The following is a 51,253-nucleotide window of genomic DNA, read 5'->3' on the forward strand; positions in this document are numbered from 1 at the left end:
CGACGGCGTTCAACATGCCGGTCATCGTGCACTCGACCGAAGATGAGGCCCCGGCGTCGGTCACGGATCCGGGTGAGCTGTTCGCCGACGCCGGTGATCCTGTGGCGCCGGACGCGGCGTCGCTTCCGTGGATCGATGTGTTTCTGTCCTCGACGCCCGCGATGCCGATGCGCGCGGTCGACGAGCGGATCGCGTCATTGACCGTGCCCTCGACGGAGGCCATCGGAGATGACGTGACCGCCTCGGACCAGTGGCCGCCGAGTGCCGACGAGCTTGAGGCACCGACACCCGCTGACGCGTGGGCACTGGACGACGCCGCCGCGCAGATGCGGGCGTTGGCCGACGAGCTGCGTGAGCACGACGGCATCGGGCTCGCATCGGGCGAGTCCGACCGCCTGTTCGAGGGCGCGGCACCGCCGCCGCCGGTGCTGGCGTCATGGGGCGACGACGATCTGATCGACATCATGCCGACGAGGACGGCGGGCCCCGTCGTGACGCCACGTGTGCCGACGCCCGGGTCGCCCTCCCCGCTTGCGCCGTGGGCGGATCGCGCGCGTCGGGCGGGAGACGAGAGTTCGGAGGCTGCCGCCCGTGCACTCGAGGTGCTCGCCCGGCGTGTTCGCGACGGTGAGATCTCGTTGGCCGGCTACGAACCTCGTCTTGGTGACGCCGCTGCCCTGGCGGCGGCACTCGCCGCACTGCTTGGCGTCCGTCGGTAATGGCACCGGCGGTTCGCCGCTATCGCGTGGACGGGAGGGTGCAGGGCGTTGGCTTTCGTTGGTATGTGCGGGAGCACGCGCGCGCACTTGCGCTCACTGGATGGGTGCGAAATGAAGCCGATGGCGCGGTGGTCCTAGTCGCGGCCGGCGAGGCGGCGATGTTGGAGACGTTCGAGCGTCACCTCCGCGTTGGCCCCCGGGATTCGACCGTCACCGGGATTGTCATGCGCGAGCTGACCAGCTTCGACGCCAGGGGGTTGCCGGCGCCGTTCGCAATCGAGCGATAGTCTCGAGCGATAACGTCGAGCGGTAACGATGGGACGGGGAGCGCGCCCAGGTCGAACCCGGCGCGGTACCGGAGCGGTCACGGGCTCTCGGCGCTACCTTCCCACGATGCTTGGTACTCTCATCGACCGACTGTCGGCCTCGCTTCGAGAGGTCCCGGACTTTCCCAGCGCCGGCATTCTCTTCAAGGACATCACCCCGGTTCTCGCCGATCCGGCCCTGCTACGCGACGTGATTACGGCGATGGTCGCGCCGTTTGGCCATGCGGGCGTCACCCATGTGGTCGGCGTGGAGAGTCGTGGCTTCCTGTTCGGGGTGCCGATGGCGTTGCAGCTTGGCGTGTCGTTCGCGCCCGCGCGCAAACCCGGCAAGTTGCCGTGGCACACCGAGCGCGAGTCGTACGACCTGGAGTACCGAAGCGATGTGCTTGAAATGCATACGGACGCCGTGCGGGTCGGTGATCGCGTGTTGGTGGTCGACGATGTGCTGGCGACTGGCGGCACGGCGTCGGCGGCCTGTCGGCTGGTCGAGCGCCTCGGTGGAACGGTCGTCGGGGTGTCGGTGCTGGTCGAGCTCGAGGTGCTGCAGGGCCGGGCGCGGCTACCGGATCGCCCCGTTCACGCCGTTGTCCGCTGCTGAGCACGAGAACCGGCGCACCGCCTTGAGCGGCGGGCCGGAATCGGCGAGATTCGCAAGGCCGGCGTGGCGAGGCTCGCGCGCGGTTTTGTCCCCGTAGCTCAGTTGGATAGAGCGGAAGTTTCCTAAACTTCAGGCCGCAGGTTCGATCCCTGCCGGGGACATCTTTTTCACGACAATGCGACTGCCCCCGTGCATTCCGGGCACGATCGCCGCTATGTTCCACCAGTTCCTCCGTCCACACCGGACGCCCCATCACGAACGGGCGCCCGGTTCGTGGCGTCCTCCTCTTTGCCCCTCATCGCTGGTCTTCCGCATGGCCCAGTCGTCCCGTTCCGCGTCGTCCTCCTCGAGCCTCTCCGACGATCCTCTGGAGAAGTTTGGCGAGTGGTTCCAGTTGAACAGCCGTCCGATCGGCATGGCGGTTGGCGGCGTCGCGGTTGCCGCGTTGGCGATCTTCGGCTATCGCAGCTACTCGACCGGCCAGAACGAGAAGGCCTCGACCGCGCTATACGCCGCCCAAGCCCCGATGGGTCAGGGCAAGTTTGACGAGGCCGCGAAGGCGCTGGACAAGGTGGCCAAAAGCTATTCCGGAACGGCTGCCGGCCAGCAAGCCGCGTTGCTGTTGGCCCAGTCGCTGTTCGAGCAAAAGAAGTACGCGGAAGGCATCGCCGCGCTCGAGAAGTTGGTGGGCGGCGCGGGCGCGGATTTCAAAGCCTCGATGGAATCGATGATCGCGGTCGGCTACGAGCTGCAGGGGAAGTTGGCGGACGCAGCCTCCCACTACGGCAAGGCCGCGGCGGCAGCCAAGTTTGCGAACGACAAGAGCAGTTATAAGGCGTCCGAAGCGCGCAGCCTCATGGCCGCTGGCAAGAACACGGAGGCGCGGAAGATTTGGGAGGAGCTGGCCAAGTCCGACGGCCCCTCGTCGCAGGAAGCCAACGTCCGCCTGGGCGAACTGGACGGCGCGGGTAAGAGCTGATCCGCGTAGCTGGTGGCGCGCTCGCGCGATGTGGATGAAGACTCGCGCCGATGTTTTGTGAGATGGCTTGTGGTGATGGCGGTCCGGAGATGCTCCGGGCCGCCATTTGTTTGTGGACATCTCGCTCGGGGAAGGCGCGCCGGCTGCGCCCAGGCACGGACGGATCCGCCAATTGTGTGGAAATCCGCGTCTCTTTGCATGCGCATAATACATGTTATGTAAACTTATGTCCGTGGATAACTGTGGGAAATATCCGACCGTTTGGTCTGTCACTATGTGGAAGAACGCCGCAAAGCATTGATGATTAACGCGTTACAGCGTATCGGCCGCGGTGCTGTCCGACGAGAATCTCACGAAACGTCAACCTCTCCACCTTCCCACATCTATTCGGTGGCGTTTGGTGCGGCTGATTGCGTTCGCGAGGACGCGCGCACGATGTGCACAACGCAAAACCGTGAGCTGCTGCGCGGCGCCGATTCAGATCGAGTCAATCACGCCGTGAAACACCACGCGGCCTTCGCCACGCAATGTCGGCATGTAGCCGACCGACGGTGACCATGTCGGGGTCAGGCGGACCTCGAGGTCGCGCCCGGATCTGGTTCGGATGGTGACTGTCGACGCCTTCGCTTCCCCCCATGCCGTCAGCAGAACTGCCGTCGCGATGGCGCCGGTGCCGCACGCGAGGGTCTCGCCTTCCACACCGCGTTCAAAGGTCCGATACCGCCAGCGACCACCGGGCAACGGAGACACCCAGTTCACGTTGGCCCCGGCAGGTCCTAAGGCGAGATGGCGGCGCAGCAACGGCCCGCGACGTTCGACATCTACTCGATCGGCATCCTCACAGAGGATCACGACGTGCGGAATCCCGGCGATGGCGAAACCGATGCGCTGCTCCCCCTGGACCGGAGGAATAGGTAGCTCGGTCTGTATCGTCGTGACCGGCGGGAGGTCGATCTCGGGCCCCCCCGTCGTCACGCGGCTGGCGATGAGCCCCGCCGGCGTCGTCAGCGTCATCGCGGATTCCGCCGCCAGGCCAAGGATCGCCGCCATGGCCGTCGAGCAGAGCGTGGCGTTTCCGCACAGGTCTGCCGGCGTACCGTCGTTGTTATAGTAGTGGATCCGGACATCCGCGTCCGGAGTCGCGGGCTCGAGAACGACTAGACCATCGGCTCCTATCCCGTTGTTCCTATTGCAGATAGACCTGATGATCTCCGGTGATGCTACACGTTCGAGCGACACCTGGCGGCCGTCAAGGACCACGAAATCATTGCCGGATCCCGTCATCTTTATGAAGGCGATGCCCTGCAGCGTCGAACGCGGCGACATCAGGCACTCCCCGTGATGGCCCACCAGCGAAGTCGCCAGACCATCCAGATCGCCTCGCGGACGATCCCCTTGGACATCTTCGATTCCCCTTCCGTGCGGTCATGGAAGACGATCGGAATCTCAGCGATGCGGAATCCGCGCTTCCACGCCCGAAAGCTCATTTCGATCTGGAAGGCGTAGCCGTTCGACCGGACCTGATCGAGTGGGATGGCCATCAGCACTTCTCGGCGGAAGCACTTGAAGCCGCCCGTCGCATCGCCCAGTCGAAGACCGGTCACCGCACGCGCGTAGATGTTGGCGCCGTACGACAACATGAGCCGGGTCATCGGCCAGTTGACCACCGTCACCTTGCCGTCGCGGTACCGGGAACCCAGCACCAAATCGCTGTTCCGAATCGCGGCCAGAAACTCCGGCAGGTGGGCGGGATCGTGTGAGAAGTCGGCGTCCATCTCGAAGATGAACGCGTAGTCGCGTTGGAGCGCCCACTTGAACCCTGCCAGATAGGCACGGCCGAGTCCTTCCTTCCCCGCGCGATGGAGCACGTGGACGCGTGGATCGGCGGCCGCCAGTTCGTCGGCGAGCTTGCCGGTACCGTCGGGCGAGTTGTCGTCGACCACCAGCACGTCGAGCCGCGGATCCTGAGCAAGGATCAGCGGGACGATACGGGTGACATTCTCGCTCTCGTTGTAGGTCGGGACGATCACCAGGGCGCGTTCGCCTTGGGCGAGCGCGCCGCGAGCCGGAGTCGGAATTCTGGTCACGTCGTTTTCGCCTCAGCCTGCGAAGACATTGGCCGCGGATCCGGCCTTCCGATCGAGCGCCGTCCCGATAATCCACCAGAGCAACGCCGCGCCAAGTGCCAGCAAAGTCAACAACTTCCCCGTGTGATATGGTGCACTGTCGAAGCGAAGCTTCACGGACGTTGCGCCCGTGGGCAGCTCGACGCCGATAAGGGTGTAGTCGGCTCTGGCGATCGTGGTGGGCGTTCCGTCCACCGTCGCGGTCCAGCCGGGATAGAAATTTTCGGACACGATCAAGGCGCTGCCGCTCGGTGCCGGTCTGCCGAGAGTGACGTCGATGGCTCCGGGCTGATACCGCGTGACTTTCACACCGAACGGCACAGGCTCAGGCAACGGCGAGTTGACCGGTCTGGCTTGAGTCGTCGAGGTTGGATCAAAGATCGCCACCCGCTTCACATCGAACAACGGGTTCAGTACGGTCGCTTTGGCGGTCGGATCGTCGAGTTTCACGATGAGAGGGGCAACCCAAGCCGCCGGGTGATTGCCGGGCAACTCGTAGAGATACGTCATCGTCCCGGCCGCGTTACGGACCGGGCCGGCGGCCAACTTCGCCCCCTGGAATGGCACGCCCGGGGCGTTTGTATAGAAGAATCGCGCGTTGGCGAGCGACCAGAAGTTTGGGTTCGCGACGGACTGGAGTCCCTCGCTCTTGCCGTAGAGCTCCTGATACCGGCCAAGTTCGTTCCCGTGGTAGCCGAGAACGCCGCGGATGCCGTGGTGCATGAGAGCGTTCCCCAGGATGAATGGATCATGCGGGGCCATGTTGTCGCCAAGCGGAATGGCGATGACCCGGGCCGGTTCCGGCTGCGACTTGAGGAACCGGATGATGTCGTCTTCCGCGTACAGCCGGTCGGCGCGGGCCGAGAAGATCCAATAGTGCCGCTCCACGCTCCACAGATCGAGCGCGACCACGACAACGAGCAACCAGCCGGCGGCGGGAGCCTTGAGTGCGCCACGCGCGACCGCGAGGATAAGACCGACCATCGCCAGAACCGCGACAGCCGATCGCCACGCGCCAGCGACGACGTTGCCGGCGTTGGCCTGAATGAGGTCGCCCCGCGAGTCGCCAAGAATTGACAGCGCGAGGTTCGTGAAGCCGCCCGACGTGGCGATGATCGCGACGCCGATCGCGAAGCTTCCCCAGCCGATCGCGTAGCCGGTAGTCCCCTTCCCCGCGAGTGCTCGTTCGGCACCGAATGATGCAAGGGCAGCGCATGCGAAGGCACTCACATAGGCGACGGTGCTTGGTGCGCGGAAGAATTTGGATCCGGGCACGACCGCATACACCAGTTGATAGAACGGCGTATTGCCGCCCCACGCCCACAGGAGCGAGATGATCAGGGTGCCCAGCCAGAACCACGCGTGCGAACGATGGCGATTCACGACGCCGCCGCCGAACGCGAAGAGGGCGAGCACGAGCACCGACGCGCCGATGTACTCGCTATGGAAATGGATCCCGTTGCGGCCCCAGTACTGCTCCAGAAGACCGGAGAACTGCGGGAGATAGAGGTTGATCGTTTCCTCGAGCGGGAACGAAAACGTCGTCGCGTAGTCGTAGCCCTTGCCACCCGCCCGGGGTGACCAGGGCACGTACTCGAGCACCGGGAGATACTGCACCGCGCCGATCACCGCGCCGAGCAACACCGCACCCAGTGCAAGCGCCAGTCGGGGGAGCGGGAAGGAGCGGGATGCGTCACGGGACGTCGTCGACGAATCCGACGCGAGGCTCCACGGCCGGAGCGCGAGAAACAGCGCATAGGCGCCGCACGTGAGCAGCAGGTATTGCAGGAGTTGCGGATGCGGCGAGAGCACAGCCAGACCGACGATCAGCGCAAGCAACCCCCAGGCGCCGCGACGTCCGTCGCGCATGCCGCGAATCAGGGCCCAGAGGGCGGCTGGCAGCAGGGCACTCACAAAGAGCTTCCCATCGTGTCCGGGCGACGCATAGGAGGCAACGGTCCCACTGAGAAGGTACGCGACGCCGCCCACGATCGCGCTCTGGAACCGCACGCCAGCCGCCCGAAGGAATCCAACGGTGAAGACACCGGCCAGCACCATGTGCAGCACGAACCCCCACGTCATCGCGATGTCGGTCGGCAGCACCATCCGCAGGAGGAACGTCGGATAGAAGATGTCGCCGTGCATTGCCGCGATGTACGGCATGCCACCGAACTGGAATGGATTCCATTGCGGGACCCCCTGCCCGTCCCGGATCGCGCGCGCTGCAAAATCACGAAAGGAATAGCCGGCGATGTACTGATCTGAATTCGGATTGACGAGAAACGCCCCGCCCAGCGCTGGCCAGGCGAGCAGCATCGTCGCGACCACGCACACGAGCGCCGCCCACGTCATGGGGAAGCGCGGTACCGTAGGATGTGCCGTGGGCGCTACCGTCGTCGCGTCAGGGCGAGCCATCAGGAGAGCGGGATGGGGGATCGGTGTGCACGTGCCCTGAGGAATCGCGCCGGTCACGCGTCGCCATGCCGCGATGGAGCACCGCGCGCTGTGGCGCGGGACGGACGAGGAGGCTGACAAGCCCCGGAAGCACTTCGAGCACGGTCAGCCAGAGCCTTGAGGTGACACCGAGGATGACGGCGTCCCCCTGCCCCGCGGCTCCGACACCCACGAGCAGCACGGTCAGCGCCGCCTCGCGGAACCCCAGGCCCCCGGGCGAGAACAGCACGAGGTACCCGATGAGGTATGACGCGGTAAAGACGGCGATGAACACAGCCGGCTCGCTCCTGATACTGGGAGTCACGCCACGCGAGAACAAGGCGAACGCCAGCCCGTATCCCAACCACGAGGCGGCGTTTATGGCGGCGGCTGTCCAGAGCGTACGCGCCGACAGGTTTTTGCCGGTCAGCGGCACGCCGCGTTTGGCCGCGAACCACGCGAGGACTGGCGGAAGAAGCCTCGGCAGGGCCAGAACACCAATCACGAACACCGCGGTCGCGACCACCGCACCCGTGTGAAACCCGGGGTAAAGCGTGTCGAGTCCTTGGGCCCCCATGATCACGGCGACGCCGAATCCAGCGCCGATGTTGAGGAGTGTACCGAGGACGGCTGCACCAGCCGCCGCTGCACCCGAAACACCTTCGCGGGCGGCCAGCACACTCAAGGCGCCTACGGACCAGACTTTCCCCGGAATCCAGCGTCCGAGATTCGCGATGGTCCATATCCGCACCGCGGCCGGATAGGCCAGCTCACCGCCCCAACCGCGCAGCAGCAGCCGCCAACTCTGGATCAGCAGCGCATAGACCGCGAGTACGGTCGCGCTGGCAGCGGCAATCCATCGCCAGTCGACGCGCACTGCGCGTGCCGAGGCGCGCATGTCTGTCCATTGGCCGTGCAGCGCCCACGCGATGAAGAGGCCCGTGAGCAGCAACACGGCGACTTTGAGCGCCGGATGATGCCAGACGCCGCGCTCGCGCCACGGTGCGGCGTTGGTCATCGTACCACCTGTCGGTAGTGCGTGAGGTAGCGCTCGGCCACCGCCTCTGGAGCAAATCGGGCGAGCATGTCGTCGCGCGCAAGTCGACCGCGCTCGTCCGCGGCGCCCTCGTCCGCGAGCAGTCGGGCGAGGGCGTCGCCAAGCGCCGGAATATCGCCGACCGTGACGAGCGTGCCGCCATGCGCGGTGCGGACGACATCGACCACTCCACCATCGGCGTACGCTACAACGGGAGTGCCGCACAGTTGCGCTTCCACAGCAACGAGCCCGAGTCCTTCCTCGCGCGACGGCATGGCCAGGACACGCGCCCCTTGGTAGAGCGGAACCAGCGCGGGTTGCGGCAAGGCACCGTACCACCGCACGCGCTCCGCCAGTCCGAGGGCGGCGGCTCGGGCGCGTAACGCCTCGCCCTCCGGCCCGTCACCGACGACGTCGAGCACGGTGGTTTCCCCCGCGCGCTGCGCCTCATGGGCGCGCATCGCGGGGGACACCATCGCCTCGAGCAAGTCGGCGAGTCCCTTCTGCGCATTCAGTCGACCCACGAACAGGATGCCGCGGCGCGACGACACCGGCATGGCCGGGGGAACGAAGTGCCGCGCGTCCACCGGCATCGGCGACACGGCGATCGACGCGTCCGGTGCGATGCGGAGCGCCGTTTCGGCCAGCCATCCCGACACGGCCGTGCAGATTGCCGCTTCGCCCAGCACGGCGCGCATGACGCCATGCGCCGGCGCCGTCCGGTGCGCGAGGCGCACGTCGGAGCCGTGCATCGTGATGACCAGCGGTGGGTCACCGACGTGGCGCGAGCGCCACAGCGACAGGCCGGCAGGAAACCACCAGTGCGCATGCACAATGTCGTACGGCTGGCCGGCGTGGGCGGCCGCTTCGATCCGCTCGCGAACGGCGCGGCGCATGGCTCGCAGCATGCCCACCAGCGCTAGCTTGCCGCTCCACGACGCCGTCACCTGCTCGGCCATGTTTCCAACATAGGCGAGCGTCATATGTGCATCGCTGGCGTACCGCACACGCTGGATGCGAACGCCCTCAAGGCGTTCGTCGAGCGCCAAGCCAGCCGCCGCCGGTGCGATGACATCGACCACCGCTCCCGCGGACTGCAGTGCCACGGCTAATCGCAGCACAAATGAGCCGGCTGCGTCACCGGAGAAGCGCGGCACATTGTGAGTGACGAAGAGCACGCGCACGGCGCGGATTACCGGAGTGCCGCGCGTCAGCGGTGGTCGCGATCGGCGCTGCCCGTCACGTTGATCGTGACCTCAGCGGCCTCTTCGTCGTGCTGCGCGCTGGCCAGCTCGTCGAGTTCACGGCGCAGTTCACGCACTTCGGATCGCTGCTGCGCGATCTGCTCGCCAAGAAGTCCGGTGGCGAAGAAGATCGAGCCGAGCATGAGGCACGTCTGGATGACCGTCCAGACCCAGCGTTGCCCCTGTCCGGTGACCGCAAGCCAGCCGAGCGCGCCGAGACCGGAGAGCACGCCGACGGCAAAGAGCGCCACGCCGAGCATGCCGAACGCCAGTAGCGGCTTCTGGCCGAACTTGAGTTCGAACCAGACCGCAATCATGTCGAGCACGCCGATGGGAATACGCGACAATCCAAACTTGGAACGACCGGAATGGCGGGCGTACAGCGGTACCGGCACCTCCGTGACCGTGAAGCCCTGGGCTGCCGCCATCACGATCATGTAGCGATGGAAATCCGGCCGCATCGGGAGCGCCGCCATGATCTCGCGACGGTAGGCTTTCACGTTGTTCAGGTCGCGCACCGGCACGTGGAAGAGCGTACGACTGAGTTTGTTGTAGATGCCGGAGACGAACGCCTTCTCGTACTTGCCCTGCTTGTACCCGGTGACCATATCCGACTCTCCGGCCAGGATCGGATTGACGAGCCGGGGGATATCCTCGGGCTTGAACTGCAGATCGGCCGGATAGAACACGAGCACTCGCCCATGCGACTGCAGATATCCGGTACGCAGCGCCTCGGCGATCCCACGCTGTGCGCGGTGGCGCACCGGTCGCAGGAACGGATACTGCGCACGGAGTTCCTGAAGCAGGGCCCAGCTTCCGTCGGTGGAGCCATCGTCGACCACCACGACTTCGTAGGCGGCGGATTCGTGGTGGAACGTGGTCGCGCACAGCTCGAGGAACAGCGCGAGGTTGCCCGCTTCGTCCTTCGCGGGCACGAGCACGCTGACGTCGACGGTAGCGTGAGACGTCGAACGGGAAGCGCGTCGGAGCGGACGGGCGGAGACGGCCATATCGGGAGAGAGGGAATCGCGTTGGGTCGCGCGCTGTTCAGACGCGCTTGCGCATGCGGGCGGGCAGCACGCCGAGTTGGTCACGGTACTTGGCGACGGTACGACGTGCAATCTGTACACCGGTCTGCTGCAGAATCTCCACGATCGCTTGATCAGTGAGCGGACTCTTGGTGTCTTCTCCAGACACCAGCTTGTGGATCTGGTCCTTGATGCCGCGCGCGGAGACATCGTCTCCGTCGCTGGTCGCGAGTCCCGATGAGAAAAAGAACTTGAGCGGCAACACGCCGCGCGGGGTCTGCACGAATTTCTCGTTGGTCACGCGACTCACGGTGGACTCGTGCATGCCAACCGCTTCGGCTACTTCACGCAGCGTGAGCGGTCGCAGTGCCTGCACGCCGCGCTCGAAGAAGTCACGCTGCCGATCGACGATGTAGTGCATGACCTTGAGCATCGTCTGGCGACGCTGCTCGATGGCCTGAATCATCCAGTTCGCCGAATTCAGCTTGCTGGCGATGAAGTCCTTACTCTCGGTGTCGAACTTCTTCTTGTCACGGGCGATCTCCTGATATGCCCGCGACAGCTTGAGCCGCGGCAGATTCCCGTCGTTGAGGAAGATGTGGTACGCCTGACCGATCTTGTCGACGACGAGATCCGGAATGATGTAGTTGTCGGCGCCGCTGCTGTAGCGAAGGCCAGGCTTCGGATCGAGCTTGGCGATGTCGTCGGCGGCGCGCTGCACGTCCTGTGCGCTGATCCCGTATCGCTTCGACAGCTCACTCCACCGGTGCGCGATGAGTTCTTCGAATGCGTCTTCGACCAACCGATAGGACAGTGACTCCCGATGTCCGGCGGCGCGCAGCTGCAGCAGCAGGCACTCGCGCAGATCGCGTGCGCCGACGCCGGGCGGATCGAGCTCCTGAATGATCTCGAGCATCGCCTGCATCTCCGCGCTGCTGAACGGCGCCACTTCGGCGTCGCGCTCCTCGGCCTCAGCGGCGATCCACTCGTTCACCCCGCGCTGGATCTCGTCGAGGGAACAGGCGAGATAGCCATCGTCGGAAATGTTGCCGACGAAGTCATCGGCCAGCACCGCTTCACGCGGCGAAAGGTCGAGCAGCGACAACTGCTCAGTGAGGTGGTCTGCGAGATGCTTGGTGTCGACCGTGACGGGCTCGAACCACTCGCGCTGCTCGTTCTCCTCCCGCTGCCCACCGGTCTCGAATCCATCGAGCAGCACGGCTTCCCAATCGACGTCGTCGTCTCCGGCCTTCTCCGGCTCCGGCTCGACCGTCGTCTCCGGCTCGGCCAGGTCCTGCGCTTCCGGGACTTCGTCCTCGTCGGCCGACTCGTCCTCCTCATCCTCGGGCTCGACGAGATCGAGGAACGGGTTCGTCAGCAGCTCCTGCTTGAGGTGCTGCTGGAGGTCGAGCAAGGGCATGTAGAGCAGGTCCATCGCCTGATAGAGGCGCGGATTGACCTTGAGCTCCTGCCGCAGCCCGGTACTCTGTTGGAGACCCGGCCTCATGACGTGACCACGGCTTCATCCGCTTCGGCGAAGCGAGCGCGGAGTCGCGCTGTGAGCGTCGGCCCGAGGTAGATCTCGGCGACGGTGTCGTCGAACACCAACTCACGCACGGTCCCCGAGACCTTGACCTGCCCATCGAACATGATGTAGGCGCGGTCCACAATGTCCAATGTCTGCTCGACATTGTGATCACTGATGAGCACGCCGATGCCCCGGTGGCGCAAACCGGCCACGATGGTCTGGATGTCGTGCACGGCGATCGGATCGACCCCAGCGAACGGCTCGTCCAGCATCATGAACTTCGGCTGCGTCACGAGCGCTCGCGTGATTTCGAGGCGTCGGCGCTCGCCGCCCGAGAGCTGGAAGGCGCGACTGCCACGAAGGTGTTTAATGCTGAGTTCGTCAAGCAGTATCTCAAGGCGTTCCTTCCGTTCGACCGCCGAGAGCGGCAGCGTTTCGAGGATCGCCAGGATGTTCTCTTCGACGGTCAGTTTTCGGAAAATCGACGGCTCTTGCGACAGGTACCCGATACCTTGGCGGGCGCGCTGATACATCGGCATGCCGGTGATGTCCTGCCCATCGAGCTTGATGCGTCCCGACTGCGGCTCGATGAGGCCGACCAGCATGTAGAACGTGGTCGTCTTTCCCGCGCCGTTCGGTCCCAACAGGCCGACGATCTCGCCTTGGGCCACGTTCAGCGCGACATCATTCACGACGCGACGGCCACGGTAGGCCTTTACCAGTCCCTCGGCACTGAGCACGGCGCTGCCGGTGACCGGCAGGCTTGCGGCCGGCGTGCGACCGACACGAGCATCCTCACCGGTCGCCTTGAGCTGACGCGCCAGGGCGGCGCGGTGTGCGCGCAGCGCCGTCCAGAGTACGGGCGTGACCTCGACCGTGGACTCCGGCGATGCGAGGCCGTGCGCCGGGAGTTTGATCACACCGCCTGCTGCAAGTCGCGGCAGAATCGCCGTCGCCAGATGCGCGCGCACCTCATCCATTGGGAGACGCGTGCCGTCGGCATGCTGCTCGATATACCGTCCAGCGATGGCGTGGAGCGCCGCGCCGCCGTGGGCGTCCGCCGCCTCGATCACCGCGCCGAGGGCCAGCGCCAGCGACCGATCGCCATGCACGACACGATCGACGAGCGCGAGGGTCTCCTCGAGCGAATTCGGCGTGGGCAAGGCGGAATCGGTCATGACGTTCGGCGGGAGATAGTGGCGGCGGCGGGCAGCGGGGCGACCAGCGGAGCCGAAGGCTCCGGATGCGGGGTAACAGGAGCGAGGGGCGGCTTGCGGGCCGGCGGCTTTTGGGCGGGCGGCTTTCGAGCAGGAGGCTTTCGAGCAGGAGGCTTTCGAGCGGTGCTGTCGGAAAGACTGTCGGGAGCGGGCTCGAGATACAGTCCTGATGCGCTGGAATCTACTCGAACATCCCGAACGGAGCCCGTGTCAAACTGCACGAAGATGTGCTGCCCCCGGACGTAGTTGAGCGCGGGCGGTGACGTCGGGCCCTGCTTTGAGGCGATCTGGAAGAGCGAACTGGCGTTTCCGAAGGCTCGGATCTCCTTGATTCGCGTCTGCTTGCTCGTGTCGGCCGGCGCCTGCGTGGTGTCGAAGTAGGCGAACAGACTGTCCCCGCGCAGCATGTCGCGATCGGATGACTTGATCTTGAGCGTGTCCGGCACGCCCTTGGCCACCGCTCCGCCAATGGCGCGCACTTCGCGCGGACGCTGTTCGGTGAGCACGATACGCATCGAGTCCGCCTCGACGTCCTGCTGTGGCGTCTTCGCCCGCGCCCGCCCCGTGCCAAAGGCGTACGCTTCGTCGATCTTCTGCTCCTTCAGCCGGAGATCGATGCGTTCCGCATTGATCACCAGGTCCTTGTTCGTGGCCGTCGCGCTGTGCAACGCGAAGACCCGATCGAGCTTCTTGTCGGTCGTGTACAGATCGATCGTGTCGCCGTTGAGCGTGAAGGCCTGTGACGTGTCCGTGCTACGAATGCGCGCGGCGCGCACCAAGCGCGCCAGCTGCGTCAGCTTGTTATACGCGAGCGAATCAGAGCGCCCGAGGATCTTCTCCCGGGTGATGATCACATCGCCCCACGCCAGTACGAGCGTGTCACCGAGATCTTCGAAGCGGTCGGCGGTCACGATCGTGGGCTGCCCCGGCTTTCCGGTGCTGTCCTTCTCGATGAGCCGGGCGGTGGGCCGATTCGGAGCGACCAGCTTCGCCACCGGACGGCCGGGCATCACGCGATAATACTCGATATTCGGGCCGGTGAACGTGCTCCCCGTGGCAAGCTGCGTGGCGACCACACCACCATCGGCGAACAGGCGGCCCTCGCGCGTAAAGTATATCGCGTGCGCGGCGGTCACCCGCAGCTTATTCGGTTCTTCGTAAACGACGTTCCCGTACATGTTGACGATGCCGGCCGATTCGAACTGCTCGGCGCTGTCGGCGCGGATGCGGTTATTCTCGCCCTGACAGCGTCCGATGAAGCCGCCGCCGATGAACGTGTTGGCCGTACTGTCGGGAAGCCGCGTGTAGAGCAATCGCGTTTCTGGCGGACTGTCCGCGAAATCCAGCACGCAGTTTCGCGTCGCGGCGGACGAGGCGGCCTTCTTGGCGGGACGCTTGGTCGCGGCCGTGGCGCTGTCGCGGCTCGCAGCCCCGCGCGCCAAGCTGTCCCTGGTCACCGCGCTATCCGTGCCCGCCGCCTTCTTCGCCTCCACGAGCGAGTCGACCCGCATGGAATCGGCACGCAACGAATCCGCACGCGCACCGACCCGGACTGCGCTGTCCAACGCCGCCGCGGCGACGGCAGGCGTGACCGACGCCGTCCCACGCCGCGCACCGCGGCATCCAGCCACGATGGCCAGCAGCATGACCGTGCCGAGTACGGTAACCGCGCGAATTCGCGAGCGTCGAGGAGTCACGCGTTACTTGGTGGGAATCTTGACGGGCGCGAGGCCCTTACAGTTACGAATGCAACGGAACCGCGTGAGCTGCGGATCGGACTCGAATCCCAGACCCGTGAATGTACGCGACGGCTCGTTCAGGACGAACGCACTATCGGTGAAGATCTGGTTGCGAACCTGATCGTACACGAGTTGTGGCGACGAAAGCCGCTTTCCATCATCCCGGACCACGACCACATCCCCGCGCGCATCGAGACGAGAGAGCCGCGCGTTGTAGGTGCCCGCCTTGGACGTGAGCACCCCATCCTTTACTCCGACCGACGTGTAGAAGGTGACGTTCACCCGGCGCAGCTCCATGCGGGTGCCATCGTCGTAGTTGAGAATGGTGTCTGCCAGCAGCACGCCCTTGGAGACGCCCTGATCGGTGAGGAAGATGCGACCGCCGAAGATGATCTGATCGGCCGAATCGGGGATCACTGTTTTCGTGGCCTTCGTCTTGACCGGCGTTTTGCCCTTGGCGCGTGGACAGGCGGCGGCGGCCAAGACGAGCAACGCGAGCGTCGGCATCGCCACGGAGGAACGCCAGCTCATGCTGCGCCCGCCCGCAAGAGGTCGTGCAGATGCACGATGCCCACGAGCTGGTCCTCTGCATTCAGCACCGGCATCGCCATGATGCCATGCGTTTCCATCCGATGCACCACAGCGCTCCCCAGTTCATGATCATGTGCCATCCGCGGCGTGGTGGTCATCACCGACGCGACGGCTACGGAGAGCACGTCCGCATGCCGCTCCAGCAACCGCGTCAGGTCGCCTGCGGTGACGACCCCCAACACGCGTTCCTGTTCCACGACCACGGCGATTCCCCGGCGCTCCGCGAGCAGCACGATGGCCTCGCGCATCGTCGCCGCTCGGTCGAGCAGGGGCAGCCCCGTGGTTACCATGACGTCACTCACACGGGTGAGCAAGCGCCGGCCGAGCGACCCTCCGGGGTGGAACCGGGCGAAATCTTCGGCCCGGAAGCCCTTCTCTCCCATCAGCGCGACCGCCAACGCATCACCCAGGGCCATGGTCACGGTGGTGCTCGTGGTCGGTGCCAGGTCATGCGGGCACGCCTCCTCCCGCACGCCAAGATCCAGCGTGACGTCGGCGTGTCGTGACAGCCGCGAGGAACGGTCGGCCGTCATCGCAATCATGCGGACTCCCAACCGCGAGAGTGCGTCGATCAACCCGAGCAACTCCTGACTCTCGCCACTCTTCGAGATAAGAATGGCGACGTCGTCTTCGCCGACGATGCCCAAGTCTCCGTGCACGCTCTCTACGGGATGTAGGAACATCGCCGGTGACCCGGTGGACGTAAACGTCGCCGCCATCTTGCGGCCGACCAGCCCCGACTTCCCGACACCGGCGATGATGACACGTCCCCGGCAGGCAGCCAGCAACTGCACGGCGCGCGCAAAGTCATGGCCGAGCGCGCGCTCGGCGTCGGCCAACGCGGCCGCTTCGAGATGCAACACGCGGCGACCGCGCTCGATGATCAGGTCAGCCGTCATGCGTGCGCGTCCTCACGAGCGTTCTCTTCATCAGGAGCCGCCGCAACGCTGCGGCTGGCCACGTAGCGCTCGACCGCATCAGTCCATTCGTTGCGCGCGACCAAGAGCGCCTCGGCGAACTCGCGCACCGCACCATGCCCACCGTGCGCCATCAGCTGCAGATGCGCCGCACGACGCACCTCAGCCACCGCATTGCCCACGGCGACGGGCAGTCCGACGCGGCGCAGCACGGCGAGGTCCGGCAGGTCGTCGCCGACGAACGCGACGTCGTCGAGCGTGCAGCCGAAGTCGGCGGCGAGCGTCGTGAGTGCCGCGAGCTTCCGGGCTTCCGGGTCCTGCACGACCGCATCAACACGAAGTTCACGTGCCCGCTGCGCGACACTGTCCGACACGCGACCCGTGATGATCACCACCTTGAGGCCACAGTCCCGCAGCAGCTGAATGCCCAGTCCGTCCTGAATATCGTAGCGCTTCAGCTCGAACGGCACGGCCGGCGCGCCTGACTGTGCCGATCCCAGGTAGATCCCGCCATCGGTCAACACGCCGTCCACATCGAGACCGACCAATCGGATGCGTCGCGCGAGCGACGGCTCTATACGCGGCGCCTCGATGACGAGCGGCGGGAGGAGGTCGGCGGGGGACTGGGGAGCAGACGGCATCACGAACGCACGCGATCCCAGATGTCGACCACGCGCGCCATGAGATCCCCCAACTGCTCGAGCGGGAGCATGTTCGGCCCGTCGCTGGGGGCACGGTCTGGCTCGGGGTGCGTCTCGATGAACAGCCCCTGCGCACCCGCGGCGATCGCGGCCAGCGTGAGGGGGGGAATGAATTCGCGGGCACCGCCACTGGTGCCGCCGGCACCTTGCCCCGGACGTTGCACGCTGTGCGTGGCGTCGAAGATCACGGGGACGTCGCAGGACTCGCGCAGTCGCGCAAAGCTGCGCATGTCCACCACCAGATCACCGTAGCCGAAAAACGTTCCGCGTTCAGTCACGGCCAGCGCCCCCGCTTCTACCGAGGCGAGCGTCGCCCCGGCTTCCACTTTGCGCACGGCGCCGCGCATGCCTTCGGGGTGCATCCATTGCCCCTTCTTCACATTCACCGCCTTGCCCGTCGCTCCAGCCGCCAGAAGCAGATCGGTCTGACGGCACAGGAACGCCGGGATCTGCAGCACGTCCACCACCTCGGCGGCCGTCGCGCACTGCGACGCTTCGTGCACATCGGTCAGGATCGGCAATCCCGTGGCCGCCCGGACGCGGGCGAGCGCGGCGAGTCCGGCTTCGAGCCCCGGACCGCGCACCCCGTCGACGTTCGAGCGATTTGCCTTGTCGAAGCTGGCCTTGAAGATGATGCCGCCGGGGACGTGCTCGGCTAATCGCGCCAGCGCGTCGGCGACGCGCAAGTTGAGCGTGTCATCCTCAAGCTGGCACGGGCCGGCGATCAGGAAGAGACGATCGGCCGGGAAGAGTGACGCGGTCATCGTGGCGGCGTCGGTCATGAATTCACGTGCACCAGTGTCGGTTGATCAGCTTGCTCGTGCGCGTGGTGGTAACGCTCGGCGGCCGCCACGAACCCGGCAAAGAGCGGATGGGGACGGAGGGGACGCGATTGCAGTTCCGGGTGGAACTGGCAGCCGATGAAGTACGGATGCGACGGGAGTTCGATCATCTCCACCAGCGAGTCGTCGGGGGAGAGCCCGCTGAGGCGCATACCGTGCTCGATCAAGGCGTCGCGGTACCGGTTCGAGACTTCGTACCGATGGCGATGGCGCTCGCTGACCTCGGGCTGCCCGTACACCTCCGCGGCCTTCGAGCCACGCTGGAGACGACACGGATAGGCACCAAGGCGCATCGTGCCGCCCATATCGGTCACCTCGCGCTGCGAGTCCATCAGCGAGATCACCGGATCGCTGCAGTCGGGAGCGAACTCACTCGAATGACTGTCATCAAGGCCCATCACGTGGCGCGCGAACTCGATGATCGCGACCTGCATGCCGAGGCAAATCCCGAAGAACGGAATCGAGAGTTCGCGCGCCGCGCGAATCGCCTCGACCATCCCTTCCACGCCGCGGACGCCGAAACCGCCCGGCACGAGCAATCCGTGATAGTTCGAGAGGATCTCACGCGACCGTTCCGGTGAGGTGAACAGGTCGCTCGACGTCCAGGCGAGATCGACGCCGACATCGTTCGCAATGCCGCCGTGAATGAGCGCTTCCTGTACGCTCTTGTAGCTGTCGACGTAATCCGTGTATTTGCCGACGACGCAGATCTTCACCCGGGTGTGCGGATTCGTGATGTGCTGCACCATCGTGCGCCAGTTCGTCAGGTCCGGCGTCGGCGCGACCAGGCGCAAGCGCTCCATAACGCGCTCCGCGAAGCCCTGCTGCTCGAATGACAACGGGATCTCGTAGATCGTTGGGACGTCGGGACTCTCGATCACGGCCCCGAAGTCGACGTTGCAGAACAAGGCGATCTTTCGCTTCACGTCGTCCTGCAACGGCTTCTCGCTACGGCAGATCAGGAAATCCGGCTGTATTCCGATTTCCATGAGCTCGCGCACGGAATGTTGGGTGGGCTTGGTCTTCACTTCGCCCGCGGCCGCGATGTACGGCACCAAGGTGAGATGCACGAATAACGCGTTCTCCTTGCCCACCTCACGGCGGAACTGCCGGATGGCCTCGAGGAACGGGAGCGACTCGATGTCGCCCACCGTCCCGCCGACCTCGACGAGCACAACGTCATTGCCCGGCGCGATGCGCTTTACGGCGCCCTTGATCTCGTCCGTGATGTGCGGAATCACCTGCACCGTGGAGCCGAGGTATTCGCCGCGGCGCTCTTTGGTGATCACATTCGAGTAGATGCGTCCCGTCGTGATGTTGTTCGCCTGCGAGAGCGGCCGGTCGAGGAAGCGCTCATAATGCCCGAGGTCGAGGTCCGTCTCGGCGCCGTCGTCCGTCACGAAGACTTCGCCGTGCTGGAACGGCGACATCGTGCCGGGGTCGACGTTCAGGTAGGGATCGAGCTTCATCATGGTGACGCGAAAGCCGCGTTCGACGAGCAACCGTCCAAGCGACGCAGCGGCGATTCCCTTGCCCAGCGAGGACACGACGCCACCGGTGACGAAGATGTATTTCGGGGTGGTCATCTGGCTCGCGCTCGTGCTCTTGGTAGTCATCAGCGGGTTCTCGCGCAGGTGGGACAAGGAAGCGGTCGCATCAGGTGCGTCACGACCGCGTATTCGAAGACAGAGCGTACCAGTGCCGATTAGCGCGGTCGAGATCGGCTTCCGTATCGATGCCGCCTTCGGCCATGGACACGTCAGCCACACCGATCGCCAAGCCGTGGGCCAGCGGGCGGAGTTGCTCGAGCCGCTCGACGAGTTCGAGAGGATGCGGCGACCAGCCGACCCACGCCTCGAGGGCACCGCGCGTGTACGCGTAGACGCCAACGTGCTGACGGATCAACGCCTGCTGGCCCTCGGCATCACCCGGTTCACGTAGGTACGGAATGGGCGCCCGCGAAAAGTAGAGGGCGCGGCCGTCATCGCCACACACGACTTTGACGATATCCGGCTGGAGCAGCGCCGCGGCTGGCACCGGGACGGCGGCCGTTCCGATCGGAGCCCGCCCCTCGGCGACGATTGACACGGCGCCGGCCAGCGCGTCGTGCGACACGAACGGCTCGTCGCCCTGCACGTTGAGAATCACGTCGAAGTGCGCAAACTCCGGACGGGCGGCAACTTCCGCGACGCGATCCGTGCCGCTGGGATGGTCGGCGCGGGTCAGGATCGCCGGGATTCCCCGTGCGGCACAGGTGGCGAGGACCTCCGGATGGTCGGTCGCCACGACGATGTGGTCACTGACGCCCAGCGACACGACCCGCTCATAGACCCGGACGATAAGCGGTTCGCCCGCGAGGAGGCGAAGCGGCTTGCGGGGAAGTCGGGTCGCACCGAGGCGCGCCGGGATCACCGCGAGGACTGGCATTGTCCGATTCGCTTGGGCGTGGTTGCAGCAAAATTCACGCCAGTTAAGATACGCAGCGCGGCGCCTGAAGGCAAACACGTCGTCGTTTCCCCCTTTCGCCTCTTGCATGCCGACGACCTGGTGGTGGATCGCCTTCAACGCAATGGTGCTCGCCCTGTTGGCGTTGGACCTCGGCGTCTTCAACCGCAAGGCCCACGTGGTGACGGTCCGTGAGGCCCTGGGGTGGAGCGCGGTCTGGATTGCCCTCGCCATCGGTTTCGGGCTCTGGATCGGGTCGGCCATGGGGCGTCAGTCCATGCTCGAGTTCTACGCGGGCTACTTGGTCGAGCAGGCGCTGTCGGTGGACAACCTGTTCGTGTTCATCCTGATCTTCGGCTATTTCGGCATTCCGTCCGAGCTGCAGCACCGCGTGTTGTTCTGGGGCATCATCGGTGCGCTTTTCATGCGCGGCGCGATGATCGGGGCGGGCGCCGTCCTGATCGCCCAATTCCACTGGATCATCTACGTCTTCGGCGCATTCCTCGTGTTCACCGGTGCCAAGATGGCCTTCGGCGGTGACAGCGAGATCGAGCCGGAATCGAATCCCGTCATCCGCCTCCTCCGGCGCTTTCTTCCCATCACGACGACGTTCCACGGCGAGCGCTTCTTTGTACGTGAGCGTATCGATGGCACGGCCGCGCGGCTCGTTGCCACGCCGTTGTTCGTGGTGCTCGCGCTCGTGGAAACCACCGACGTCGTGTTCGCCGTCGATTCGATTCCCGCCATCTTCGGCGTCACGCGGAATCCTTTCCTCGTGTTCACCTCGAATGTGTTCGCCATTCTTGGCCTGCGCTCGATGTACTTCGTGCTGGCCGGCGTCATCGGCAAGTTTCACCTGCTCAAATACGGCCTGGCGCTCGTGCTGGTATTCGTCGGCACGAAGATGCTCGTCTCGGAGCTCTGGCCGGTGGGCATCGGGGTTTCGCTCGGTATCGTCGGTACTTTGCTGGCGGGCAGTGCGCTACTCTCGCTCGTGATCTCGCCGAAAGCGGCGGCTGTGCCCGAAGCAACCGCCGGCGACGCCGCGTAGAGACGCCGCGTAGCGACTCGGCCTAGCTCGCTACTCCGCGGAAGGCGCGCGACATCGCCAGGAAGTTGACCAGCAGCTCACGACCGTGCTCGGTCAGAATCGATTCGGGATGAAACTGCACGCCCCACACGGGATGTGCGCGATGCTGCAGCGCGTGGATCTCCTGCGCATCGTCGACGGCGACCGCCGTCACGAGCAACTCGGCCGGCAGCGTGGCATGCTCGACGATCAGTGAGTGGTACCGCATCACGCCGAAGGGCGATGGTATCCCGGCGAAGAGCCCTGTGCCGTTATGGACGAGCTGCGACATCTTGCCGTGCATGACTCTGGCGGCCCGCGTGACGACGCCACCGTACGCCTCGCCGATCGCCTGATGCCCCAGACAGACCCCGAGTAGTGGGATGGAAGCGCCGTAGCGCTGAATTACCTCCACCGAAATGCCCGCCTCGCGGGGCGAGCACGGCCCAGGGGAGACGACGATGGCATCGGGGGACATGGCACCGACCTGATCGACGGTGATGGCATCGTTCCGATGCACCTCGATCGTCTCACCGAGCTCGCCGAAGTACTGCACGAGGTTGTACGTGAACGAGTCGTAGTTGTCGATGACGAGCAGCATGGACGTCGAGGTCAGGGACGCGGATGGAACTGGCGGTGCACGCTTCGAAGATACTCGCGATCCACATGCGTGTAGATCTGTGTCGTGGCGATGTCGGCGTGGCCAAGCATCTCCTGCACGGCGCGGAGGTCCGCCCCCCCTTCCAGAAGATGGGTCGCGAAGGAGTGCCGCAACGTGTGCGGCGAGACGGCTTTCTCGATCCCGGCCATCGTGACGTACTTCCGCAGGATCTTCCAGGCACCCATCCGCGTGAGCGGCTTCCCCTGGGCGTTGAGAAACAGGATGCCCTTCCCTTCTCCTCGCTCGAGCACCGGGCGCAGTTCGCGCACGTACACCGCGACGGCGCCGATTGCCGATCGGCCGATGGGAACGAGCCGTTCCTTGTTGCCCTTGCCCAGCACGCGCACCAATCCGTCCTCCAGCAACACATCCTTGAGCGCGAGTCCGATCCACTCCGACACGCGCAAGCCCGCGCCGTACGCCAGCTCGAGCATCGCTCGGTCGCGGAACGCCAGACGTTCATCGAGCCCAGGAGCGGCCAGCAGCTTCAAAACCTCCTCCACACCGAGCACCTCCGGTAAGGTGCGGAATCGTGCCGGCGAATCGAGTCGCTCGGTGGGATCGTGGGTCACCAACCCTTCGGCCAGCATGATGCGGAACCAGGTGCGCAACGCCGAGATGTTCCGGCGAATCGACGTTCCGGCAAGCCCGAGATCCTTGAGGTGATACACGAATTCACGCAGCGTGCCCGGCGTGATCGCGCTCGGGTTGGCCACGCCTTGCTCCCGCATGAACACGGCGCAGCGAACGACGTCACGACGGTAGGCCTCGATCGTGCGCGGCGACGCCCCTTCCTCGAGCGACAACGCATCCTCAAACGCGAGCAGGTGGAATCCGCGACGCAGGGCCTGCTCTTCCGGGGACGGGGACGGCAGCGACGCGGTCATCGACGACGGCTCTGCGCTCGCCACCACATCACGCCGATCGTAACGACCACGATACCAGCGGCGACCAGACCAACGGTTCGCTGCTGTCCGGCAATCCTCTCGAGCAGCGCGTCCGCGTTTGCGCCGGCTCGAAAAGCCAGGACGCACACGAGACCGTACCACGCGCCCGAGGCCAACGACATGGCGATCAGAGCACGCACGGCACCGATACCCATGGCGCCCGCGAGTGGTGGCACCACGGCTCGGACGCCAGGCAGAAAGCGGCTCACGATCACGGCGACCAGCCCCTGCGTCTTGAAACGCTCGGTAATGCGCTCGGCAGCACCAGCCGGAAAGAGTACCGGGAACCGCCGCAGCAGCCACGGCAGACCATAACGATGTCCGAGTCCGTACATCAGCATGGCTCCGCCGATGTTGCCCAGCATCGTGGCGAGCCAGACGCCAAGCGCACTCCCATTTCCCCGAGCTGCGACGAAGGCCCCGAGGGCGATCACGGTGTCCGCCGGCACTGGGGGAAAGACATTCTCGGCGAACGCCGCGAGCACGAGCGCACCGTATAGCAACGGCTCCGGCAGCGACGACAACCATGCGAGAAGGTCGGTCATGCACCCATCCGGTGCATGGGCGATGCCGCAGTCCCTGCGGCGGCGGTGCGGCGAATCAGCGGCGTGGTAGGACGGTCGCGGTGGCCATGACCGCCAGCCCTTCCTCCCGGCCGATCCAACCCATTGACTCGTTGGTCTTCCCCTTTACGAAGACCTCCGTATCCGAGACGTCGAGCAGCTCCGCGAGCCGCGCGCGGATCGCGGCGCGATGCGGACCGATCTTCGGACGTTGTGTAATCACCGTGATGTCGACATTCCCCACGTGCCAGCCGGCCTGGTGAAGCCGCGCGACGGCGGCCGCCAACATCACTGTCGAATCCTTCCCCTTGTTGGCGGCATCGGTGTCGGGAAACATCTCGCCGATGTCGCCCAGCGCCGCTGCCCCGAGCAGCGCGTCGGTGACGGCATGGCAGATGGCGTCCCCATCGGAGTGGCCGGCGCAATGGATGTCGGCCGGGATATCGACGCCGCCCAAACGCATCGGCCCGCCCTCGCCGAACCGGTGCGAGTCGTAGCCGATGCCAACGCGCAGCGGCAGCGTGATGCTCACGCCGCCACCGTCGCGTGCGCCTGCGTACCCGTGGTGATGAGCGAATAGTCCTGACGGCGCCGTGCGGGCGAGAAACCCGCATCGCGAATCAGCCGGTCGAGCTCATCGACGGTCGTGCGATGCGTCGTGTTGGCCGCCGATACGACGTTCTCCTCGATCATCAACGAGCCGAAATCGTTGCAGCCGTAGTTGAGCGCCATCTGCCCGACCTTCATCCCCATCGTGACCCAACTCGACTGCAGGTTGGGCACGTTGTCGAGTACGATGCGCGAGATCGCCACCGTGCGCAGATAGGTCACGGCGTCGGTCTTGGGCATGTGCGACATCGACGGCGTGTTCTCCGGCTGCAAGGGCCACGTGATGAAGGCCGTAAAGCCGCCGGTGCGTGCTTGGAGCGCCTGGACACGCTGGAGATGCTCGATGCGCTCGGCGAGCGTTTCCCCGATGCCGTACATCATCGTCACCGACGTCTTCATGCCTTCGTTGTGCGCGAGCTCCATGATCTCGAGCCAACGGTCGGCGCCGGCCTTCTTCGGTGCCACGATGTCACGAACGCGTTGTACGAGAATCTCGCCGCCGCCGCCTGGAATCGAATCGAGGCCGGCGGCCTTGAGCTCGCGGATCACATCGCGCGCGTCCATGCGGAATCGCGTTGCGAAGAAATCGACTTCGCTGGGCGAAAAGCCGTGAATGTGAATCGGATGATGCCGCTTGATGTAGCGCATCAGGTCCAGATACCACTCGAACGGGATGTACGGGTTGTGCCCACCCTGAATGAGGATCTGCACACCGCCCAGCGCCTTCGTTTCCTCGATCTTCTCACCAATCTGCTCGAAGGACAGGGTGTACCCTTCCCCATGCTTCGGACGACGGTAGAAGGCGCAGAACCCGCAGTCGGCCACGCAGACGTTCGTGTAGTTGATGTTACGGTCGACGATGTACGTGACCACGCCGTGGGGATGCTTCGCCTGCCGTACGCGATCGGCTTCCATGCCGAGTTCGAGCAGCGGCGCGTTGGTATAGAAATCGAGAAGGTCACGCATGGATGATTCTCTTGCGACCGGCGGCTTGCAGGAAGTCGATCACGCGGCCGGCAGGAAGGCGAGCGTGCCATCGGGCACGCGCCCAGCCAGAACGAGTCGACGGAAGAATTCAGTGAGGCCCGCGAGGTGCGGGTAGGACAAACGGTAATCCAACCCGGAGAAGTACTCCGCGCAGGCTTCGCGCGACACCCCTGTGGCCAGCGCTGCTTGGGCGGACAGCTGATCGAGATGGGCCAGTCCCCAATCACGCGACGCGATCAGCGAGGCATGTGCCGCAAGGGCGTCATGGACCGGCGCGCGACGCTGGGCCACCCAGACGGCGAAGACGAAGGGCAATCCCGTCCAGTCCTTCCAGACGCCTCCCAGGTCTTCTCGATGCGGGTAGCGAACCGCCCACGATCCACCACGGTTGGCCTGATCGAAGAGCTTGAGCGCGGCGTCACCGATCACAAGGCGCGCCTCATGCGGTTCGTCTTCGAAGCGGGCGACGTCCGCCAGCTCGGCATCACCCGGCACGAACTCGGGACGGCAACGCCACACGTGCTCGAACAAGAGCTCGAGCAGTGCGACCGACGTCATGGAGCTCCGACTGACGATCACCTTTTGTCCACCCAGTTCCGACGGCGGACGTTTGCTGAACAGCATGACACTACGCACCGGCCCGTCACTCGTGATCGCCAGCTCGGGGAGCAACAGATACCGCTTTGCATCGCGCGCGTACTCGACGGCCGACACGACGCTGACATCGAGATCGCCGGCGGCCATCAATCCGTTGAGGACCGTCGGGAAACCGGTGACCAGACTGCCGTCGAGTGGTACGATTCCACGATCGATCGCGCCATACACGGGAAAGCAGTTGATGTAGGGGATGCGTCCGACACGCAGCATGACGGTCAGCCTGCCGCGCCGGCGAGCGGCGCCGGCGTCTCGTCGATCGCGCCAGTCTGGTCGGGTTCGAATTCGCGCAGCACGCGGTAAAACGAATCCCGCTCCGCGGGCACCTTACCAGCGCCGCGGATCAGTCCGAGGAGCTGCGGCAGCGTCATGCCTTGCGGGGTGTGCGCGCCGACGGCGTGGTAGATCTTCTCGCGGACCACCGTGCCTTCGATGTCGTTCACGCCGAAGTGCAGTGAGATCTGCGACACCGGCGTGGACACCATGATCCAGTGCGACTTGATGTGCTCGAAGTTGTCGAGGAAGAGCCGGCCGACGGCCAGATTCCGCAGGTCATCGAACCCGGTCGTCGCGGTGCCTTCGCGGCCGAGCGTCTTCCCGAGTTCGTTGTCATCGGGGTGATACGCGAGCGGGATGTAGGCGAGAAAGCCGCCGGTTTCATCCTGCAGTTCACGCAGCATGTTCAGGTGCTGCATACGATCCTCGAGCGTCTCGATGTGCCCGTAGAGCATTGTGCAGTTGGACCGGATGCCAAGCTGGTGCGCTGTGCGATGCACGTCGATATAGTCGGTCCCGCCGAGCTTCTTGTCCGCGATCACGTCGCGAACGGCGGCACTGAATGTCTCCGCGCCGCCGCCGGGCATCGTATCGAGGCCGGCTTCACGTAAGGCGATCAGCACATCGGCCCGGCTCATCTTTTCGATCCGCGCGATGTGCGCGATCTCGACGGCAGTCAGGGCCTTGATGTGTACCTGGGGATGCCGTGCCTTGAGCGCGCGGAACATCGTCTGGTAGTACTCAAGCCCAGCCTCCATGTCGAGGCCGCCCACGATGTGGAACTCGCGGGTGATCGAGCCGTCGGCCCGGTCGGATTCGGCGAGCACCTGCTCGATGCTGTAGCGGTACGCGCCCGCTTCCTTCGGCAATCGCGCATACCCGCAAAACACACACGTCTTGCGTAGGACGCAAACGTTGGTGGGGTTGATGTGCTGATTCGAGGCGAAGGTGACCCGATCACCGTGACGCGCTCGGTTGGCCGCGTCGGCCATGGCTCCCACGCCGAGCAGATCCGGCGAGCGGAAGAGCGTGACACCATCGGCGATGGACAAGCGCTCACCGGCGCGCAACTTCTCCCCAATGGGGCGCAGCGCGGGGTCACGAAGGCGATCGAGATCGAACGGAATGGAGACGGGCATCAGGGCGTACTCGGGCAAGTGCGCGAACCATTCGCGCAGACCTTCACCTCGATGAACGCCCCGACGGGCCTAGTCGTGCCACCGTCGGAGTGCGATCGAGACATTGTGACCACCGAAACCGGAACTGTTCGAGATCGCGACATTCACCGGCCGCGCCCGCGGCGTGTTCGGCGTATAGTCGAGAACGCACTCCGGGTCGGGAGTCGAGTAATTGATCGTGGGGGGAACCATGTTGTCGCGCATCGCCAAGGCACAGGCGATGAACTCGACGGAGCCGGCGGCACCAAGCATATGTCCGGTGGCCGACTTGGTTGAACTCACTGAAAGCACATGCGCATGCTCGCCGAACACCGCCTCGATGCCTTTGGACTCGTTGGGATCGTTGAGTGGTGTGGACGTACCGTGCGCATTGATGTAATCGACGTCGGTCGGCACGAGGCCGCCGTCCTGCAGCGCGCCCCGCATCGCCCGCTGCAGTCCCTCGTGCGCGTCCGGCTGACCCGTGAGATGATAGGCATCCCCTGTCGCGCGGTAGCCGACGATTTCGCCGTAAATGCGAGCGCCGCGGCGACGGGCGTGCTCAAGTTCCTCGAGCACCACCACGCCGGCCCCCTCACCCATCACAAAACCATCACGATCCTTGTCGAACGGCCGCGACGCGCTGGCTGGCGACTCGTTCCGCGTGGACAGCGCACCCATGTTGGCGAACCCGCCGATTGCCATCGGGGTGACCGCCGCCTCGGATCCGCCGGCGAACATCACATCGGCATCGCCGTACTGGATGATGCGGAAGGCATCGCCGATCGCATGGGCGCTCGACGCACACGCCGACACCGTGGCGTAGTTGGGCCCCTTCGCCTGGAGCCGCATCGACACGAGCCCCGCGGCGATGTCGCCGATGAACATCGGAATGAAAAACGGCGAAATCTTGCTCGGGCCCAGCGACCGATACACATCGTGCTGGTCCTCGAAACTCCGAATACCACCGATCCCGCTGCCGATGATCACACCCATCGACTCCGGGGCGATTGCACCCGGAATGATGCCCGCGTCGGCCGCTGCCTGTACGGAGGCCGCCATGGCGTAGTGCGAATACACATCGGCGCGCTTCACTTCCTTGCGGTCCATGCACGTGAGCGGGTCAAACCGCTTCACCTCGCACGCAAAGCGCACCGAATACTGCGACGCGTCGAACTTCGTAATGTCAGCGCCCCCGGACACGCCGGAGAGCAGAGACTGCCAGGTCGTCGCCACGTCGTTTCCGACCGGCGTAACGGCACCAAGCCCCGTAACGACGACCCGCCGCCGCATTAGCCCGCGACCTTCGCCTCAAGGTAGGCTACCGCGTCACCGACCGTGCGGAGCTTCTCGGCGTCCTCGTCCGGGATGTCGATCTCGAACTCTTTCTCGAATTCCATCACCAACTCGACGATGTCGAGCGAGTCGGCGCCGAGGTCTTCGATGAAGCTCGCCTCGGGCGTGAGCTTCTCGCGCTCCACTCCGAGCTCCTTTTCGATGATATCCTTGATCTTCGACGCGTGATCCGACATGGGAACGATCCTCTGGGATGATGGAGTAGTTGAGAAATGGGAAGTTAGCCATGCCACGGCGTCGCTGGGAGGGCTTGACGGCAAGAACCGCAAAGTTCACCCCCAGCCGCCGCCTCTACATAACCATGCCGCCGTCCACCACGAAGACCTGACCGGTCACATAATTGGTCAGGTCGGACGCGAGCACAGCGACCATGCTCGCGATGTCCTCGGCGCTACCGAGGCGCTCGAGCGGGATCCCCGCACTGAGCGTCTGGCGGGCCTCCGGCGTCATCGCCGCCGTCATGTCGGTGTCGATGAAGCCGGGAGCCACTACGTTGGCCAGGATATTCCGTGACCCGAGTTCCTTGGCGATCGACTTGGTCATGCCGATCAACCCCGCCTTGCTCGCCGCGTAATTGGCCTGCCCCTTGTTGCCGATCAGGCCGACGACGCTGGCCACGTTGATGATGCGGCCGTACCGGCGCTTCATCATGCCGCGCGAGGCGGCACGACACGTCGCGAACGCCCCGCGCAGATTCGCATTGATCACGGCGTCCCAGTCGTCGTCCTTGAGGCGAATCAGGAGGTTGTCCCGGGTCAGGCCGGCGTTGTTGACCAGAATGTCGAGCTGCCCGAAATCCTTCTCGACGGACTCCACGAGCGCGATGGCTTGCCCTGTCTCGGAGACATCGGCGGCGTACCCCCGCGTCTCGACGCCCGTCTGTGCGGCGATCTCCCGCGCGGCGGCGTCAGCGCGGGCCTGATCGCGTCCGGTTACGGCAACCCGCGCCCCGGCCGATGCCAACGTGCCGGCGATCGCGCGTCCGATGCCGCGGGTCGATCCGGTCACCAGCGCCACGCGACCGGTCAGGTCGATGCGAAGTCCGCTCATGAAACAGTCGTGGGGTTCGGGTTCGCGAACGTTACACGGCGCCGCCGGCGAGGGCGAGCAGCTTCTCGACCTCAGCGACGGTCCCGCACGAAAGAGTCTTCACCGACGGCGCTTGACGTCGTAGGAGGCCGGTGAGTACCGCCCCACTGCCGATCTCGACGAAGGTGGCATCCGGGTATTGCTCGACCAGCAGGCGACTGACGCGGGTCCACTGGACGGGCGCGGTGAGCTGCCGCACCAGGAGTTCACCGGCGACGCTGGCTGACCTGACTGGCGCCGCGTTGACGTTGGCCACGACCGGCACCCTCGGGTCGCTCCATACTTCCGCCTGCAGCGCGTCCTGGAGTCCGCCGACAGCCGGCTCCATAAGCGGCGAGTGAAACGCACCACTGACCGGCAACGGGAGGCAGCGCTTGGCGCCCGCCTCCTTGGCCAGTTCCATGGCTCGCTCGACTCCGGCCACCTCACCGGAAATCACCACCTGCTCGTCGCTGTTGTAGTTCGCCGGCACGACGAGACCGCGCTCGGCGCTGGCCTGCACGCAGATGTCGTCGATCGGCGCCGACAGCACACCCAGAATCGCCGCCATCGCGCCCGGGCGGGCCACGCCCTGTTCGTACATCAACGTTCCGCGTCGGCGCACAATACGCGCGGCAGCCGCCACGTCGATCGCACCGGCGACATGATAGGCCGAGAACTCGCCGAGCGAGTGACCTGCCGCGGCGCGGACCGACGGACCGATCGCGCGCTGCACGACCGACCAGACGGCGGCGCTGTGCGCCAGCAAGGCTGGCTGCGCGTTGAGGGTGCGCGTGAGGTCGTCGGACGGCCCGTCGAACGCGAGCGTCGAGATGGACGCCCCGACGGCGTCATCGACCGCTTGAAAGACTTCGCGAGCCGCAGGAAAGGCCTCGGCGAGATCCTTGCCCATCCCCACCTTCTGCGACCCCTGACCGGGCAGCAGCAGCACGTATTCCATGACGGTCCGGATGTCGAGGGCGGAGTGCGGGTCGCTCAGAAACGAGCGACCAGCGATCCCCAGGTGAAACCGGCGCCAAACGCCACGAACAGCACGGTTGTTCCGTCCTTCACGCGTCCCTGCTCCACCGCATCACTGAGCGCGATCGGGATCGAGGCCGCGGAGGTGTTGCCGAATCGATCGACATTGACGAAGACCTTGTCCATTGAGATGCCGGCGTGCTTCGCCGTGGCTTCGATGATCCGCACGTTCGCTTGGTGCGGAATGAGCAGATCGACATCGGCCGCCGTGAGGCGCGCGCTGTCGAGCGCCCGATCGGTGGCTTCGGCCATGGAGCGAACGGCGTGTTTGAACACTTCGCGGCCGGCCATCCGCACGTAATGCCGCTTCTGCTCGAACACTTCGGGCGAGAACGGCTCCGCGCCGCCGCCCGCCGGACGCCAGAGTAGCTCGGTGAGCGCTCCATCGGAGCGCATGAACGACGAAAGCACGCCCTTCGTACCGCCCCGTTCCTTGTTGCGGCGCAGCACGGTCGCCCCGGCGCCGTCTGCGAACAGGATGCAGGTGTTGCGGTCGGTCCAATCGACGATCGTACTGAGCTTTTCGGCGCCGATCACGAGGACCGTATCGGCCGAGCCACTCGCGATCAGCGATTCCCCCATAATCGCGGCATAGAGCCAACCGGAGCAGGCCGCCGAGATATCGAAGGCGGCAGCCCGCGTGCACCCGAGCGCGGTCTGAATCTCCACCGCCGTGGCGGGAAGCAGGTGGTCGGGCGTTGCTGTTCCGAGAATAATGACATCGATCTCGCCCGGCTGCACGCCAGCACGGGCCATCGCGATCCGCGACGCCTCTGCGGAGATAGACGTCAGCGTCTCGCCGTCTTTCGCGATATGGCGCTGCTTGATGCCGGTGCGATCGACGATCCACTCATTGTTCGTTTCGAGCCCCATCGCCGTAATGTCGGCGTTGGTCATGATGTTCTTCGGGACAGCATGACCCGTCCCGGCGATGTAGGCGATCGGTCGCTTCATGCGGCGTTTCCGGACGTGGTTGGCATGGATTCGGCGAGGCGCCGGCCGATCTCGTCGGACATGCCGGACTCGTAGGCGCGCAGCGCCACCAGGATCGCATTCTCCATCGCGCGCGGCGAACTCTTGCCATGCGAGATGATGCTGACGCCCCGAACACCGAGGAGGGGAGCGCCGCCCTGTTCGTCGACATCGAGCTGTGTCAGCGAGCGGGCAATCTCACGGGCATCAAGCCCGGCGACGTTCGCGACCATCCCGATGAGCATGGGGCCAATGCTCTCGTAGAACTTGAGCAGCACGTTGCCGGTGAAGCCATCACAGACGACGACGTCGATGACACCGCGATCGCAGCGCCCGTTGGGAATGTCGCGCCCCTCGATGTTGCCGACGAAGTTGAGTCCGGAGGCGAGCAGTCGCTGATGCGCATCCTTCACAGCCGCGTTGCCCTTCTCCGCCTCTTCGCCAACCGAAAGCAGTCCAACGGCCGGGTTGCTCCGCCCGAGCAAGGCGCGGGCATAGACGGTGCCAATGCGGGCGAACTGCACCAGTTCCTCGGGTGAGCAATCCATGTTCGCGCCCGAATCGAGCACCAGGATCGGATCGTTGGCCGTGGGAAAGAGCGTGCCGATCGCCGGACGTGTGAGGCCGCTATGCAACTTGAGGTGCACGAGGGATGCGGCCATCTGGGCGCCGGTGTTCCCGGCGGAGACGAAGCCGTCGGCGTGCCCATCCGCCACGCGTTTGATCCCGACGACCATGGAGCTGTTGGTCTTGCCCCGGAGGGCGACGGAAGGCTTGTCCGTCATGGCGATGACCTCCGGCGCGTCGATGATCGAGAGTCGATCACGGACACGCGCCAGCGAGGCGAAGTCGCCGCGCACAAGCGCGTCGAGCTCCGCCTCGATGACCGAGGACTGCCCTACGAGTTCGATGTGATGCTGCGGGGGCAGCGCTCCGAGCGCTTGAAGTGCGCCGGCGATGGGGGCCCGAGGGGCGAGGTCACCCCCCATGGCATCCACGGCAATGCGCGCCAAGTTTACGCTTCCTGCGCAGTTACCCGCTGCTCACCCGCGTAGAATCCGCACCCGTTGCACACGCGGTGCGGGCGCTTCATCGTGCCGCACTGCGGGCACGACTGAATGACGATGGCGGGCGCGACCTTGTGGGTGTTGCGGGCGCGCTTCCGCCGCTTAGATGTGCGGCGCTTCGGTACGGCCATGGGACTCTGACCTGAACGTTCGAGACGAGAAGAACCGTTTAGGCGTCGGAGCCACGCAGATCGCGCAGTCCGGCCCAACGGGGATCAGTTGAGGGAGCACAGCGGCATGCTCCCGTATTGCGATCGGCACCACAGGTCGCGCAGAAGCCCAGACACTCCTCCCGACAGAGCGCGAATGCCGGAACGGCCAGCAGCCATTCCTCACGCACTGCCGGACGAAGATCGAGCTCGCGCGCGCCAGCGGGGATCGGGAACACGTCCTGCTCGTCCGCGTCGTCGAGACCCGACTCCGCAAACAGGAGATGAACGTCTTCCGATACAGCAACCGTTACGTCGGACAAGCAACGCCTGCACTCCGTGACGGCTGCCCCTTCCAGCCGGCCGCTCAGATAAAAGCGACCGTGACCTGCGGCGGAAAGCCGGCCAGTGACCTGCACACCGGCCCCTGCCGGACGCGTGTCCTGGGACTCCCACACCGGATCCGATGTGTCGAGCACGCCGTCAACGCTCTCGGCGCGAGCTTCCAGGCTTCGGATGTCAAAGCACAGCATAGCCGTGTAACGTAGAGCGGGAGCCCCACTGACACAAGGGCTCCCGAGCCATGACTTTCCTCCGGTCGGCACGTCCAAGTAACGCGCCGACCGCAAGTTAGCTAATGCTGATGCTCAGCTCGCGAGGATGTCCGTACCCGCGAAGAAGAACGCGGCTTCGATCGCCGCGTTCTCATCGGAGTCGGACGCATGAATCGCGTTCCGCCCCTTTGACTCGGCGTACAGCTTCCGCACCGTGCCCTCGGCCGCCTCGGCCGGGTCGGTGGCGCCGATCACCGTGCGCAGCGTGGCCACGGCATCGTCGCGCTCCAACACGAGCGGCATGCATGGACCGCTGGTCATGAATTCGACGAGCTCGCCGAAGAAGCCGCGCTCGCGATGCACGCCATAGAACTCGCCCGCCTGAGCGGTCGTGAGGTGCGTGACGCGAGCCGCCTTGACGGTGAAGCCCGACTGCTCGAGCAGGGCGATGATGAGGCCGGCCTTGCCATTGGCGAAGGCGTCCGGCTTGACGATGGTAAGAGTGCGACGACCAGCCATAAGTCAGGATCCGATCAATTTGCGAACGATGTCCCCGCGCGTGAGGAAACCGACGAGTCGGTCATCCTTCACCACGGGCACCCGCTCGACGTCCTTGTTGAGCATCAGGGACGCCACCTCGGCGAGCGGCTGCTCGGGCGCCACACACAGGACCTGGCGGGTCATGATGTCGCGCACCGTGCGCCGCGCCGCGGCTGGCGGCTGGGGTGCGTTCGCACCCCCGGCGCGAGGAAGATAATGACTCAGGAGATCCCGCAAGAGCTCACGTTCACTCAACATGCCGATCACCCGGTTGGACTCGTCCACGACGGGGAGCCCGCCAACGCCGGCCCGGAGCATCTCGAGCACGGCGCTCCGGAGGGGCACGTCGGGGCCGACGGTCCGCGGACGCTCCGACATGAGCTCTCGCACCGTCAGCTGAGCCGGCAACGTCAGTCCCGCGAACTGGGGCAGCGCGAGGAGCTGCCCGGGAGTCTCGGCCGACAGCGCCGCCGTTACCGTGGACGCGGTGGACAGCACGCGGACCAGGGCGCTGACCACCTGCAGATGACGCGCCAGTTGCCGGGGCGGCGCGCACACCAGCACCACGACGCGCGCCCGCTGCATCGCATGGTCGTCGAGGACGCGTACTACGTCGTTCGGGGCGACGCCGATCGACACCACCAGATCCCGCACGGCGTCGGTCCGATAGTGCAGCACGAACGCCCGATCGGCGAGCGCCACGAGGTCTTCGCTTCGTGCCTCCTCGATCCGCTCGCGCAGGAGGTCGGCATTCGACAGGGCGCCGCTCCGGTCGAGCGCCCGACAGAGCGCTTCCGCGGCATCGGCAACGGTGCCCGCCACCAGCGGCATGACGATGCGGGAGGCGACGAGTAGATCGGAGACGCGTTGCGGCGAGGTTGGCATGCGGGAAATCTGCGCGCTCGTGCGTGCGCGACGCAGGGGGACGTCATAAAGAAGGGCGGATCACGTCCGTCGTGATCCGCCCTGCTCTCTGTCTCGGCCCTCGGTGCCGCAGCACCGAGCGCGATTAGGTCAATCGCGCTTTGATCAGGTCGACGAAGTCCACCGGGCGCTGGGCGACACCCATGCCAGCCGCCAGGAATGAGTCGATCTTCTCGGCGGCCGTCCCTTCCGAGCCGGAGATGATCGCGCCAGCGTGACCCATACGGCGGCCCGGCGGCGCCGTCTGACCGGCGATGAATCCAACGACCGGCTTCTTCATGTGCGCCTTGATGAACGCGGCGGCTTCCTGCTCGTCGGTACCGCCGATCTCACCCATCATCGCGATGGCCTTGGTCTGCGGATCCGCTTCAAATGCCGCGAGGCAATCGATGAAGTTCGTGCCGTTGATCGGATCTCCCCCGATGCCGACGCACGAGCTCTGGCCAATACCGGCCTTCGTCAGCTGGTTCACGATTTCATAGGTGAGCGTGCCGGAGCGGCTCACGACGCCAACGTGACCGGGCATGCAGATACGCCCGGGAATGATGCCCACCTTCGACTGGCCGGGCGTGATGAGCCCCGGGCAGTTCGGGCCGATCAACCGTGCGCCATGTTCCTTGACGTACGGATACACCTTGGTCATGTCCAGCACGGGCACGCCTTCGGTGATGCAGACGATGAGCTTCACGCCGGCCGCGGCCGCTTCCATCATCGCATCGGCGGCGAACATCGGCGGCACGTAGATGACCGACGTGTTGGCGCCCGTGGCCTGCACGGCGTCGTGCACCGTATCGAAAATCGGTACCGTGCCTTCAAACGTCTGACCGCCCTTGCCCGGCGTGACGCCGGCGACGACCTGCGTTCCGTATTCGATCATTTGCTTGGCATGGAACGAGCCGTCGCGGCCCGTGATGCCCTGCACGATCAGCTTGGTGCCGTTGTCAATAAAGATGCTCACGCGGCACCTCCCTTCGTTGCGAGTTCCACGGCGCGCTGCACGGCCGCATCCATGTCGTTCGACGCCGAGAAGCCGTTGTCCTGCAGAATCTTCACGGCGATCTCCTCGTTGGTGCCGGTGAGGCGGATGACGATGGGCACCTTGAGCGGATTCGCCTTGGTCGCCGTGACGATGCCATTGGCCACGTCATCGGTGCGCGTAATGCCGCCGAAGATGTTGAACAGAATGCATTTCACGTTCGGATCGGACGTGATGATGCGGAGCGCGTTCACGACCTTTTCCGGATTCGACGAACCACCGATGTCGAGGAAGTTTGCCGGATCGCCTCCGTAGTACTTCACGAGATCCATCGTCGCCATGGCAAGACCGGCGCCGTTCACGACGCAGCCGACGTTGCCGTCGAGCTTGATGAACGTGAGGCTCGAATTCCGCGCATCGACTTCGCTCGGCGCTTCCGACGATTCGTCACGCAGGGCGGCGATCTCCGGGCGGCGATCGAGTTCGTTGTCGTCGATGACCATCTTGCCGTCGACCGCGATCAGTTCACCCGTCGGCGTGAGCACCAGCGGATTGATCTCGGCGAGCGAGCAGCCGGCGTTCATGAAGGCGGTGTACAGTTGCTGCATGATCTTCGCCGCCTGGCGCGCGAGCTTGACGTCCTTGAACAGGAAGAAGCCCATGCGCATCGCTTCGAACGACAACAGGCCGTAGCGCGTGTCCACCGGGTGATAGAGGATCAGCTCCGGCGTCTTAGCCGCAACTTCTTCAATGTCGATACCGCCGGCCGCGCTCACCATGAACACCGGCTTCTTGGTTGCCCGGTCGACGATGATGCCGACGTACGCTTCGGAGCCGATGTCGGCCGCGACCGTGACGAGCACCTTCTCGACCGTCAGATCCTTGATCGTCATGCCGAGGATGGCCGTCGCCTTCTCTTTGGCTGCCTCCGGCGTCGGGCAGAACTTCACGCCGCCGGCCTTGCCACGCCCGCCGGCATGCACCTGCGCCTTCACCATCACCGCGACGCCGTAGCGCTGTGCGATGGATTCCGCCTGTTCTGGCGTTGTCGCGATCTCGCCGGGCGGGATCGGCACACCAGCCGCCCGCAACAGCTCTTTCGCCTGATACTCGTGTAGGTTCACGCGTTCTCCGAATCGAGGAAGGTCATCGGTTCAAGGTGGTCGTGCCTGACGACAGCAACCGGCCTGTCGTGCAAAGCCCGCCCGTACGTACTCAGCACCGTGAACCGGCGATGCCGAGCACGGCCGCGTTCATTGCGGCGGTCGTTCCAATACGCGGCCCAGACTGTCAAACGCTGCACCAAATGCGACCCAGTCGCCACGGCGCAGCGCCTCGCGCATCGCCGTGTACCAACGGCGGGCCGCGTCGGACGACGCGCCCTGCTCGACCGACTCGTCGTGGGGCACCGCTGGTATAGGGATATCACCAAGTCGTCCCAACGCGTCGGCCAACGTCGCGCCGACGCCCAGCCGTAGGCCGTCGGCCGCCACGAACCGGGCGATGGTGGGTGGACCGTCACCACGATTCCACAGCAGTGGCTGGACCATGAGCGGCCCCGTCGTGGTCATGATCGTCGTAATACGACCGTTTCGGAAGCGCGGCTCGCGACGGGCACCGTCGGGCAGCGCCACGCGCGCGCTGTCCAGCGCGGCCTGCATCCGCCCGGCGACCGCTCCCCATTGCAGACGGGGGTTCGTCGTCGAATCCCACCACGTTTGCCGAGCGATGCCGCCGCCCACGGTGACCACGCCGTTGATCCGATCCGCGCCGTCCAGCAACGGGACGCTCCACGCGACCAGACGCTCGCGCGGGTCGCCGATCCAATGCGGGGGGGGCGCACCACCGACCAGCGCGCTGTCCGGCAGCCGTCGGCTCACCGATCCGTCGCGCCGCGAGCCGTAGCGCGCGAACGTCTTGATCTGCGCCATCGCACTCTCAGTGGCCGGCGGCAGCTGCGCCACGAGGGGCGGGGGCAATTCGCCCGTCACGGCGAACAACGTCGGTAGTCGCGTCATCCACGTGCGCGTCGGCGGATCGGGCCGCGGGGCGGCGACGAGTCGCACCCGTCCCGTCGCCGCTTCGACCACCGCGGTCGCGGCCAGCCGAAAGTAGCTGTACACGCCTGACCCCAGCTGCCATTGCTGGCTGAGCGGATAGCGATCGGAGGCGCTGTACAGCTGAAGCGTCCAGTACAGTCGACCCGCATACACGAGCGGCAACACGTCACTGCCCTGCACGAAGATGGGTGCGAGCCGCTCGACCCGGTCGCGCACGTCACGATGCGTGACCAGCAACGGCTCGACGGTCGTGCTGTCGGTGTCGAGCAAGGACAAGTCGCGCAGTGCCCACGCATGCGCGATCCGCGCACGGAGCGTTGTGAGCGGGACGCCACCAACCCCACGGGTATGCCGGCCGTCGATCCGGCGCGCGCCGCGCAAGCCTGGCCCAACCAGCTGGGCGTCGCTCGCATCGGCATCCCCCGTCGGCGCCAACTCGACCTGGCTGTCACGTACGGTCGGACGCGTGGCATCGACCGCCGATACGAGCCAGCCTTCGGCGCTGCCGACAGGACGACGCACGACCAGCGCGGTGGGGCGATCGCCGACCACGGTCCACCCAATCGGCGACACGTCGACCATCGCTGGTTCCGGAGAGCCCTCCTCGCGCGGCTCGCTCTCGAGCGCACGGGTCGCGGGCACGGCGAACGCCAGCGTGGCGCGATCCCAAAGGCTCAGTTGCGTTGGCACGGCGGCACGCGCAAGGCGCGTTTGCGCGGCGGCTACGCTGTCGCGCGGTACGGCACGGATCCCGTCGACGTCGAACGCGCGCCGGCTGTAGAGTGCGCGCGACGCGAGGTAGTCACGATCGCGCGTCGCAGGGTCGCCGAGTAGGCTGGTACGGGCAAGCACGGCGGGAGCCACATGCCGTAGCCCGACAGCGGCTGCCAAGATGACCGTCAGCGTGAGGAACGCCGCACGCAGCTGCCCGACCCAGCCCGTGCGAAGCACTACCAGGGCAGCGACGGCACTCCCGAAAGACAGCACAGCGTCCATCCGGAGCGTGACACGATGATCGACCTTGAGAAACAGCCCGTCAGGTCCGCTGCCCTGCTGCAACAAGTCAAACGCATCGAGGCGGTAGCTCCACGCGAGGAGCAGAAGGACGAGGGCACCCAAGGCACTGAGATGGCGGCGGACATGCGTTGACGCGGCGACGCGGCGCCCTTCCATGCGGAGACTACGCGTCAGTGCGTACAGCACGACCACGAGCGCGGTGACCGACACGACGGAGACCAGCGCCCAGAGGTACAGGGTCTCCTCAACTGGCAACCAGTAGCGATAGAAGCCGAGATCGCGCCCCAGCACGCCTTCGATTTCACCGAATGCCAGCCCGTGACGCAGCAACGCGAGGTCTACCCAGTTGGTAAGGGGTATCGCGAGTCCGCCTCCGACCAACACCGCCAGCGCCGCCGTGGCCGCCAGCAGGCGTTCGCCAGAGATCATCGTGGTCAGTTCAAGATTCGCCACCCGCGAAGGTACCGCGACCGCCACGATCGTGCGGCGTACGGCATGCAAATTGGCGAACGCGAACAGCGCCCCCACGCCCCACGCCCCGCCCTGCAGGATTGCGGTGTCGATGACTTGTTCCCAGAACAGCGCCGGCAGACCCATCGCGGTGAACCACGCGTGATCGACGAGCATCGCCGTGACCGCGCGCCCGACGAGCAGCAACGCGGCGGCGATCGCCAGACCGAACATCAGCCCGCCGCGCGCACCCATCTCAGCGACCCGTACGCGTGATCAGAGCGAAACGCCCTGAGTCTGCAGCCATCCTTCCATCACGCCGCGGATCTCGGCCAGCCGCTCGGCCGAACTCGCCTCGAAGCGCGCGACGATCACCGGTTGCGTGTTCGATGCACGCAGCAGCCCCCAACCGTCACCAAAGAGCACTCGTACGCCATCGACATCAATGACCTCGTGCGTCGCCTTGAAATACGTGGCAGCACGAGCGACGATGGCAAACTTCGACGCCTCGTCGGCATCGATGCGCAACTCCGGCGTCGAGACGAACGGCGGTACATCGGCGAGCAGCTCGTCGATACGCTTTCCTGAGTCGGCGATGATGCGCAGCAGTCGCGCCGCCGCGTACAACGCGTCATCGTGGCCGTAGAAGCTCTCGGTGAAGAACATGTGCCCCGACATCTCGCCGGCAATCGGCGCGTGCATCTCCTTCATTTTGTCTTTGATGAGGGAGTGTCCCGTCTTCCACATCACGGGAACACCGCCGGCCGCTTCGATGCCGTCCATCAGCGCCTGCGAGCACTTCACATCGAAGATGATGGGCTGGCCGGCGCCGGTGCGGGCCAGGACATCGCGCGCATACAGGATGAGGATGTGATCGCCCCAGATGATTCGTCCATCGCGATCCACCACACCGATCCGATCGGCATCACCGTCGAAGGCCACGCCGATTTCCGCACCACTCGCCTTTACCGCCGAAATGCAGTCCTCGAGATTCTCGGGGACCGTCGGGTCGGGATGATGATTGGGGAAGGTCCCATCGCTCTCGGTGAACAGACCGATCCCGTCGATACCGAGCGCGGTCATCAACTGAGGGGCCACCAGTGCGGCCGCGCCATTGCCGCAGTCGTACACGACCTTGAGCGTCGAACCATCCGAGCGCGTGATGCGGCCCACGCGCGCCGCGATATCACTGACGTAGCGATCGATGACCGGCACCTGGCGAACGACACCGGTACCCGACGGAAAGACGCCACCGACGATCATCCGGTACAGCAGCTGGATCTCTTCACCATGCAGCGAGCCCGTACCGACACACATCTTGAAGCCGTTGTACTCCGGCGGATTGTGCGAACCGGTAATCTGGATGCCACCGACTACGGGCTCGTGATGCAGCGTCCAATACAGCAGGGGGGTGGGGACCACGCCGACGTCGACAACATCGACACCGCACTCGGTGAGCCCACGTACGAGCGCATCGCGCAGCGCGTCACCACTCGGCCGATTGTCTCGCCCTACGGCGACGGCCCCGGTGATGCCATGGGCATCAAGATACGCCGCATATCCGCGACCGAGTCCGTACGCCACCTCCTCCGTGAGGTCGGTACCCACGACGCCACGGACGTCGTACTGCCGGAAGATCGTCTGGCTGATGGCCATTATCGGAGCCTGTCGAAACTTGGGAATGAGATCAGACGGCGTTGATCGAGCGCACTCACCGGATAAAGCTCGCTGCCTTCAAACGCGGGGCACCGTTCGACGTCGGCAGACCCGCCGACGCAGCCGTTCCCGGCAGTGCACGACGCGCGAGTTCGATCATCGGTGTCGGATAGACGCCCAGCACCAGCAACAGCAGACAGGTGGCCGCGATGAGTGACTGCGCCATCGGAATGGTAGACGGTACCGGATGCCCTTCCGGACGCGGGCGCATGAACATCGCCGAAATCACGGACAAGTAATACGCCGCCGAGACGGCACTACTGAGCACCACGATGACCGCAAGGATCGTCTGGGGCGTGGTGGCCTCCAGGGCCGCCTGCAGCAGATACCACTTGGCGAAGAAGCCCATGCCACCGACCAGCGGCATTCCCATGAAGGCCAGCAGGAAAACGGCCATCGACACGGCAAGCCATGGACGGACCAACCAGAGTCCTGCAACGTCGTCGAGCGTGGGTGACCGGTCGCGACCGCCATTGACGACGATCAGCACGCCGAAGGCGCCCATCGTGGCAAGCGTGTAGGACACCGCGTAAAAGACCAACGCCGTCGTGCCCGCTGTCGAGGCGACCACGATCGTGACGAGCAAATAGCCGGCGTGCGCAATGCTGGAGTACGCGAGGAGACGGACCAGATTCTTCTGCGCCAGGGCAAACACATTGCCGGCAACCATCGTAACGACCGCCAGCCACCACATCGCCGAGTGCCAACGCGAGGCGGCCCCCGGCATCGCTTCGATCATGACGCGCGCGAAAACGGCGAACGCTGCCGTCTTGACGCAGGCAGACATGAATGCCGTGATCGGCAACGGCGCGCCGTCGTACACGTCGGGCGTCCACAGATGAAACGGGGCGGCCGCGACCTTGAAACCGAAACCCGCGAGCAGCAAGCCAGTACCGACGATGAACATCGGCGCCAGATTCGGCTGCGTCGAGACCCACTGCGCGATATCGACCAGACGCGTGCTGCCGGTGGCACCGTAGATCAAGGCGATGCCATACAGAAGGAAGCCGGACGAAACAGATCCCAGAATGAAGTACTTCACGGCGGCTTCAGCACCGCGCGCACTGCGCCGATTCACGCCGGCCAGCACGTAAATCGCAAGGGACATCAACTCGATGCCGAGGAAGACAAACATCAAATCTCGTGCGGCCGCGAGCACCATCATGCCGGTGGCCGCGAGCAACATCAGCACAGGGACCTCCGGACTGAACGCCGCGCTGCGATGGTGTTCGGCGTCGAGAAGGATGAGAGAGAGCACCGTACCGAGCAGGATCACGAGATCGACCGCCCACCGGAACCCATCACCGGCGATGCGCAGGTCGGGCGTGCCGTTCACGCCATCGCCCCACGCGATCATCACAACCAAGCCGACCAGCAGGCACAGCACGACGCCGAAGCGGGTTAGGGCGCTGGTCTTCTCGGCCCCCTCCGCCATGGCCGCGTCGTTGCTCTGCGGATTCCAGACGGTCGCCAGCAGCATGACCATGGCGCCGGCCGACATCAGGAGTTCGGGAGCCAGCGCGCGAAACAGCACGCCGGCGGACAGGGTAGCGCCCATCAGCGGACCACGGAGACGTTGGGGAGCGAAGTGGCGGCATTCGGACCGAAGCGCACCGACTCGATGATGTTCTGTGACGCGCGCTCGATTCGCTGCAGCATCGGTTGCGGCGACACGCCGAGGTAAATGATCGCTACAGCGAACGCCGCCATCACCACGCGCTCACGGCCGGTAAAGTCCGTGAGCGCTCCGTTCTTGGCGGTATCGATGCGTTCGAACAGCACGCGCTGCAATGCCCCAAGACCGTAGGCCGCGGCGAAAATCACACCGCTCGTCGCAATCACCGCCAGCACGGGACGTTCCGCGTAGGTGCCGATGAGCACGAGAAACTCACCGACAAATCCATTCGTTCCAGGCAGTCCGATCGTGGACAGCATGACGAGCGTCAGCATCACACTGAACATCGGGACCACTTTGGCGATCCCGCCGAAACCGGCCATGTCGGTAGTACCGCGCCGATCCTCGAGCATGCCTACCAGCAAAAAGAGCGCGGTCGTGGAGATGCCACTGTTGACGATCGTGACCACCGCCCCCTGCACCGCCTGCTGCGTCAGCGCGAAGCAGCCGAGCATGATGAAGCCGAGGTGACTGATCGAACTGTAGGACACCATCCGTTTCATGTCGCGCTGCGACATCGCGAGCAACGCGCCGTACACGATGGCGATTACCGACAGCGCGAGGATCGTACCGCGCACCGTCGGTTCCATGGCAGCGGCCGGAAAGAGCGGAATCGCGAAACGAAGGATCGCGTACGCGCCGACCTTGATACCGAGCGTGACGGCGGCAAAGGTCGGTGCGGCACCTTGGGCATCCGGCAACCAGGTGTGGAACGGCACCAAGGCCGATTTCACCGCAAACGCGAGGAAGAACGCACCGAACATCCAGAGCTGAGCTCTCGGCGTGAGGGCGAGTCCCATGAGCTGATCAAGGTGAAACGACGAACTGCCGCCCAGCGTCCAGAGTGCCAGAATCGCCACCAGCATCAGGAGTGAGCCGACGAGCGTGAAGAGCACGTACCGCAGACTGGCGCGCGAATGGCCGGCGACTCCCCAGATACCGATCAGCAGGTACGTGGGAATAAGCATCAGCTCCCACGCCAAATAGAACGCGAGCAGGTCGAGCGTCACAAACACGCCGATCACTCCCGTGGTGAGCATCAGCGCGAGTGCGCCGAACGCGGGCGTGCGCAGGCGGACGTTGTTCCAGGAGCCGAGCAGCGCCAGCGGCAACACCAGCGCTGTCATGACGACCATCGGCAGCGACAGACCGTCAACGCCGAGACTGATGGTGGCACCGATGTCGGTGAGCCACGGCAGGTCCACGCGCGCCTGCCATCCGGTGGCGCTGGGATCGAAGACCGTCCACAGGGCAAGGCTGAGCAGCGCTTCGATCGACAGCGCTGCCAGGGTGAGCATACGAGCGTCCGGCCCGCCGCTGGGCGCCTCCGTGCCGTCTTCGTTGCGCGACATATCTCGCCCGCCGAAGCGCACGAGGAGCGCGGCCGCCATTGGCCATATCAGCATGGCCGGCAATACCCACTGCGCGGCCCCGATCGAGAGAAGGAAATCGCGCATCGGTCAGCTCAGGGTGAGGGCGGCCAGAAGCGCGAGTGCACCGGCGGCCAACAGCCAGGCGTACTTCCCCACGTCTCCATCCTGCAACTTGCTGCCCACGAGGGCTGCGGTTCGCGATAACATCGAGCCGCCCGCGCTGAACGCGCGGTCGACGCCCGTCTCCACGCCACGGGTGAGCACCACGTTGGCGAACGCGGATATGGGTCGCACGAGGATGGCGTTCACCAAACCGTCCACGTGGTAGGCGCGTGCGAGCAGGCTGTCATCGACCGGCGAGTGCGCCTTGTCGGCCATGGGCTTCCGATAGCGGAGCAGCGCGAACACGATGCCGACGACGGCAACGGTGGTCGCCACGGCAACGAGCACGGTTTCGGTTCCGTGATCAAGATGACCGGGGCCAGCGAGCCGGGTCGTACTAGCGCCCGTGACCGGCTCCAGCCAGCGCTCGAGTACGCCGACCGGGCCGATCGGAAGCAGCGCTGGCAAGTTCAGCCAGCCACCACCTACCGTCAGCGCGCCAAGTATGAGAACCGGCGCGGTCATGATCATCGGCGCTTCGTGGAGCATCTCCTGCTCCGCCTCGCCTGTGCGGTTGTTGCCGTAAAAAGTGAGCAGCAGCATACGCGTCATATAGATCGCCGTCAGCAACGCAGTCAGCACACCGATCCCGTACGTGGCATACAGCACGGTGCTGCCTGGAAGTCCCAACAGCGAGGCGCTGGCGAGTGGGCTGCCCTGGGCCCGGGCAAAGACCGACGCGAGAATCTCGTCCTTCGAGAAAAAGCCGGCCAGCGGAGGAATACCGGCAATCGCCAGCGTGGCCAGCGTCATCGCGGCCGCCGTGGCCGGCATGTACTTGGCCAGCCCACCCATGTTGCGAAGATCCTGCGGATCGTCGTCGCGATGGGTGTGATGATACGCATGGTGCATCGCGTGAATCACCGAGCCCGCGCCCAGGAACAGCAGCGCCTTGAAAAACGCGTGCGTAACCAGATGAAACACGCCGGCGGTGTACGCGCCGCTGCCGACGCCGACAAACATGTAGCCGAGCTGGGAGACGGTCGAGTAGGCCAACACCTTCTTGATGTCCCACTGACGGAGCGCGATCGTGGCGGCGAACAGGGCCGTGAGGGCCCCGACGGCCGTGACCACCAGCGACGCCTCCGGGGCGCCGGAGAAGATCGGGGCCGCCCGCGCGACGAGATACACGCCGGCGGTCACCATCGTCGCCGCGTGGATCAGCGCCGACACGGGCGTCGGACCCGCCATGGCGTCTGGCAGCCAGATGTACAACGGTAGCTGCGCGCTCTTGCCCGCGCAGCCGATAAACAGAAAGAGGGCAATCGCCAGCACGACCGGCGAACCGACCATGCCGCCAAGCACGGCGTGGGCGCCGACGAAGTCGAGCTTCTGCGTCGTGACCCAGATCAGGAACATGGCGACGAGAAATCCAAAGTCGCCGACCCGGTTGACGACGAAGGCCTTCTTCCCCGCCTCGGCGTTGGCCTTGTCGCTGAACCAGAAACCGATCAGCAGGTACGACGCGAGGCCGACGCCTTCCCAGCCGACGAACAGCACCGGGTAGCTCGCGCCCAGCACGAGCACCAGCATGAATGCGACGAACAGATTGAGATAGGCAAAGTACCGCGCGTAGCTCGCGTCATCGCGCATGTAACCGATGGAGAACAGATGGATCAGCGACCCGACGCCTGTGATCACGAGGACCATCAGGATCGACAGCTGGTCAAGCTGGAGGCTCCAGTCGATGACGAGGTTGCCCACCGGCATCCACCGCCCATATCGAACGACATGTAACGCCAGGTCTGGCTCGCGCTGCATGCCGAGGAACAGGGTCACTGCGACGCCGAACGCTGCCAGAATCACGCCCGGACCAATCACCGTCACGAGCGGGTGGCGCGCCGTGGTCGCGTTGTCGCCATCCAAGCGCTTCCCGAAGAACGCGATCGAGCCGTTGGTCAGAAAGCCGAGGATCGGGAGCATGATGAGCACGCCAAGCATGGTCGGGATCATCCGCGAAGCGTCCGCAGCGAGGACAGATCGACCGTACCGAAATGCCGGAAGACCGCGATCAGGATCGCCAGACCCACGGCTGCCTCCGCCGCGGCGATCGTCATCACCATCACCACGAAGACTTGCCCGGTGACGTTGTGCATCTTCGCCAGCGCCACGAAGCTGAGGTTCACGGCATTGAGCATGAGCTCAGCGCACATGAAGAGGATGATCGCGTTTCGGCGGGTCATCACGCCGACCACACCGATGACAAACAGAATCGCCGAGACGATGAGTGCTTCGGAGATCATGCGCGTACCCGCTTCTTGGCAAGGAGGACGGCGCCGACGACCGCCACCAGCAGCACCAGACTAGTGAGTTCGAACGCCACGAGATAGTCGGTAAAGAGCGAGGCGGCGACACCTTCGACGGCATTGTCGACCGCCGGCGCCAGCGCGACACGCGGAATCTTCTGTCGCTGAACGACCAACAGATTCGCCAGCAGCGCCAATCCGACCACACCGGCCCCCAAGCGCGGGCCAATCGACCGGATATCGGAAATCCCGCTCCGCCCGAGGTTGAGCAGCATGACCACGAAGACGAACACGACCATGATCGCGCCCGCGTACACAAGCACCTGAATGACCCCGACGAACGGCGCGTCGAGCATCACGTAGAGGCCAGCCAGTGCGATCATCACGTTGACCAGCCACAAGGCAGCCGGCACCGGATTCGTTCGCGTCACGAACAGCAACGCCGAGACGATGGCCAACAACGAGAACAGGTAGAAATGGAATTCGAAGAAGCCGTTCATTCGCCCTTCGGGTCGGCAGGATCCCAGAGTTCGCTCACCGGATGCGACTGCGCCATCAGGCGCTCCAGATCGTACACGAACGAGGCGCGATCGAACTCCGCGTTCTCGTAGTGGCGGCCCAGATGGATGGCCTCCTCTGGGCACACCTCCTGACAGAACCCACAAAAAATGCAGCGAAACTCGTCGATCTCGAATACGAGCGGATAGCGATTGCCCTGCTCATCCTCACCCGGCGTGAGCTTGATACAGTTGGCCGGGCAGACGGTCGGGCACAGACCACAGGCGACGCACTTCGCCTTGCCGTCTTCGGTCGTGAGCATACGATGGGTGCCGCGCCAGCGCGGCGACAAATCCCATTTCGTTTCAGGATACTGCATCGTGACCTTGTGGGGATCCACCAGGTGCTTGAGCGTGGTGGCCATCCCTTTCAACGTCGCCCGCACGTAGCTCACGCGCTCGAGCGGGCGATTCATGACCTTCACACCGATGGCCATCAGTCGCCTCCCTCGGCGATCAACGTGGTCGTGACGGGGAGCGCTGCCGTCAGCGAATGCGCTGGCGCCGGAACTGATCCCTGGCGCTGCGAGGCAAGTTGGCGGCGCGAGAGGTCGAGCCCTCGGGCGCGCAGGCGCTCGAGATCGGTCGGGCCCACGCGCGCGCTGGCCGGACTGATCAACTTGCCCTTATCCAGCCAGGCGAGCAGCCCGGCGATGATCACAATGTTCATACCGAGCAGCGCCATCGAGAACATCGGACCGCGTGCCACGCCAAGCATGTCGAGTCCCAGCGTCGCCGCCGCGATCACAACGATGTACCCCAACGCGATCGGCAGCATCACGCTCCATCCGAGCGACATCAGCTGATCGTACCGGAAACGCGGCACGGTCCAGCGCACCCACATGAACACGAACAGAAAGAAGCCGGTCTTGATGGCGAACATGGCCATCGTGGCCAGGGTCTTGAGCACGCTGTACGGTCCGACGTTGTCCCACTGCGTGAACGGGATGTCCCAGCCGCCAAAGAAGAGCGTGGCGGTCAGGCCGCTCGCCGTCGCCATGTTTGCGTACTCCGCAATGAAGAACATCGAGAACTTCATTCCGCTGTACTCGGTGTGATATCCGGCCACCAACTCCGACTCCGCCTCCGGCAGGTCAAAGGGTAGGCGGTTCGTCTCGGCGAACGCGGCCACCAGGAACGTGAACCACGCGACGGTCAGCGACAACACGTTCCATCCCATGTGCGACTGCTGCTGCACGACGGTCGTCAACGAGACGTTCCCGGCCAGTAGAATGACCGGAATGGTCGACATACCCATCGCGATCTCGTAGGAGATCATTTGCGCGCTCGACCGGAGTCCGCCCAGCAGCGCGTACTTGTTGTTCGATGACCAACCCGCCAGCACGATGCCGTACACGCCGAGCGAGGAGATCGCGAGCGTAAACAGGAAGCCGACCGACAGCGGGGCGACGGCCATGTCGATCAGCCCCCACGGCGTCGGCAGCGAGGACGCGAGGGGCAGTACCGCCCACGTCAGCATCGCGGGAATGAACGCCAGCGCGGGCGCGATGAGAAAGAGCCAGCGATCGGCCGCGGCCGGATTCGTCTCTTCCTTCATGAAATTCTTGATGCCGTCAGCGACGGGTTGCAGGATGCCCCCCGGCCCAGCGCGATTCGGACCGCGCCGGTCTTGAATCCACGCGGCGAGCTTTCGCTCCGCCAGTGTCAGGAAGGCGACGCCTACCATGTAGAGCCCGAACACCACCATGATCTTGATGGCGCTGGCTACCACATACGTGCCGATCGCCGTCGGCTGTGACTGCGGATCGGCCACCGGGAACCAACGCAGGAGGTCGAGCGCGGGAAGAAGCGCAACGGGTATCACGCTGTCACCTCAGCCGCGCCCGCCGGGATGGCGTGGTCGACGATTGGGAGTCCACGCAGCCCCAGCGCCTCGTAATCCAATCCCGCAAACGACGCATGCGTGGTGGCAAGGGCGGCGAAGACTTCCGCTGGCAAGTAGTAGTGGCCGTTGCCACCGACCGCGGTGAGCAGGTCGGCCAACACGTACCACGTGGGACGCGCCACACCAGGCGCCGCCTTGGCCTGCAGGAAGCGCTGCACGCGTCCACGCAGGTTGGTCATGGTTCCTTCTTCTTCCAGAATATTCGTAATCGGCAACACGACGGCCGCGCGGGCCTCGAGCGTCGCCGGCAACGCCGTCCCGACAAATACGATCGAGGAGGCGCGATCGAGATCCGCCGCAGCGATGCCGCGGAGTTCGTCGCCGACGATGAGCAAGGCGTCGCCCTCGCGAAGCGCGGTCCCGATGACATCCGTCTCGGTGAAACCGAGCAGTCGCGCCGCGGTCGCGTTCGCCGCGCGCTCGCTCCGTAGCGCCAGATCCGGTGCGCCCGGCAGCACGGCTTCATCACCACGCTCGAGGCGGAACACGGCGGCACCACCAGCGGTGTCGACGGTTCGCTCCAACAAGAAGAGCGCTTCGTTGGACAGGCTCGCCGAAGCCAGTACGACCAGCCGGCGACCCGTCAGCGCGCGCGCCGCACTCCCCACCGCCTCATCCCACTCGGCGATCGCCAGGGCATTGCCACGACGAACGAGCGGCTGATCGATGCGATCACGACGATTGAACTCGCGATATCCCTGACGGCCAACCTCGCACATGTAGTACTGATTGACCTGATCGTTGGCGCGTGGTTTGAGCCGCAGCACCACATTGTCGCGCGTTTCCGCGACCGCGTTGCACCCCTGGCTGCAGCCCGTGCACACGGTCGGCGCGCGATCGAGTTCCCAGGCGCGCGCGCGATTCAGGAAGTCCTTCGAAAGCAGCGCGCCGACAGGACAGAGATCGATCACGTTGCCAGCCCACGGGTTCGTGAGGTCGTGTCCCTCGGCCTTGCCGATGAACGCCCGATCGCCACGCTCCGAGACATTCAGCACGGGCTCCTGTGCCACATCCGCCATGAAGCGGACACAGCGCGTGCACAGAATGCAGCGGTTCTGTACGTAGAGCACATCACCACCGAAATCCTCGACCGGACTGAATCGCTTTGGCTCGCGATAGCGCGAGTCGGCCCGCCCTTCGGCGAACGTGTAGTCCTGCAGTTCGCACTCGCCCGCTTGATCACAGATCGGGCAATCGAGCGGATGGTTGATGAGGAGGAACTCGAGCACGCCCTTGCGGGCCTCGAGGGCCTTCGGCGAGTGGACATGCACCACCTGCCCCTCACCGACCGACGTCGCGCAGGCCGGTGTGAGCTTCGGAAACTTCTCGACTTCGACGAGGCACATGCGACACACGCCGGCCACCGGGAGTCCCGGATGGTAGCAGTAGTGTGGAATGAGCACGCCAGCGGTCTTGGCCGCCTCCAGAATCGACATCCCATCCGGTACGGTGACCGGACGGCCTTCGATCGTGAGCGACACCATCTTCACATCAGCCATCAGTTCCTCACGCGGCGGAGGCGCGGAGCGCCCCCGGTACGGAAACCATCGACTTGTTCGCGGCGATCTTCGCCTCGAATTCGTGTCGGAACTTCTTGAGACCGGACATCACGGGGGTTGCGCAGGAGTCACTCAGCACGCAAATCGTCTTGCCCGTCATCCCCTCGGAAATCGCGACCAGCGTATCGAGATCCTCGGCGGTGCCCTGCCCATCACGAATGCGCTCCATGATGCGGGTAATCCACGCCGTGCCCTCGCGACACTGCGTACACTGCGCGCAGCTCTCGTGTGCGTAAAAGCGCGTGAGGCGCGCGATCTGCCGTACCATATCCTGCCGATCATCGAACACGATCACACCGCCGGAGCCGAGCATGGTGCCCGACGCGACGAAGCCCTCGTAGTCCATGATGGCCCCCTCGGCCTCATCACGGGTGAGGATGGGTACCGACGAGCCACCGGGAATGACGGCCTTGATCTCACGGCCCTCGAGCGGACCGCCGCACAGATCGTACAGAAAATCCTTGAATGGAAATCCCAGCGCCACTTCGTAGTT

General features: G+C 65.1%; 48 protein-coding genes, 1 tRNA gene and 2 pseudogenes. 6 read left to right on the forward strand and 45 right to left on the reverse strand.

Translation table 11 applies throughout. The features are described from left to right. The 5 genes and pseudogenes from ACIRA7_RS04420 to ACIRA7_RS04440 form a co-directional block, all read left to right on the forward strand. Positions 1–719: pseudogene (locus ACIRA7_RS04420) on the forward strand (hypothetical protein); the annotation flags it as partial. After that, complete coding sequence (locus ACIRA7_RS04425; RefSeq protein WP_396219609.1) at positions 719–1,006, forward strand: acylphosphatase; 288 nt, start codon at positions 719–721, stop codon at positions 1,004–1,006. The pseudogene ACIRA7_RS04420 and the gene ACIRA7_RS04425, both read left to right, overlap by 1 nt. Before the next feature lie 106 nt (positions 1,007–1,112). Further along, a complete protein-coding gene (locus ACIRA7_RS04430; RefSeq protein ID WP_396219610.1) occupies positions 1,113–1,643 on the forward strand; it encodes an adenine phosphoribosyltransferase in 531 nt (176 codons plus the stop codon). An 87-nt stretch (positions 1,644–1,730) separates the two neighbouring features. After that, positions 1,731–1,804: transfer RNA gene (locus tag ACIRA7_RS04435), tRNA-Arg, on the forward strand. Positions 1,805–1,956: 152 nt separating this feature from the next. Next, positions 1,957–2,622, forward strand: a complete 666-nt coding sequence (locus tag ACIRA7_RS04440) for a YfgM family protein (protein WP_396219611.1) — start codon at positions 1,957–1,959, stop codon at positions 2,620–2,622. 477 nt (positions 2,623–3,099) lie between these two features. Here ACIRA7_RS04440 and dapF read toward each other — a convergent pair whose 3' ends face one another. From dapF to kdsB, 15 genes are all read right to left on the reverse strand, one after another. Beyond that, positions 3,100–3,948: a diaminopimelate epimerase gene (gene dapF, locus ACIRA7_RS04445; protein WP_396219612.1), complete on the reverse strand. Its 849-nt coding sequence runs from the start codon at positions 3,946–3,948 to the stop codon at positions 3,100–3,102. Then, positions 3,948–4,700, reverse strand: a complete 753-nt coding sequence (locus tag ACIRA7_RS04450; protein WP_396219657.1) for a polyprenol monophosphomannose synthase — start codon at positions 4,698–4,700, stop codon at positions 3,948–3,950. Before ACIRA7_RS04450 ends, dapF begins: the two co-directional genes overlap by 1 nt. 21 nt (positions 4,701–4,721) lie before the next feature. Beyond that, on the reverse strand, positions 4,722–7,163 hold the full coding sequence (locus ACIRA7_RS04455) for a hypothetical protein (protein WP_396219613.1): 2,442 nt from the start codon (positions 7,161–7,163) through the stop codon (positions 4,722–4,724). Next, positions 7,150–8,199: a lysylphosphatidylglycerol synthase domain-containing protein gene (locus ACIRA7_RS04460; protein WP_396219614.1), complete on the reverse strand. Its 1,050-nt coding sequence runs from the start codon at positions 8,197–8,199 to the stop codon at positions 7,150–7,152. The genes ACIRA7_RS04455 and ACIRA7_RS04460 overlap by 14 nt, the downstream gene beginning before the upstream one ends. Continuing rightward, positions 8,196–9,401 (reverse strand): glycosyltransferase, encoded by a 1,206-nt coding sequence (locus tag ACIRA7_RS04465; protein WP_396219615.1) that lies wholly within the window; start codon positions 9,399–9,401, stop codon positions 8,196–8,198. The genes ACIRA7_RS04460 and ACIRA7_RS04465 overlap by 4 nt, the downstream gene beginning before the upstream one ends. Before the next feature lie 26 nt (positions 9,402–9,427). After that, the gene (locus tag ACIRA7_RS04470) at positions 9,428–10,402 is read right to left on the reverse strand and encodes a glycosyltransferase family 2 protein (protein WP_396219616.1); all 975 of its coding nucleotides are present in this window, start codon (positions 10,400–10,402) and stop codon (positions 9,428–9,430) included. Between the two features lie 106 nt (positions 10,403–10,508). Beyond that, a complete protein-coding gene (gene rpoN / locus ACIRA7_RS04475; RefSeq protein WP_396219617.1) occupies positions 10,509–11,996 on the reverse strand; it encodes an RNA polymerase factor sigma-54 in 1,488 nt (495 codons plus the stop codon). Continuing rightward, positions 11,993–12,757: an LPS export ABC transporter ATP-binding protein gene (gene lptB / locus ACIRA7_RS04480; RefSeq protein WP_396219658.1), complete on the reverse strand. Its 765-nt coding sequence runs from the start codon at positions 12,755–12,757 to the stop codon at positions 11,993–11,995. Before lptB ends, rpoN begins: the two co-directional genes overlap by 4 nt. A 434-nt stretch (positions 12,758–13,191) precedes the next feature. After that, positions 13,192–14,931, reverse strand: coding sequence for a hypothetical protein (locus ACIRA7_RS04485; RefSeq protein ID WP_396219618.1), 1,740 nt, complete (start codon positions 14,929–14,931; stop codon positions 13,192–13,194). A 3-nt stretch (positions 14,932–14,934) separates the two neighbouring features. Then, positions 14,935–15,504: an LPS export ABC transporter periplasmic protein LptC gene (gene lptC, locus ACIRA7_RS04490; RefSeq protein ID WP_396219619.1), complete on the reverse strand. Its 570-nt coding sequence runs from the start codon at positions 15,502–15,504 to the stop codon at positions 14,935–14,937. Further along, positions 15,501–16,463: an SIS domain-containing protein gene (locus ACIRA7_RS04495; protein WP_396219620.1), complete on the reverse strand. Its 963-nt coding sequence runs from the start codon at positions 16,461–16,463 to the stop codon at positions 15,501–15,503. Before ACIRA7_RS04495 ends, lptC begins: the two co-directional genes overlap by 4 nt. Further along, on the reverse strand, positions 16,460–17,122 hold the full coding sequence (locus ACIRA7_RS04500) for a KdsC family phosphatase (protein WP_396219621.1): 663 nt from the start codon (positions 17,120–17,122) through the stop codon (positions 16,460–16,462). The genes ACIRA7_RS04495 and ACIRA7_RS04500 overlap by 4 nt, the downstream gene beginning before the upstream one ends. After that, entirely contained in the window at positions 17,122–17,964 is an 843-nt protein-coding gene (gene kdsA, locus ACIRA7_RS04505; RefSeq protein WP_396219622.1) for a 3-deoxy-8-phosphooctulonate synthase, read from the reverse strand. Before kdsA ends, ACIRA7_RS04500 begins: the two co-directional genes overlap by 1 nt. Continuing rightward, positions 17,961–19,640 (reverse strand): CTP synthase, encoded by a 1,680-nt coding sequence (locus ACIRA7_RS04510; RefSeq protein ID WP_396219623.1) that lies wholly within the window; start codon positions 19,638–19,640, stop codon positions 17,961–17,963. The genes kdsA and ACIRA7_RS04510 overlap by 4 nt, the downstream gene beginning before the upstream one ends. 49 nt (positions 19,641–19,689) lie before the next feature. Then, positions 19,690–20,451 (reverse strand): 3-deoxy-manno-octulosonate cytidylyltransferase, encoded by a 762-nt coding sequence (gene kdsB, locus ACIRA7_RS04515; RefSeq protein ID WP_396219624.1) that lies wholly within the window; start codon positions 20,449–20,451, stop codon positions 19,690–19,692. A gap of 106 nt (positions 20,452–20,557) precedes the next feature. Here kdsB and ACIRA7_RS04520 point away from each other — a divergent pair, with 106 nt between their 5' ends. Further along, the gene (locus ACIRA7_RS04520; RefSeq protein WP_396219625.1) at positions 20,558–21,520 is read left to right on the forward strand and encodes a TerC family protein; all 963 of its coding nucleotides are present in this window, start codon (positions 20,558–20,560) and stop codon (positions 21,518–21,520) included. Positions 21,521–21,542: 22 nt separating this feature from the next. On the opposite strand, the gene ACIRA7_RS04525 is transcribed toward ACIRA7_RS04520, so the two are convergent. The 30 genes and pseudogenes from ACIRA7_RS04525 to ACIRA7_RS04670 all read right to left on the reverse strand — a co-directional run. Then, a complete protein-coding gene (locus ACIRA7_RS04525) occupies positions 21,543–22,139 on the reverse strand; it encodes an anthranilate synthase component II (protein ID WP_396219626.1) in 597 nt (198 codons plus the stop codon). An 11-nt stretch (positions 22,140–22,150) separates the two neighbouring features. Beyond that, positions 22,151–23,086, reverse strand: a complete 936-nt coding sequence (gene xerD / locus ACIRA7_RS04530) for a site-specific tyrosine recombinase XerD (protein ID WP_396219627.1) — start codon at positions 23,084–23,086, stop codon at positions 22,151–22,153. Further along, positions 23,083–23,691, reverse strand: coding sequence for a DedA family protein (locus ACIRA7_RS04535; protein WP_396219628.1), 609 nt, complete (start codon positions 23,689–23,691; stop codon positions 23,083–23,085). Before ACIRA7_RS04535 ends, xerD begins: the two co-directional genes overlap by 4 nt. 55 nt (positions 23,692–23,746) lie before the next feature. After that, positions 23,747–24,235, reverse strand: a complete 489-nt coding sequence (gene ispF, locus ACIRA7_RS04540) for a 2-C-methyl-D-erythritol 2,4-cyclodiphosphate synthase (RefSeq protein WP_396219659.1) — start codon at positions 24,233–24,235, stop codon at positions 23,747–23,749. A 2-nt stretch (positions 24,236–24,237) separates the two neighbouring features. Then, positions 24,238–25,284 (reverse strand): cyclic dehypoxanthinyl futalosine synthase, encoded by a 1,047-nt coding sequence (gene mqnC, locus ACIRA7_RS04545; protein WP_396219629.1) that lies wholly within the window; start codon positions 25,282–25,284, stop codon positions 24,238–24,240. 39 nt (positions 25,285–25,323) lie between these two features. Further along, positions 25,324–26,172, reverse strand: a complete 849-nt coding sequence (locus ACIRA7_RS04550) for a menaquinone biosynthesis protein (protein WP_396219630.1) — start codon at positions 26,170–26,172, stop codon at positions 25,324–25,326. Positions 26,173–26,177: 5 nt separating this feature from the next. Beyond that, entirely contained in the window at positions 26,178–27,374 is a 1,197-nt protein-coding gene (locus ACIRA7_RS04555; protein WP_396219631.1) for a CofH family radical SAM protein, read from the reverse strand. A 69-nt stretch (positions 27,375–27,443) separates the two neighbouring features. Further along, a complete protein-coding gene (fabF, locus tag ACIRA7_RS04560; RefSeq protein WP_396219633.1) occupies positions 27,444–28,685 on the reverse strand; it encodes a beta-ketoacyl-ACP synthase II in 1,242 nt (413 codons plus the stop codon). Continuing rightward, positions 28,685–28,924, reverse strand: a complete 240-nt coding sequence (locus ACIRA7_RS04565; protein WP_396219634.1) for an acyl carrier protein — start codon at positions 28,922–28,924, stop codon at positions 28,685–28,687. The genes fabF and ACIRA7_RS04565 overlap by 1 nt, the downstream gene beginning before the upstream one ends. Positions 28,925–29,039: 115 nt before the next feature. Further along, complete coding sequence (gene fabG, locus ACIRA7_RS04570) at positions 29,040–29,798, reverse strand: 3-oxoacyl-[acyl-carrier-protein] reductase (protein ID WP_396219635.1); 759 nt, start codon at positions 29,796–29,798, stop codon at positions 29,040–29,042. A gap of 31 nt (positions 29,799–29,829) precedes the next feature. Beyond that, positions 29,830–30,777, reverse strand: coding sequence for an ACP S-malonyltransferase (gene fabD, locus ACIRA7_RS04575; RefSeq protein ID WP_396219636.1), 948 nt, complete (start codon positions 30,775–30,777; stop codon positions 29,830–29,832). 35 nt (positions 30,778–30,812) lie between these two features. Continuing rightward, positions 30,813–31,811 carry a beta-ketoacyl-ACP synthase III gene (locus ACIRA7_RS04580; RefSeq protein WP_396219638.1) on the reverse strand — a complete coding sequence of 333 codons (999 nt, stop codon included), beginning with the start codon at positions 31,809–31,811 and terminating at the stop codon, positions 30,813–30,815. Further along, positions 31,808–32,842, reverse strand: a complete 1,035-nt coding sequence (plsX, locus tag ACIRA7_RS04585) for a phosphate acyltransferase PlsX (protein WP_396219639.1) — start codon at positions 32,840–32,842, stop codon at positions 31,808–31,810. The genes ACIRA7_RS04580 and plsX overlap by 4 nt, the downstream gene beginning before the upstream one ends. A gap of 2 nt (positions 32,843–32,844) precedes the next feature. Further along, positions 32,845–33,027: a 50S ribosomal protein L32 gene (gene rpmF, locus ACIRA7_RS04590; protein ID WP_396219640.1), complete on the reverse strand. Its 183-nt coding sequence runs from the start codon at positions 33,025–33,027 to the stop codon at positions 32,845–32,847. Between the two features lie 38 nt (positions 33,028–33,065). Beyond that, positions 33,066–33,578: a YceD family protein gene (locus tag ACIRA7_RS04595; protein ID WP_396219641.1), complete on the reverse strand. Its 513-nt coding sequence runs from the start codon at positions 33,576–33,578 to the stop codon at positions 33,066–33,068. A 114-nt stretch (positions 33,579–33,692) separates the two neighbouring features. Then, entirely contained in the window at positions 33,693–34,118 is a 426-nt protein-coding gene (ndk, locus tag ACIRA7_RS04600; RefSeq protein WP_396219643.1) for a nucleoside-diphosphate kinase, read from the reverse strand. Positions 34,119–34,121: 3 nt separating this feature from the next. Beyond that, the gene (locus tag ACIRA7_RS04605; protein ID WP_396219644.1) at positions 34,122–35,024 is read right to left on the reverse strand and encodes a CBS domain-containing protein; all 903 of its coding nucleotides are present in this window, start codon (positions 35,022–35,024) and stop codon (positions 34,122–34,124) included. Positions 35,025–35,148: 124 nt separating this feature from the next. Continuing rightward, a complete protein-coding gene (gene sucD, locus ACIRA7_RS04610) occupies positions 35,149–36,021 on the reverse strand; it encodes a succinate--CoA ligase subunit alpha (protein WP_396219645.1) in 873 nt (290 codons plus the stop codon). Next, positions 36,018–37,163 carry an ADP-forming succinate--CoA ligase subunit beta gene (gene sucC / locus ACIRA7_RS04615; RefSeq protein ID WP_396219646.1) on the reverse strand — a complete coding sequence of 382 codons (1,146 nt, stop codon included), beginning with the start codon at positions 37,161–37,163 and terminating at the stop codon, positions 36,018–36,020. Before sucC ends, sucD begins: the two co-directional genes overlap by 4 nt. 129 nt (positions 37,164–37,292) lie before the next feature. Beyond that, positions 37,293–39,821 (reverse strand): UPF0182 family protein, encoded by a 2,529-nt coding sequence (locus ACIRA7_RS04620; RefSeq protein ID WP_396219647.1) that lies wholly within the window; start codon positions 39,819–39,821, stop codon positions 37,293–37,295. Between the two features lie 21 nt (positions 39,822–39,842). Next, on the reverse strand, positions 39,843–41,222 hold the full coding sequence (locus ACIRA7_RS04625; protein ID WP_396219648.1) for a phosphomannomutase/phosphoglucomutase: 1,380 nt from the start codon (positions 41,220–41,222) through the stop codon (positions 39,843–39,845). 55 nt (positions 41,223–41,277) lie between these two features. Then, positions 41,278–42,840, reverse strand: a complete 1,563-nt coding sequence (locus ACIRA7_RS04630) for an NADH-quinone oxidoreductase subunit N (RefSeq protein ID WP_396219649.1) — start codon at positions 42,838–42,840, stop codon at positions 41,278–41,280. Beyond that, complete coding sequence (locus ACIRA7_RS04635; RefSeq protein ID WP_396219650.1) at positions 42,840–44,414, reverse strand: NuoM family protein; 1,575 nt, start codon at positions 44,412–44,414, stop codon at positions 42,840–42,842. The genes ACIRA7_RS04630 and ACIRA7_RS04635 overlap by 1 nt, the downstream gene beginning before the upstream one ends. 3 nt (positions 44,415–44,417) lie before the next feature. Next, a complete protein-coding gene (nuoL, locus tag ACIRA7_RS04640) occupies positions 44,418–46,445 on the reverse strand; it encodes an NADH-quinone oxidoreductase subunit L (protein WP_396219651.1) in 2,028 nt (675 codons plus the stop codon). Beyond that, positions 46,442–46,735, reverse strand: coding sequence for an NADH-quinone oxidoreductase subunit NuoK (nuoK, locus tag ACIRA7_RS04645; RefSeq protein WP_396219652.1), 294 nt, complete (start codon positions 46,733–46,735; stop codon positions 46,442–46,444). The genes nuoL and nuoK overlap by 4 nt, the downstream gene beginning before the upstream one ends. Next, positions 46,732–47,238 carry an NADH-quinone oxidoreductase subunit J gene (locus ACIRA7_RS04650; protein WP_396219653.1) on the reverse strand — a complete coding sequence of 169 codons (507 nt, stop codon included), beginning with the start codon at positions 47,236–47,238 and terminating at the stop codon, positions 46,732–46,734. Before ACIRA7_RS04650 ends, nuoK begins: the two co-directional genes overlap by 4 nt. Continuing rightward, positions 47,235–47,732 (reverse strand): NuoI/complex I 23 kDa subunit family protein, encoded by a 498-nt coding sequence (locus ACIRA7_RS04655; RefSeq protein WP_396219654.1) that lies wholly within the window; start codon positions 47,730–47,732, stop codon positions 47,235–47,237. Before ACIRA7_RS04655 ends, ACIRA7_RS04650 begins: the two co-directional genes overlap by 4 nt. A 299-nt stretch (positions 47,733–48,031) precedes the next feature. Next, positions 48,032–49,039 (reverse strand): annotated as a pseudogene (nuoH, locus tag ACIRA7_RS04660) (NADH-quinone oxidoreductase subunit NuoH); the annotation flags it as partial. Between the two features lie 77 nt (positions 49,040–49,116). Further along, positions 49,117–50,700 (reverse strand): 2Fe-2S iron-sulfur cluster-binding protein, encoded by a 1,584-nt coding sequence (locus ACIRA7_RS04665; protein ID WP_396219655.1) that lies wholly within the window; start codon positions 50,698–50,700, stop codon positions 49,117–49,119. Between the two features lie 7 nt (positions 50,701–50,707). After that, on the reverse strand, positions 50,708–51,253 hold a 546-nt coding region (locus ACIRA7_RS04670), incomplete at its 5' end, for an NADH-ubiquinone oxidoreductase-F iron-sulfur binding region domain-containing protein (RefSeq protein WP_396219656.1).

The organism is Gemmatimonas sp. (assembly GCF_044376735.1).
Lineage (GTDB): Bacteria > Gemmatimonadota > Gemmatimonadetes > Gemmatimonadales > Gemmatimonadaceae > Gemmatimonas.

Excerpts from the sequence above, each read along its gene's own strand:
- ACIRA7_RS04425 (WP_396219609.1), top strand. The coding sequence starts at position 719 with ATGGCACCGGCGGTTCGCCGCTATCGCGTGGACGGGAGGGTGCAGGGC.
- ACIRA7_RS04430 (WP_396219610.1), top strand. The coding sequence starts at position 1,113 with ATGCTTGGTACTCTCATCGACCGACTGTCGGCCTCGCTTCGAGAGGTC.
- ACIRA7_RS04440 (WP_396219611.1), top strand. The coding sequence starts at position 1,957 with ATGGCCCAGTCGTCCCGTTCCGCGTCGTCCTCCTCGAGCCTCTCCGAC.
- dapF (WP_396219612.1), bottom strand. The coding sequence starts at position 3,948 with ATGTCGCCGCGTTCGACGCTGCAGGGCATCGCCTTCATAAAGATGACG.
- ACIRA7_RS04455 (WP_396219613.1), bottom strand. The coding sequence starts at position 7,163 with ATGGCTCGCCCTGACGCGACGACGGTAGCGCCCACGGCACATCCTACG.
- ACIRA7_RS04460 (WP_396219614.1), bottom strand. The coding sequence starts at position 8,199 with ATGACCAACGCCGCACCGTGGCGCGAGCGCGGCGTCTGGCATCATCCG.
- rpoN (WP_396219617.1), bottom strand. The coding sequence starts at position 11,996 with ATGAGGCCGGGTCTCCAACAGAGTACCGGGCTGCGGCAGGAGCTCAAG.
- lptC (WP_396219619.1), bottom strand. The coding sequence starts at position 15,504 with ATGAGCTGGCGTTCCTCCGTGGCGATGCCGACGCTCGCGTTGCTCGTC.
- ACIRA7_RS04495 (WP_396219620.1), bottom strand. The coding sequence starts at position 16,463 with ATGACGGCTGACCTGATCATCGAGCGCGGTCGCCGCGTGTTGCATCTC.
- ACIRA7_RS04500 (WP_396219621.1), bottom strand. The coding sequence starts at position 17,122 with ATGCCGTCTGCTCCCCAGTCCCCCGCCGACCTCCTCCCGCCGCTCGTC.
- kdsA (WP_396219622.1), bottom strand. The coding sequence starts at position 17,964 with ATGACCGACGCCGCCACGATGACCGCGTCACTCTTCCCGGCCGATCGT.
- ACIRA7_RS04510 (WP_396219623.1), bottom strand. The coding sequence starts at position 19,640 with ATGACTACCAAGAGCACGAGCGCGAGCCAGATGACCACCCCGAAATAC.
- kdsB (WP_396219624.1), bottom strand. The coding sequence starts at position 20,451 with ATGCCAGTCCTCGCGGTGATCCCGGCGCGCCTCGGTGCGACCCGACTT.
- ACIRA7_RS04520 (WP_396219625.1), top strand. The coding sequence starts at position 20,558 with ATGCCGACGACCTGGTGGTGGATCGCCTTCAACGCAATGGTGCTCGCC.
- ACIRA7_RS04525 (WP_396219626.1), bottom strand. The coding sequence starts at position 22,139 with ATGCTGCTCGTCATCGACAACTACGACTCGTTCACGTACAACCTCGTG.
- xerD (WP_396219627.1), bottom strand. The coding sequence starts at position 23,086 with ATGACCGCGTCGCTGCCGTCCCCGTCCCCGGAAGAGCAGGCCCTGCGT.
- ACIRA7_RS04535 (WP_396219628.1), bottom strand. The coding sequence starts at position 23,691 with ATGACCGACCTTCTCGCATGGTTGTCGTCGCTGCCGGAGCCGTTGCTA.
- mqnC (WP_396219629.1), bottom strand. The coding sequence starts at position 25,284 with ATGCGTGACCTTCTCGATTTCTATACCAACGCGCCGCTGCTCGAACTC.
- ACIRA7_RS04550 (WP_396219630.1), bottom strand. The coding sequence starts at position 26,172 with ATGCTGCGTGTCGGACGCATCCCCTACATCAACTGCTTTCCCGTGTAT.
- ACIRA7_RS04555 (WP_396219631.1), bottom strand. The coding sequence starts at position 27,374 with ATGCCCGTCTCCATTCCGTTCGATCTCGATCGCCTTCGTGACCCCGCG.
- fabF (WP_396219633.1), bottom strand. The coding sequence starts at position 28,685 with ATGCGGCGGCGGGTCGTCGTTACGGGGCTTGGTGCCGTTACGCCGGTC.
- ACIRA7_RS04565 (WP_396219634.1), bottom strand. The coding sequence starts at position 28,924 with ATGTCGGATCACGCGTCGAAGATCAAGGATATCATCGAAAAGGAGCTC.
- fabG (WP_396219635.1), bottom strand. The coding sequence starts at position 29,798 with ATGAGCGGACTTCGCATCGACCTGACCGGTCGCGTGGCGCTGGTGACC.
- fabD (WP_396219636.1), bottom strand. The coding sequence starts at position 30,777 with ATGGAATACGTGCTGCTGCTGCCCGGTCAGGGGTCGCAGAAGGTGGGG.
- ACIRA7_RS04580 (WP_396219638.1), bottom strand. The coding sequence starts at position 31,811 with ATGAAGCGACCGATCGCCTACATCGCCGGGACGGGTCATGCTGTCCCG.
- rpmF (WP_396219640.1), bottom strand. The coding sequence starts at position 33,027 with ATGGCCGTACCGAAGCGCCGCACATCTAAGCGGCGGAAGCGCGCCCGC.
- ACIRA7_RS04595 (WP_396219641.1), bottom strand. The coding sequence starts at position 33,578 with ATGCTGTGCTTTGACATCCGAAGCCTGGAAGCTCGCGCCGAGAGCGTT.
- ndk (WP_396219643.1), bottom strand. The coding sequence starts at position 34,118 with ATGGCTGGTCGTCGCACTCTTACCATCGTCAAGCCGGACGCCTTCGCC.
- ACIRA7_RS04605 (WP_396219644.1), bottom strand. The coding sequence starts at position 35,024 with ATGCCAACCTCGCCGCAACGCGTCTCCGATCTACTCGTCGCCTCCCGC.
- ACIRA7_RS04620 (WP_396219647.1), bottom strand. The coding sequence starts at position 39,821 with ATGGGTGCGCGCGGCGGGCTGATGTTCGGTCTGGCGATCGCCGCCGCG.
- ACIRA7_RS04625 (WP_396219648.1), bottom strand. The coding sequence starts at position 41,222 with ATGGCCATCAGCCAGACGATCTTCCGGCAGTACGACGTCCGTGGCGTC.
- ACIRA7_RS04630 (WP_396219649.1), bottom strand. The coding sequence starts at position 42,840 with ATGGGCGCTACCCTGTCCGCCGGCGTGCTGTTTCGCGCGCTGGCTCCC.
- ACIRA7_RS04635 (WP_396219650.1), bottom strand. The coding sequence starts at position 44,414 with ATGCGCGATTTCCTTCTCTCGATCGGGGCCGCGCAGTGGGTATTGCCG.
- nuoL (WP_396219651.1), bottom strand. The coding sequence starts at position 46,445 with ATGATCCCGACCATGCTTGGCGTGCTCATCATGCTCCCGATCCTCGGC.
- nuoK (WP_396219652.1), bottom strand. The coding sequence starts at position 46,735 with ATGATCTCCGAAGCACTCATCGTCTCGGCGATTCTGTTTGTCATCGGT.
- ACIRA7_RS04650 (WP_396219653.1), bottom strand. The coding sequence starts at position 47,238 with ATGAACGGCTTCTTCGAATTCCATTTCTACCTGTTCTCGTTGTTGGCC.
- ACIRA7_RS04655 (WP_396219654.1), bottom strand. The coding sequence starts at position 47,732 with ATGGCCATCGGTGTGAAGGTCATGAATCGCCCGCTCGAGCGCGTGAGC.
- ACIRA7_RS04665 (WP_396219655.1), bottom strand. The coding sequence starts at position 50,700 with ATGGCTGATGTGAAGATGGTGTCGCTCACGATCGAAGGCCGTCCGGTC.